The following is a 57671-nucleotide window of genomic DNA, read 5'->3' on the forward strand; positions in this document are numbered from 1 at the left end:
TCTCCCACATACCTGCCTCATCGACGGTTTGCTCCGGATACAAATCGATTCGATTTACTTCCTTGCCGTCTTTGGTTCGGATAAAAATATGCCCCACAACCTGATCCTTGTTCACTGGAGCATTGACGGTCTTGTTCACGACCACCTCGCGCTGATAATCATCAGCGTTCTCTCCTTTTTTCATCAAAAGACTTACGGATTGTGGAGTGACGACATTGATATTCGGCTGCTGCCCCTTGTCCACCGTTAATTGCTGGACCGTTTCACCTTTTTTGTACATCGGCATGACCTGGTAGTGGGTAAAAGCGTAGTTGAACATGGTCGAGACCTCATTGTTTCGTGTCTTCACATCCGGTTCGCCCATCACGACCGAAATGACACGCATGTTGTCCCGTTTGGCAGTTGCCGTCAAGCAGTATTTGGCTTCCCCTGTATAGCCCGTTTTCAAGCCGTCTACGCCCTCATAAAAACGAACGAGACGATTGGTATTGACCAACCAAAAGGGGTTGGAGGTATCTTTGCGCAGGTAATCCTGGTAGGTTCCTGTAAAGCGAGTAATATCTTCGTGCTTCAGCAACTCTCTGGACATAATGGCTATATCAAAGGCTGAAGATACGTGATTCGCAGCAGGAAGCCCATTGGAGTTCACAAAATGAGTGTTCTTCATTCCCAATTCACGGGCACGCTCATTCATGCGGTTGACGAAAGCCTCTTCCGTCCCTCCTAAATGCTCCGCCATCGCGACTGAAGCGTCATTGCCTGATGCGATTGCAATTCCTTTGATCATATCCTCGACAGTCATCACTTCACCCGGCTGCAAAAAGATCTGTGATCCACCCATCGATGCAGCTCTTTCACTCGTACGCACCTTGTCTGTCATCTTAAGTTCACCACGATCAATCGCTTCCATGATCAAAAGGAGCGTCATCACTTTGGTGATGCTTGCTGGCGGCAGCTTTTCGTGCGGATTTTTTTCGTACAGAATCGTACCCGTGTCAGCCTCGATCATCACTGCCGACAACGCTTTGGGCGCAAAATTCATGGCTCCTGATGGTGGAGCAGGCTTCTCACTGGCTGCAAGAGCCTTAGGAGAAAAGATAGTGATGCACATGATGAAGCATAGAGCGAGATAGCTTTTCCGATTCATAACAGTCTCTTCCCTCCATTCATGGTTTTATTCTCACCAACCAGAAAGGAAAATATTCACATAAAAATACCCCTTCCGCTTGGAGCAGAAGGGATTTTTTGATCAGATGACAAACCGGCTAACATTCTGGGTCAGGTCATCCGCCATTTTTTTCAGCTGTTCAACATTTTCATTGATTCGGGCGATAGAATGCAGCTGTTCATCTACTGTTTTCACAACGCCGTTAATCGAATCCTTGATCTCGTCAGACATCGAGGCCAATCGATGGATGGAATCAGTCACAACCTGGTTACCCGCTGCCATCTCTTCCGAAGTGGCAGTCATCGATTCACTCTGCTCGGCAGCAGATTGAATGTCGGACACAATGTTTTGGAATGAAACGCCTACCGCTTCTACGGAATGCAACCCGCCTCCTACCATGCTGACGATCTCATCCATATGCCGGCTCATCTCCATCGCTTCGTCATTGATGGAGTGAGCGATCGCTGCGATTCGATCAGAGAACAAATTACTTTCCTCCGCCAGCTTTCTGACCTCAGTCGCAACCACCGAAAAGCCTCTTCCTGCATCCCCTGCTCTGGCCGCTTCAATCGCGGCATTAAGCGCGAGCAAATTAGTCTGGGAAGCGATGCTGCTGATCATTTCTACAATACTAGTAATTTGCCGTGCGCGCTCACGCAGATTATGCATTTGTTTTGCCGTACGTTCTACTTCGTTCGAAGCGCGACGCACCGTGTCAATGACATTGCCAACCAACTGCATGCCATCCTGAGCTCTTTCAAAGGTGCGTGTCGTAGCTACAGAGGTAGATTCAGCTGAAACCGCCACCTGCTGCACGCCTTGGGAAATCTCTGAGACGGTTTGCGCAGTGGCTTGTACCTCGTCCGTCTGCAAGGAGACGCGTTGGGCGATAGTCGAGATATTGCTGGTGATGACATCGATAGCACCCTTGTTTTCCTCGGCAAATTGCGACATTTCTTCTGTGGCTACATTCAGCTGAGTAGCTTGGCCTTGAACCAAGGCGATCAATTTCCGCAATTCTGCGGCCATCTCATTCATTTTGGTTCCTACCATCGCAATCTCGTCATTCCCTTTGACTGCAATGTTTACGTCAAAATTTCCGGAACCGATTCGATCCATATCTTGCGCAATCGCAAACAAGGAAGTCCGAATCCGCTTTGCAAACCACCAGATCGACCACATCGAAATGGCTATGACGGGGATAGCAAACAGGATGAAGTACCACGCCATCGCATCGACTTCCCCATAAACTTCTTCTATCCCTGTTGTAAGCACGACATTCCATTTCAATAATGGAATTGGTGCCGTAGACGCGAACAGCTCGTTGCCATTTTCTTCATAGACGAGACTTTGGCTCACCTGTTGATTTGCGATCGCCAACAGGTCCTCATAATCGGGGTTGCCCTGCAAGGAGAGCTGATTGTTCAGCTCCGTCTTTTGATGCGCTACGACCAAGCCATCTTGACGGACGACGAACGCATGTCCATTTTGCATGAACGAGATATCCTGCGTTTTTTGCAGCAGGTCATTCATATTGAACCCGACAATAAAGATTCTCTTGGTGTCTTTATTTCCTTCTCCTACTGGAACTGCAATATGTAGATAGCTTTTTTCATTTCCTTGAACAATTTCTTCATCGGATATTACTGGACCAGCGGAGCTTTTAGCATCCTGAAAATATTTAATCTTTGTAAAATCCGTATCGCTTTTCACAGTCAGCGTATACAGCATTTTCCCGGAATTGGCATCCACCAGATAAATCTTGGAAATTTCTTTATGGGATTGTACGAGCAACCGGAACTGCTCCAAGATCAGTGGCTCCATGTCCGTTTGCATAATGCGCATGGCGGCCATGGTCTTTGTAGACTCAAGGATCGCGTTTACCCAGTCATTCATGCTCTCAGCATGCTGTTCAGCGAGCATTCTGGACTGGTTGGAGGTAATCCCGATCAAGGTTGATTTAGAAAACGAGATAGCTATGTAATTCAATGCACCGATAATCACTAGTACCAGGATAAGACCAAAGATAATCATTTTTGAAGCCAGGGAACCTTTGAAACGATTGGAAATTTGAGTCAGCTTGGATGATCCCAAGGACATTGCTGGTGCAGAAGTCGCAGGTTTATTTTTCTTTTTCGGAAAACGAAATTTGCTCATAAGATTCTGCCCCCTCACTGTGTTACTCTACTTATTACCGACTTTTAGCAAGAATAAACCTAATATTATTTGAAAAGTAGCATTTTTTTGAACATCCCAAAATCACTCGTGGTAAATTGAAAAATTTAAAAACGGGTTCCCAGCCTAACACTTACTGGAAACCCGCTTGATGAAATGCATTCTAGTTGTACAGATGACAAGCAGCGAAATGTCCCTTTTCGATCTCCTTCCAGACTGGCTCTTTGGCAGCACACTCTGGCATAGCTTTTGGACAACGAGTACGGAAATGGCAGCCGCTTGGCGGGTTCATTGGGCTTGGTACATCGCCTTCGAGAACGATGCGTTCACGGTTGCGCTCAATTTCCGGATCAGGAATTGGAATAGCAGACAAAAGTGCTTGGGTGTAAGGATGAAGTGGCTTTTCATACAGCGCCTCACTGTCTGCCAGCTCAACCATTTTACCCAAATACATAACCGCAACACGGTCGGAAATGTATTTCACCATGGATAAGTCATGGGCAATGAACATGTACGTCAAGCCCATTTTTTCTTGAAGCTGTTCGAGCAGGTTTACAACCTGTGCCTGAACCGATACGTCCAGTGCGGAAATCGGCTCGTCACACACGATAAATTTCGGTTCTACGGCAAGCGCACGGGCAATCCCGATCCGCTGACGCTGACCACCGGAGAATTCATGCGGGAACCTGTTCATGTGCTCTGGATTCAAGCTTACCAGGGAAAGAAGCTCTTGAATGCGCTCCTTTCGCTTTTGTCCGGTAGCCAAACCGTGAATATCGAGCGCCTCGCCAATGATATCCCCTACGGTCATACGCGGATTCAACGAAGCATATGGGTCTTGGAAAATCATTTGCATATTGCGGCGCATCGCCTTCATTTCATGATTGTTCAAGTTCATAATGCTTTTGCCTTCGAACAAAACATCTCCAGCAGTCGCATCATACAAACGAAGAAGTGTACGACCAGCTGTGGATTTTCCACAACCGGACTCCCCTACCACACCAAGAGTTTCGCCGCGCTTGATCTCAAAAGAGATGTCGTTCACAGCTTTGAGTGTATTGTCACCAATAGAGAAAAATTTCTTCAGATTACGAACTTCGATCAATGTATCGCGATTTTCCACTGTTTACCCTCCCTCTTACGATCCTGAGCGGTTCTGAGCAAGCGGATGCTGTAGCCAACAAGCTGCACGCTGTGAGCCACTAACTTCAACGAGTTCAGGATCCATTTCCTGACACACGCGCATAGCTGATTCGCAACGTGCGGTAAATCCGCATCCTGTCGGTGGACGCAAGAGATCTGGCGGTGTGCCGAAGATAGGTGTCAACGGTTCATCCCGATTCAAGTCCAAACGTGGCACCGAACGAAGCAACCCTTTTGTATACGGGTGCTGCGGGTTGTAGAAAATGTCATCTACAGTCCCTGTTTCAATTACTTTACCTGCATACATGACGATGACACGGTCGCACATTTCGGCAACGACACCCAGGTCATGCGTGATCAAGATAATGGACGTACCCAATTTCTTCTGCAGGTCTTTCATCAGATCCAAAATTTGCGCCTGAATGGTAACGTCCAGGGCTGTCGTAGGCTCATCCGCGATCAACAGCTTTGGCGAGCATGCCAATGCGATAGCGATCATGGCGCGCTGGCGCATCCCACCAGAGAATTCGTGCGGATATTGCTCGACACGTTTTTCAGGTTGAGGAATGCCAACGATCGTCAACAGCTCAATAGCACGTTTACGCGCATCAGTGCGGGACATGTTTTGGTGTTTGATCAACCCCTCTGTGATCTGGTTCCCAATCGTCATGGTCGGATTGAGGGATGTCATTGGATCTTGGAAAATCATCCCGATTTCTTTCCCACGGATGGCTTCCATTTGTTTATTAGATTTATTTACAAGATTTTCGCCATTAAAAAGGATTTCTCCTTTTTTAATTTCACCCGGCGGCATCGGAATCAATTTCATCAGAGATTGGGCCGTAACGGATTTACCGCATCCGGACTCTCCTACGATCGCCACGGCTTCCCCACGGTTTACGTGGAAGTTGACGCCACGAACGGCCTTTACTTCTCCTGCATAGGTATGGAAGGAGACATGTAGGTCTTTAACATCAAGTATGCGTTCCATAATGATCGTCCCTCCTATTTCCGCAAGCGAGGGTCTACAGCATCTCGCAGACCGTCACCAAGCAAGTTAAATGCCAAAATGGTAACCGAGATAAATACTGCTGGGAACATGAGTCGCCAAGGGAAGTACTTCATGGCAGGCAAGCCCTCAGAAGACATGGTACCCCATGATGCGACTGGTGCTGCTACACCCAATCCGATAAAGGACAGGAAGGATTCCGCAAAAATCGCGTTCGGAATCGTCAAGCTCAAGGTTACGATGATAGGACCCAATGCGTTTGGAATCAAGTGTTTGAAGATCAAGCGGTTGCTGTCAGCACCCAGGGAGCGCGCAGCGAGCACGAATTCCTGTGATTTCAATTGAAGCATTTGACCGCGCACGATCCTAGCCATCCCAATCCAGCCCGTTATCGTCAGGGCAATAATAATGGTCGTAACTCCTGGTTCTAACACAACCATGAGCAAAATAACAACGAGAAGATATGGAATTGCAAACAAAATATCGGCGATACGCATCATCACTTCATCTACTTTACCGCCGTAGAAGCCGGCGATTCCGCCCCAGATGACACCGATAATCAAGTCGATCAGGGCTGCGATAATCCCAACCTCAAGGGAAATTCTGGCACCATACCAGATACGGACGAACATGTCACGGCCGAGATCGTCTGTACCGAACCAATGCTCACCAGAAGGCTTTTGATTCTTACCTGCCAGGTTGGTCGAAAAGTAGTCATTATTTGTCATCATCGGTACAAAAATCGCGCAGAGTATCAGTACAACGATGAAAACTAAAGATACCATCGCTACCTTATTCATTTTCAGGCGACGCCACACATCAGCCCAGAAAGAAAGGCTTGGACGCTTGATGGATTCTGATTGTCGAAGGTCAACTGAAATCGGCTCAAAATGCTCTTTATTCAATTGCATAGTTCATTACTCCTTTCCTGCGTCTGCCAGCTTGATGCGTGGATCAATGAGCGTGTACGCGATATCTACGATCAGAATCATCACAACAAGGATGATCGAGTAGAATACGGTAGTTCCCATAATCACGGTGTAGTCACGGTTCGTAATGGAGAGTACGAATTCGCGTCCCAGTCCTGGAACACCGAAGATACGCTCAATTACGAAAGCTCCTGTCAAAATGTTGGCAATCAGTGGACCCAGGTAAGTAATGACCGGTAAAAGCGCATTCCGGATCGCGTGTTTTACTGTAATTGTAATGGTGTTCAAACCTTTTGCTTTCGCTGTTTTAATGTAGTCTTGACCCAGAACCTCAATCATGTTGGAACGAGTCAGACGCGCGATAAACGCGAGTGGCGATGCAGCCAGCGCCAGAGATGGAAGTACTGTATAGGAGAAATCTTCCCATTTCGCAATCGGGAACAGTCCCCATTGAATCGCGAAGAAATATTGCAAAAATGATGCCAAAATAAAGCCCGGAACGGATAACCCGAGAACGGCAATGACCATCGCCGTGTAATCCTGCCATTTATTATGCTTTAATGCCGCTATGACCCCAAGTATTATACCGCCAAAAATAGCGATGATCAGAGCCTGCAACCCCAAGTGGGCGGATATTGGGAAACCACGATTAATCATCTGGTTAACCGTTGATGATTTTTCTGTAAAGGATGGACCCAGGTCCCAGGTGATAACCCCTTTAAGATAGTTCAAATACTGCTCATGCAAAGGCAAATCGAGCTTGTATTTTGCTTTCAAGGCTTTTTCAATTTCTGCTGGTACTGCCCTCTCTTGTGTAAATGGGCCACCTGGTACAGCTTGCATGATGAAGAAGGTGGCCGTTACGATCAAGAAAAGCGAGATTAGCATGAATACGATGCGCTTGCCGAGATAACGGATCAACTAACTTACCCCCCTAACAGTTTTTCATAAAGTACACCTGACCGCTTGCGGTCAAACACTTTTGTCCCCCGACGAGAGGGGAAAACGGTCAAGACCGTTTTGCATGCTTTCACGTCCCATCTTTACACTGCGGACGTATTTAGACACAGTGCAAAAATCGGCTGTGTAAATAACCCTAGTTTCGATCTCTTGCGACAACTTTTTCTCTCTGTATTGGCTTTTCGCCATAATCTATCGGAAGAGTCTGCATAAGATAAGGTATATGGACGGCCATATACCTTATCCCAGACGAACTCATTTCCTTCTTTTCAATTACTCAACGTATGCCCATTTCCAGTCTATGTCGCCCAGACCAGTGATCTGTACGCCTTTGACGTTTTCGTTTTGGACCCAGGATTGCCTATAGAAGTAGATTGGGGCAATCGGCATCTCATCCATCAGAACTTGTTCTGCATCTGCCAGAATTTGCTTGCGTTTTGCAACATCCATTTCCGTAGCGGATTGGTTCAAGAGTTCTTTGAATTTCGGATGCTCCCAACGAGTATCGTTGTTTCCGCCCATTTTATCCTTGTACAGCTCCAGGAAGTTGATTGGGTCGTTGAAGTCACCCAGCCAGCCCATACGGCCAATTTGGAAGTTTCCTTCGTGCATGTCTTCGAGGTAAACTTTCCATTCTTTGTTTTCCAGTTTTACCTCTACGCCGAGATTTTTCTTCCATTGGTCCTGAATCGCTTCGGCGATCTTTTTGTGGCCTTCCGAAGTGTTGTAGGACAAGGTAATTGGCGGCAGCGATGTAATACCCAGCTCCTGCATACCCTCTTGCAGCAATGTTTTCGCTGTTTCGATATCGTTGTCTTTGAAATATCCGTCTGCTTTCAGAGCCATGGACGGTGGAACAGCGCCTGTTGCAGGGAGCTGACCTGCTTGCAGGATGTTGTCGATCAGCGATACGCGATCAATCGAGAACGTGAACGCTTTACGGATCTTCACGTTGTTGAATGGTGCTTTTTCGGTGTTGAACTTGTACCAGTAAGTACCTGCGATTGGTTGAGTTGTCATTTTACCAGCATCTTTCAGAGCTGGGATGGCATCTGTTGGCAGGGCGCTTGTTGGAGCACCAGCCCAATCCAATTCACCGTTTTCAAACATGGACAATGCTGTATTCTCGTCTTCTACCATAGAGAATTCGATTTTATCCAGCTTGACGCTGTCTTTATCCCAATAGTTCTCGTTTTTCACGAGAACAATTTTGCTCTTGTGCTCCCACGTTTCCATTTTGAATGGACCGTTACCTACGTGAGTAGCTGCTTCAGCTGCCCACTTTTCGTTGCCCTCATGCACTTTTTGGTTGATTGGGAAGTAGGTACGGAATGCGAGCAGCTCCAGGAAGAACGGAGTTGGGTTCTCCAGTTTCACTTCCAGCGTTTTGTCGTCGAGTGCCTTCACACCCACTTCATCAAGACTTACTTCGCCTTTGTTCGCTTTTTCACCATTTTTGATGTAATAGAGTTGGTATGCGTAGTTGGAAGCTGTTTTTGGATCAAGTGCGCGCTTCCAAGCAAATTCAAAGTCTTTTGCTGTTACCGGTTCACCATTGCTCCATTTGTGATCGCGAATCTTGAAAGTATAAGTCAGCAAATCTTCTGACACTGTGTAGCTTTCAGCAGCAGCAACTTCTGGCTTATCTTTTACGATCCGAGTCAAACCATCAAAGGTAGCCAGGATGATGGCTCCGGAAGTGGTATCCTCAGCGAGTCCCGGGTCCGCTGTTGGCGGTTCGGAGTGGAGATTGAAACGCAATACCTGTGGCTTCGCTTCAGCAGCAGGAGCCGCAGGTGTTTCTGTAGTTGTGCCTCCAGCCGGTTGTTGTGCAGGCGGTGCAGATGTTTGTTGGCCACCTGAGCAACCAGCCAATGCCGTACCCAAAACTGCAATAGAACTCACGAGTGCAAAAACGCTCTTTTTCAACACAATTACCCCCAGTACGTTTTTCTTTATTTGTCTCTTTTCTGAAAACAGCGAACGAAAAAAAGAACAATACGCGAAATAAACTTGACTTCAGTCGGGAGGCATCAACCCCTTTCACTGCAATGTCACGTCGTCATCCTGAACGAAAGAGAAGGAATCCTTGTACTGCTTGAGTTCGAGAGAGACATCGGCAGCAACAATTCCTTCAATTTGAGAGAGTCGTTCATTGACGAACGTGATCAGCTCATCATTGCTATGGAAACACGCTTGTAAGATCAAGTCGTGCTTACCGCTAAACGAGCCCACAAAACGAACGGCAGAAAACTTACTTAATTCTTCTGCTACGTATTTCTGCGATCCGAGCTTTGTGGTCAACCCGATGATTGCCTGCACGTGTAAGCCTAACTTTTCGGGGTCTGGATGAATAACAAATTGGAAAACTCCGTCTTGCAACAGTTGAGTGATTCTAGCGCGTATCGTACCTTCGCTTACTCTAAGCTGCTGGGCGATCTCGGTATACGGGATTCGTCCGTCTTCTTGGAGGATTTGCAGGATCTGCTTGTCAACATGGTCCAGCTTTTTCATAGATACGATTTTCTGAGAACCTCCATACATTTTTTACGAATTTCGAAAAAAACATTAATACTTTGTTTGTTACAATAAAAGTAATCTGAAATGATAGCGGTGTCAACGAAATTTGACAAGTAGAATAATAAAATATTATAAAGAGCTTATGAACAATAAAAAAATTTTTCATAGCATCATACAAAAATTATATGTCTAATGAATAGTAATTGCTAGTTTTAATCAATAATTTTTTCTTGAAAAAATACTTTCCAGCATTGAAGGGATACACTTTTACTTTTTGTATATCCCTTGCCTGGAAAGTTTTACCTCATTTGTTCAACTATTTTGTAAATCAGTGTTTGTTTGCCAGGAGGAATGTCTGAGATCTGGAAGGCACCCTCCAGTTCCTGCAAAGCACTCTGCAAGAGCTGTTCCTGATTCGCATGTACAGTCACCAGCGTTTCTCCAGCTTGAACCTGGTCTCCTCGCTTTTTATGCAGCACAAGACCAACTGCCAGATCGATCGCCATTTCCTTGGTCAATCTGCCCGCACCCAAAACAACAGAGGCGTGGCCTACTGCTTCAGCATCAATATCGGTGATAAATCCATCCTGTTTCGCTGTAATGGCATGCAAAAGCGTCGCTTTCGGAAGCTTTTCCAGGTTGTACACCTCTTCCTTGTCTCCGCCTTGCGCTTCTACCATCTCAGCCAGTTTGTCTACTGCTTTACCTGATGCCATGATCTCTTCCAGCTTGCCCCGTCCTTCTTCGACCGTAGCTACCAGTCCGCCAAGTAGAAGCATGCGCGCTCCAATCGCCAGGACAAGCTCAGTCAGATCACGCGGTCCTTTGCCGGCTAAAGTCTCGATGGCTTCCTTCACTTCCAGGGCATTGCCCACAGCAAATCCAAGCGGCTGATTCATGTCACTGATCACAGCCACTGTTTTGCGCCCTACCTGACTTCCGATGTCGACCATTGCGCGTGCAAGGGTTTCGGCCTGCTCCAGATTTTTCATGAAAGCACCTTTGCCCACCTTCACGTCAAGGAGGATGGCATCCGCACCTGCTGCAATTTTTTTGGACATGATAGAGCTTGCGATCAATGGAACGGCTTCTACGGTTGCCGTAACGTCCCGCAATGCATACAGCTTCTTGTCCGCAGGAGTCAGATTACCCGACTGTCCGATGACGGATACGCCAATATCATGCACCTGCTGCAAAAACTGTTCACGGGTACGCTCGACCTGGAAGCCACTAAAGGATTCGAGCTTGTCAATGGTACCGCCTGAATAGCCGAGCCCTCTACCGGACATTTTGGCAACGGGAATACCTGCAGCAGCCACCAGAGGTGCGACGACAAGCGTAGTTTTGTCGCCTACCCCACCAGTACTGTGCTTATCTACCTTGACACCCGACAGGGAAGACAGGTCCAGCTGCTCACCAGAGCCCGCCATCGCCAAAGTCAGGTCGCCTGTTTCACGTGCGGTCATGCCACGGAACAGGACAGCCATTGCCCAAGCGGACATTTGATAGTCTGGAATGCTTCCTGATGTATAGCCTTCTACAAGGAATCGGATTTCTTCGGTTGTGAGTTCGCCTCCATCCCTTTTCTTGGCGATCATGTCAACCATGCGCATTGTAAAACACCCCATTCCCATTACTCGCGTTTAGTATTTAGCACTTCACTGTACGAAAACACAGTGTCAATCGGAAATACCCTTCGTCGTTCTTACAGTTTGAATACGATTTCCTTGACCAGAGTCAGGAATTGAGATTTCACTCTCTCCGTAGTAGCCATCACTTCTTCATGAGACAACGGCTGCTCCAGGATCCCTGCCGCCATGTTGCTGATGCAGGAGATGCCCAGCACCTTTACATTCATGTGGCGAGCCACAATGACTTCCGGTACTGTCGACATCCCTACCGCATCTGCTCCGAGAATGCGCAGCATGCGAATCTCTGCTGGCGTTTCGTAGCTCGGTCCCAAGAGACCTACGTACACACCTTCCTGCAGATTAATGCCCTGCTCTTCGGCTACGTTTTTCGCGAGATTCCGCAAATCCTTGGAGTACGCTTCAGACATGTCTGGGAAACGAGTACCCATTTCATCGTCATTCGGGCCAATCAACGGATTGCGTGCGGTCAAATTGATGTGATCGCGAATCAGCATCAGATTTCCTTCCCCATAGCTTTCGTTAATGCCGCCAGCAGCATTGGTGATGATCATCGTTTCCACTCCCAGCAGCTTCATGACGCGAATAGGAAAAACAACCGCGTCCAGATCGTGGCCTTCGTAATAATGGAAACGTCCTTGCATCGCGACTACCTGCTTACCCCGCAGCTTACCAATCACCAGTTGTCCCTTATGTCCGACTACCGTCGATTTCGTAAAGCCGGGGATCTCATCGTAAGGAATGACGACCGGATTTTCGATTTCGTCAGCCAGAACACCTAAACCAGAACCTAAAACCAAGCCGATTGTGGGTTTTTCTGCGAGCTTAGGCTCGATGTATGCTACTGCATCCTGATATTTTGTCATGTGAAACACTCCTCCATTTTTCTGTTTCTTCTATATAAATGTTTATAGAGATTTAATTTTTATACATCACTTAGGAAACTCTTTCCAATAGCAGGTGCCTTTACCCCAAAGTTCTCCGCAATCGTTGCCCCTACATCCGCAAAGGTCTCCCGGATACCGAGGTGACTGCCTTGCTGGATGCCCTGGTGGTATACAATGAGCGGAACGTATTCACGCGTATGATCCGTTCCATGATGAACCGGGTCATTCCCGTGATCTGCGGTAATGATCAGCAGGTCATCCTTGCGCAGGTTCGCGACGATCTCCGGAAGACGGGCGTCAAATTCCATCAATGCCTGTCCATACCCTTGCGGATCGCGACGATGTCCGAATTTCGCATCGAAATCGACCAGATTTACAAAACTGAGACCCGTGAAGTCCTGCTTCATCGTCTGGATGAGCTGGTCGACGCCATCCATGTTATCCTTCGTGCGAATGGCTTGGGTTATCCCTTCCTCTGCGTAAATATCACTGATTTTGCCAATCGCAATGGATTCGAAGCCTCCATCTTGCAGATGGTTCATCACAGTCGGAGAAAAAGGTTTCACAGAGTAGTCATGGCGATTGGACGTCCGAGTAAAGTTTCCGGGGGTCCCCAAGAACGGCCTCGCAATGACACGTGTTACCGCATACTCATCACGCAAGGTAAGCTCTCGAGCAACCTGACAAATGTGGTACAGCTCTTCTAGTGGAATGACTTCTTCGTGGGCAGCTACCTGAAACACACTGTCGGCCGAAGTGTAGACGATGACACTCCCCGTTTTCATGTGTTCTTCTCCGAGCTCATCGAGAATATCCGTGCCGGAAGCCACCTTGTTTCCCAATACCTTGCGACCGATTCTGTTTTCAAATTCCTCAATCAAAGCAGTTGGAAATCCATCTGGATAAGTATTGAATGGAACTGAAACATGGAGTCCCATGATCTCCCAATGACCGGTCGTCGTATCTTTTCCCATGGAGATTTCCTGCATTTTACCAAAGTGGGCCTGTGGTGCTGCAGCCACTGGTACATTTCGCAGAGGAGCGATATTGCCCAAACCCATCTTTTCCATGTTGGGCATGGCAAATCCCTCTACTCGCTCAGCAATGTGGCCCAATGTATGTGCACCTTCATCTTGAAAGCGAGGAGCATCCGGCAGCTCGCCGATCCCAACACTGTCCAAAACGATTAAAAAAACTCGAGAAAACCGCAATTGTAACGCCTCCAATTCTGTAGGGATCATTTTCCACCAAGGTCGTCAGACGTCTGACCTGATGAAAGAAAAGTTGGCTCCGCCTATAAAACGACGGAGTTGGATGACACCTAGGCACGGGGATGTGTCTTGGCGTAAATGTCTTTGATTCGAGTTCTCGTCACATGTGTATAAATCTGAGTGGTTGAAATATCGGCATGACCCAGCATCTCCTGAACAGAGCGCAGGTCTGCACCATTTTCAAGCAGATGAGTTGCAAAGGAGTGCCGCAACGTATGTGGGGTAATCTCTGCACGAATGTTCGCCTTCAGGGCGTATCGCTTGATGATTTTCCAAAAGCCCTGACGAGTAATCTGCTTGCCCAGATGATTGAGGAACAGAGCTGATTCATCGCTGCCTTTCAACAGCTTCGGACGGCCAGCGTGCAAGTAGTGACGAACCATCTGGATGGCTACGGAACCAAGTGGGATGATTCTTTCCTTGGACCCTTTTCCCATGCATTTGACAAAACCCATATCCAGGTTCACGTCAGATGCGTCCAAATTCACTAACTCAGAGACCCGGATACCTGTAGCATACAGCAATTCAAGCATAGCCTTGTCGCGCAGTCCTGCGGGATGATTGACCGGAGGACTATCCAACAACCGCTCCACTTCTTCAATGGAAAGGACTTTCGGCAGACGCTTCTCGATCTTCGGCGTTTCTAGATGGATAGAAGGGTCCTTGTCCAAGTACTTGTCCCTGACGAGAAACTGATAGAACGCACGGATAGAAGCCATATTCCGTGACAGGGTGGCGGTGGCACGGCCTTTTTCCCTCAGCGCCAGCAAGTACCCGATGATATGCGATCGCGTAGAATCCTCAATCCGAGTAACGCCTTGATCCTGTAGATAGGAGGTATAGGCCACCATATCCCGCTGATACGACTCCAATGTGTTGGGAGAAAGCCCTTTCTCTACAGCAAGGAAATGGATAAATTGATCAATCAGACTGTCCATGAAGCCGTCCCCTTCAGATGTTAAGTATCTTGTATTGCTTTCCACATCGATGAAAAAAATCCTCCCTTTTCAACTGAAAAATGTCAGGTTATTCACCTGTAACATAAAACAGCTGAAGTCGTGCCAGATACCCTTCCCAATCTTGAGGCTCAGGGGCATTGATCAATTTCACAACCTTTACCGCTTCTCCATCCGGCACTTGATACGGATTGGATGGCAGAAGGCTTTGGGATAACACATGAATAATACCATAAGACAAAAGCGTGCAAGTGACGAGCAAGAGCAGGAATCGAAGCATTTCCATGAATCGACGGTACGGGACGCGCATCGCAGGTTCCTCCTTCCCCAATTCCCTCTCACTATATGCACTTGTCCCAGTGCCCATGACACTTGCGGTCTAGGCCTATATGTATTCATTTGTTCTTGCTGTTATACAGGATCGAAAGGTATGGCTTGTCGCACATTTCTTAGGATTCCTCAGGAAATCGATGGCCATTACAAAAAAGAAAAAACTTCTCCGTTCAAAGAGAAGTTTACTCATTTGAAATCATCTACGTTCACTTTATCAATGCAACGGTGGCACACACCGTAGAAGGTCAAACGATGGTCGGTAATGTAAAAGTTGTAAACATTCTTGACCTTTTCCTCTGCAGAGACCAACAAGTCTTCGAAGATTTCATCAACCGTTCCGCAGTGCAGACAGATCAAGTGATGATGGTGATACGCAGCATTGTCATCGCGTAGGTCGTATCTGGCTACACCGTCGCCGAAGTTCATCTTGTGGAGAATCTTCAGCTCGCTTAGCAGCTCTAGTGTGCGATAGACTGTAGCAAGCCCGATCTCAGGAGCTTTATCTTTTACCAAAAGGTACACATCTTCAGCGCTGAGATGATCTTCTTCATTTTCCAGTAAAACGCGAACAGTGGCTTCACGTTGTGGCGTCAATTTGTAGTTTTGTGCATGCAGCTGTTGCTTTATTTTTTCTAACTTTTCTTCCAACATTAATGCCCCTCCCCGCTCGCTTGAAACCTGCTCCTATTATAGTAGAGGGGCCTAGAATAAGTCAAATACATAAGTTCTTACTTGATAATAATTCTTAATTGAGTACGAGCTGCATGAGTCTGGGGGAGACAAAGGTCTCAAATAATGAAGCAATGGTCAAGACGGCCAGCATTGAGATCACCAGAACCGTATAGCCTACAAAATGCGGCATAATTCCATCGCGTTTGCTTAACAGTCTGGTTTTTATCAGTCTCAGGGAAAAGGAAATTCCACTCACGCCTATGATAAATAAGGCAGGAACAACCAGTAAATTTTGCGGCAGCACGCCCATCATGGCAAAGGTCACTCCTTGCCACTGCATTTGGTTGACGAGAAAACCAACTGTAAAGCCCACAACTACCCCTTTTAAGAACAGGATCAACAGTATCATCGGCAACCCTATAATGGAAAGCCCAAGTACCCACATAATCCCTACCGTTTTTGCGTAATGGCCAAACGACTCCTGAAAATGAGGCCGCGTGTCGGGAATTCCCTCTTGCCCGAGCGTATTGAAAAAGTACTGAAGGAAGCCGTGTAATTCTTGTTTTTGCGAAAGGGGCAAAGAATTCACAAGCACCGCTCCGAAAATAATCCCCATTGTAAACAGAACAATCGTGAACCAATAGAGCGATTGATGCTCCTTGGCATAGGCTTGGATGGTTTGTCCGATTCTTGAACGCACTTTGGTCCCCTCCCGCTTCGCTGATTACTGTACAGCTTATGCGGACGAGTCCTCCCCTATGCCATTATCCATCCACGATTCTTCCGTAGGTTCCCGCTCCTCCAGCCTGTACGTTCAATGCCCCCGACCGGGCACGGACGATACGATTCGCTATTTTTTCTCCTGCCACGCGTATCAAATCCTCTTCCGCAACCCGATGAAGAATATCCATCTGCGTTCCGAATGCATCATACAGCTTTTGCAGTAGCTTTGGCCCAACACCCGGGATAAATTCCAGCGGAACCTGTTCTACATAGGGTGGACGGTGTGCGGGATGAACATCCTTCGGAAGATCTGCAAGCTGACCAATCCGAGCTGCTACACCACGTACGACTCGCTTGAAGCCACATACGGGACAACGCGGGGAATCGTCCTCTGGCAAAGGTGTTTGGCAACCCTGGCAAGTGGTCTGATGGTATTTGCCCAACTGAGGAGTCAACCCGTAGTTGACGACAACTCCTCGCCCATCCTTTTGTTGCAGCGCTTTGATCCACTCTGCAAATGAGGCTTCTGCCATTCGAATCTCCTGATACTCCCGACCGATTTTACCCAGGGAGTGGGCATCTGAATTCGTAAGAAAGGTTTTGGAATGAAGCTCCGAGATTTGGTCGGCCATTTGCGTGTTGGCGCTTAGTCCCAGCTCCACGGCGTAGATCAAGGTAGGATCAAGCACTTCCTGCATGGAATCGGTGCAGCTTCCGTAAAGACCCTTATGCGGTGTAAAAATATGAGCAGGGATCACAGTGCCACCTAAATGCTGTGCGCATTGCTGCAATCCCAGAATGGTGGCATGTATGCGCTGTGAGCTGAGATGCACATTTTTGCAGCGAGCCCCAAGCCAATGAGTAAAAGCCTGCATGGCTTTGATCGTCGGCAGATAGACGAGAAAATGAGCTTCTCCCCGTCCTTCTTCTTTGATCTCGACCTCGCAGCCCAGAATGAGTACCGTCTGCTGAAAAAGGATTCCACCGTCGCTTTGTTCGATGGCATCACCACGCTCCAGAAGATCCAGGAGTTCCTCCTGAACTTCCGGGGAATGAGCATCAATCACACCGATCATATCCATCCCTTTGCGCCATGAGGCTTCCTCAAGAATTTTCGTTAATGTCATGGCACGTGAAGCCGTTATTTTAACCGGTCGTCCGGTTCGCGTCCCGCCAATATGGATGTGCATGTCACAAAAGAATGAACGGAGCTGCTTGTTATCCACGGGCACGGAGCATTTGGTTCTCCCAATGAAACAGGGCAACCACTGTCTTGGCATCACAGATTTCGCCAGCCTGGTGCAGCTCATGCGCTTCTTCCAGAGTCAATTCCAGCAGATCCACGAATTCATCCTCATCCGGACGGCTTTCTCCTTTGACCAATCCTTTGGCCACGTAGACATGAAGCAATTCATCTGCAAAGCCTGGTGACGTGTAGAACGCACTCAGCTTTTCATAATGAGCCGCTGTATAACCTGTCTCTTCCTCCAATTCACGTTTTGCGCAGGACAAAGGATCCTCGCCCGGCTCCAGCTTGCCGGCTGGTATCTCCACAATGACCTTTTCCAGCGGCTTGCGGAACTGACGCACCGCGACCAGCCTTCCGTCATCCGTAAGCGGAATGATGGCCACGGCCCCCTGATGATGGACTATCTCGCGCTTGGCCGTATTTCCATTCGGCAACAGCACTTCGTCCACTTTTACTTTAATGATGCGCCCCTCATAGATCGATTGACTCGAAATCGTTTTCTCATATAAATGCTCTGGCTTATTCGGATTCATGATGGGCCTCCTCTGTCAGAAATCTGGTTCTATTCCTCATGCCTCCTCCATAGGCTGGAAACATGAAGCTTGTCCAACCTATTGTATCGGAGGAAATCGACGATGAAAACCTATGTCGGGGAAAAGCATTTGCGTATGGTAGGGAAAGCTTGGGAAATCAGAGCTGCGCTTCGTTCCTGGTCAAAAAAAGACCTAACGCTTCAAGATTATTTGGCGAAGCGTAGCAATCTGAATCGGCGCTGACAGACTTCCAGGAAAAAGAAAAACTTTTCTTGGTCAGATCTGCCGCCAACAGAGCTGTAAAAAAGGGTACAGGATCTTCCTGCCAGCTTCGCCCCATCGATGAAAAGGCCATCCCATACTGCTGCTCCAGATTGGACAAGCGGTCTTCAGAAGCCGAGTGGCCCCATACCACTACATGACTTTTCTCGTATAGTGATTGAATCTGTTCAGCCATCATGCTATCTCGATCGTCACCGAGCTTTGGCATAATGAGCACAACTGGCCGCAATACATAGCGACCCAAAATGGCCATCGTATGATGACTGACACCACGATGACGCAAGCGTGGGTCCGCAAAGCTGATACGCGGCAGAAAAAAAGGAACACCATTCAAAATAGATACGGCATGAACAACCTCTGCCAGCTGTACGCCAGAAAATGCGTAAGGTGTGCCCGTGCCCGCTACGCCTGGCCCCAGCATGCAAAGAATCACATCAGCCTTCTCTACATGCTTTGCTGCCAATAGACCACTGTGAATTGTTACCGCTTCACGGTCACCTCCCCAAGCATGCCCAGTCGTGACAACTGCATTCAGCAGTCCCTGCGATTTACATTGATGGACATGCCTGCTCATCGCTACGGGCAAAGAAGCGCCATCCGGCATCACATAAACGACTTTTGCCTCCGGTTGATTTTGCCGCAACGCAGCTGCAACGACCGGCAAGAGACTGTGCAGCTCGCCAATAATGACAGGCGTTCCCTCCAAAGTCAAATCGTCGCGTACAAATAGAGAATGATACGGACTCTCCTGCTCTTCGACCGTGTCCACCGCCAGCTGCCACGGGGCATATCGCATCTTCATCACATGCCCCCACATTCCCGGAGCCACATCTCGTTCTGAACACTCCTCCGCTTTGGACACGACCAAATGATAACCGCCTGTACCCAATCGCAGGCGAACTGCTGTAGTATTCACAATCAGGATTTCTCCTGCCTCGTAGGCTTCATTGCTGAAGGAGAGCGCCTGTGCCACCTCGCCATCCTCTGCCATTTTCAATTCTACGATCTGCATGCCTGATCGCTTTTCGACTACCCGCATAACTGTTCCCCTAGCAAGACTAAGCATTCCCGTTCCCCCTTCATCTAGAAAGGTTGATTTTTGCCATACAGACTGCATAACGCTACTCTTCTCCCTAGTGTATGTACCGGCATGCTTGACCCAAACATGCGTTGAAAAAAAAGTCGGGATTCCCTTATGAGAATCCCGACCTTATGTTTATTTTTGTACGGCTTGGATCACAGCCAGAACCAGTTCAGCTGCCTTGTTTAATTCCGAGATCGGCATACGCTCGTTTTTGGTATGAATCTCTTCATAGCCAATCGCGAAGTTTACACTCGGTACATTGTAGCCGTTAAACACGTTGCCGTCACTTCCGCCACCGCTCGCAACCAGTTCAGGATTACGTCCGATGCTCTCAACTGCGGCAATCGCTTTTTGAACGACAGGCGTTTCTTCACTGTACTTGTATCCGTGATACATGAAGATGACATCATTCTCGCAAGTCGCACCCATTTCGGCTGCTGCTTCCTCAAATGCAGTCGTCATTTTTTTCACTTGCGCTTCCAATTTGTCCATGACGAGGCTTCGTGCTTCGGACCAGACTTCAACGTAATCCGTCACGATATTATACGCTTTTCCACCCTCAAAACGGCCAATGTTTGCCGTCGTGTCTTCATCGATGCGACCCAATGGCATCCGGGAAATAGCCTTGCTAGCGACCGTAATAGCGCTGACTCCATCTTCCGGATTCACACCAGCGTGGGCTGCTTTTCCATGAATTTTGGTGACGATGCGGTATTGTCCGGCACCTGCAACCGTAATTTTGCCTACAGGTCCTTCCGAGTCCAGAATGAAGCCCATTTCGGCTTTCAGCAGACTGGAATCCATCGCACGGGAACCGACCAATCCGGATTCTTCCCCTACCGTAAGGACGACCTGGATCGTTGGATGCGGCAAATTCTGTTCTTTCAAGGTGCGAATGCCCTCGAAAATCGCTGCAATACCCGCTTTGTCGTCTGCACCGAGGATCGTGGTTCCATCCGAATAGATGTAGCCATCGCGGATTTGCGGTTTGATTCCATTACCCGGAACGACCGTATCCATATGGCTGCTGAACAGGATGGCAGGACCATTGGCTGTACCTTCCAGTGTAGCGATGAGGTTGTTCCCACCGTGTCCGGTTTTTGCAGCTGCATCATCCTCTTCAACGGTAAAGCCCATCTCGATCAGCTTTTCCTTGAGCACTTTATTAATCTGTGCTTCGTTTTTTGTTTCGCTGTCAATTTGTACGAGTTCCAAAAACTCGTTCAACACACGCTCCTGATTAATCACAGGCCCTTCCTCCAGTTCTCAAATCCGTTTTTTAGTATGTACATGCAAGTTCCAGTATACAGCAAAAAAATTTTTTCGACCATGCTCTCTCGCTTACAGCGGGATATTTCCGTGTTTTTTTGCAGGACGTTCTTCCTGCTTGGTACGCAGCATTTCCAGCGAACGCTTCAGGTATTTTCGCGTTTCTCTCGGATCGATCACATCATCGACCATGCCATGTTCTGCAGCCACGTATGGATTGGCGAACTTCTCGCGATACTCGTCAATTTTGGCTTGTCTCATTTCTACAGGATTCGGACTTTGCTCGATCTCCCGGGAGAAAATAATATTCGCAGCGCCCTCAGGTCCCATGACCGCGATTTCGGCATTCGGCCAAGCATACACCACATCTGCTCCGATTGCTTTCGAGTTGAGCGCAACATAGGCTCCACCATAGGCTTTGCGCGTAATCACGCTGATTTTGGGCACAGTCGCTTCAGAGTACGCGTACAAGATTTTTGCGCCATGCCGAATGATTCCTCCGTGCTCCTGATTGATTCCGGGGAAAAAGCCTGTCACATCCACAAAGGTGATCAATGGAATCTGGAAGGCGTCACACGTGCGAATAAATCGGGCTAGCTTGTCAGAGGAATCGATATCCAGGCCTCCCGCCATCACTTTCGGCTGGTTGGCAATCAGCCCGACGCTCTCCCCTTCAATCCGACCAAATCCCACTACAATATTTCGCGCGAACTGGGGTTGAACCTCCAAGAAGCTGCCTTCGTCCACGATGGTTTCCAGCACCTTTTTGACATCGTATACTTTCGTGCCCGCCACAGGAACCAGTTCGATGAGTTCCTCAAGCCACTCTCCGTCATCGCCCGTGTAGGACAGATGCGGCGGCTTTTCCTGGTTGTTCTGGGGTAAATATTGCAGGAGGTTACGCACTTGCTCCAATACCTCTACCTCTGTTTCGCCAGTGAAGTGGGCATTCCCGCTGATCGAGGAATGAATCGATGCTCCGCCCAGATCCTCGCTTGAAATTTTTTCTCCCGTCACGGTTTCAATCACTTTTGGCCCCGTAATAAACATTTGTGAAGTCTTTTCTACCATGAAGACAAAATCGGTTATCGCAGGGGAGTATACGGCTCCTCCCGCGCAGGGTCCCAGAATGACCGATATCTGCGGTATGACCCCGGAATAGATCGCATTTCGATAAAAGATGTGTCCGTATCCATCCAAGGAGACGACACCTTCTTGAATTCGCGCTCCACCAGAATCATTGAGACCAATCACAGGCGCACCGTTTTTCGCCGCTAAATCCATGATGTTGGCAATTTTCTTGGCGTGCATCTCGCCCAGTGCGCCACCGAACACCGTGAAATCCTGAGCAAAAACATACACGAGTCGACCGTTGATTTTCCCATAGCCGGTAACGACTCCCTCTCCCGGCGCTTCCAGCCTGTCCATGTTAAAGTGGGTAGCCCGATGCTTGACGAAGGGTTGCAGCTCCACGAATGATTCCTCATCCAACAAAAGATCCAGACGTTCTCTCGCGGTTAGTTTGCCACGGTTGTGCTGGGCGGTAATCCGATCGTCGCCACCGCCAAGCTCTACCACTCTTTTCCGCTCGTACATCTCATTGATTTTGTTGTACATCCCTTCACTCATGCCTGGAATTCCCCCTATGCTCTTAATGTGGGTATTGACAGAGCTCCACCAATACTCCTTTCGCTGCCTTCGGATGCAAGAACGCAATTTGCGCGTTGTGCGCACCCTCTTTTGGTTTTTCGTGAATGAGCGGAATACCGTTCTCCTTCAATCGCTCCAGTCGCTCCTCTACATTGTCTACATCGAGTGCGATGTGATGAATACCTTCTCCGCGCTTCTCCATGAATTTGGCGATTGGACTTTCTACAGAAAGCGGCTCCAGCAGCTCGATCCGGCTCTCCCCGATCTCCAGAAAAGCTACTTTCACTTGCTCGCTCGGTACTTCCTCCATTCCCAGAAGAGTCAATCCCAGTTGTTCCGTGTAAAAAGGCAGGGTTTCTTCAATACTTTTCACTGCAATCCCGATATGGGCGATCTTATTCGGTGCTTTCATCAATGCTCATCCTTTTCACTTTCATATAGGTTATGCAAATTTCCGCGCAGCAACATCAACAATTTTGTAAAAACTCGCTGGACAGGTTGCCACTATGAAAACAGTTGGGTACAATCTGTTTGTAGTCTCCCCATATCAATTCTAGCACAGCCGTGTGCGTATATACCGACACATTCCACTTGGAAGCTTGCTATTTTCCCACGCCATTGTCCATTTATGCCTATAAGGAGGTCACGCGTTTTGAAACAATCTGTCGTTGCCAAAGCCATGATCGTCATCTTGGTCATCTCTCTGGTGGTGCCCATGTTTTTCTACTTTCCATGGTAGTTAAAAGGATCTAAAAAAACGAACCCCCTTCTTCTAAGAAAGGGGGTTCTCTCATTTTATTATACGCTGGTTCTAGCGGTATACATACACACTGGAGGTTTGTGCATCCCAGCCTACTTTATAACCCAGATTATCCGTTACAAAACGAACCGGAATCATCGGCATGCCATCTTTCAACGCAACCGGTGCCGTCAAGGTGTGCTCCTCGTTGCCGATTTTGGCTTTATTGGAACCAACCGTGAAGCGAAGTACTTTGGTTCCACTGATGATCGCAACGGTTTGGTTGTTCCACTGCGTCGTCAGCGCCAGACCTTCCTTGAAGAATTGAGCTGGTACCATCGTGGTATTGCCATTGGCCAAATAGGGAGCTACTTGCAGCTGATGGGTTTTGCCGTGCAAGGTGTAGCTGTTCGTATTCAGCTTGAACAACGCAGCATTGGCTGGTACAGCGGCTGATGGCTGCGCTGCTGGGGCAGCAGGCGTTGCTGGTGCTGGGGCAGGCGCTGGTTGTGCTGGCAGTGCTGGAGCTGGCATTCCGACTCCGACTGCACGGGCGAAAAGCAATCCTTTTTCTTCGGAAGTGAAAACACTGATGCTATACGTATTTTTCACCTTTGGGTTGATGATGTTGGCGCCAGCACTGATAACGACTGTCGCTGCTCCTGATGCTGGAAGGTCTTGTGCAGGGTATACCAATACGTTCTGGCCACGCACAGCAACAAAATTAGCTGCTGCGCCGTTAACAGTGATGTTGGCTGGAGCGATATAAGCTGGGACGGTATAGCCAGCCGGGAAAACTAGTTCAATAAAATCACGTTGTTTAGTCAGGGCTGCACCCATGTTTTTGATTGATACGGTCAGACCGGTTGCTGCACCCATAGCGGTTGTTCCGAGTGCAATGGTTGCCGTGCTGTTGTTATTGACAGCTGCTGGTGTGCCGGTTTGTGGTGTGGTTGGTGCTGCAGGTGAAGTCGGCGTTACTGGAGCAGGATTGACAGTTGATCCTGTCACGGTAAAATCCTTGGAAGTTACTGTACGTCCATCCACGGTCATTTTCAGGTTATACGTACCCGCTGCCTTCGGATTGGAAATCCATGCTCCGAAGCCAATGTTTACCTTAACTGTGCTGGATTTGCTGAAGTTGCTCGGCGTTGTTACATACACTTTGCTACCTGTCGCTCCAACCCGCTTGGCTGTTTTTCCATTAATGGTGAAGTCTTCAGCAGAAATAATGCCCGGAATCATATCTGCACTCGGAAACTCAATGGTGAACTGCTCGTCCGGGTTCAACTGCTTGTTACCGAAATCGGCTTCAAAGGAATAACTGGTGCGAGCTCCCGCTGTCGGATCAGAAAGACTCACGGTGAAGGAGCTGGCAGTAGATGAACTACTGGAGCCTGTTCCTTTGATCGAAAATTTTTCAGACTGGTATGTAACGCCTTCGTATTTGATCTTAAAGGTGTAATCGCCGTTGGAAGGATTTTTGATGCCTCCTGCTTTCAGGAATTCCAGGTTAATATAATCCTTGTTATTTGCACCACTCGGAACTTCGATTTCGACTTCATCATCGTCGATCGATACGTCCTTCACTACGTAACCGTTCACTTTGACGTCTGCCTCATCCAAGCTCCGCGGCAGCATGTCTGCATCAGGGAAAATAACTGTGATGACATTTCCCGTCTTCAGCTTGTCGCTACCCTTCAGATCAAAATCGCCAAGCTCAATCGCTGTTTTTTCTCCTGCTTTTGTAGAGTCGAGTTCCACACTGAAATCTTTGCTACTACTGCTGCTTTTGGATCCAATGGAAACCTTCGCGTAGTCAGAGGTTTCATTTTCCGTCTCTACATCAACACGATATTCACCTTTGGTATCCGGGTTGGTAATCACATCGCTTATGACGACCTCGATGTCATCACCCTCGTCATAGCTCGTATTTACCGTAATGGTAATTTCATTGTTCTTCGAGTCAAAGCTGACACTTTTCGGCGCTTTCCCCTCGACTTTTACATTGCTCTTCGAAATGCTTTTACTAATCTGAAAATCATCGTCAAACGTAATGATGATCTCTTCACCGGAATCCAAATCCTCTTCCAATGTAAAGGTGATTTCGTAGTCGGAGTCTTCATCCACACCGTTTGAATCTAACGCCTCTACACTTACATCGTCCACAGCAAGAGCTTGAGGCGCGACAGCCAAAGAAGTAGTTATAAGTGCTGTTGCCATAACAATCGAAATCGGCTTCTTGTTCTTTTTCATGATTTTCCTCCCAAAATTGCCAATAATCTTCCATTCATTCGATGATCTTTACAAGTTTACCATATTCATTGAATAGAGGAAATCTGTTCATCAGAAAATAGTGGGCCAACGCAAAAAAACCAGGCTGCTTTCCAACCTGGTTTTTTGCTTGGATATTAATATAATTTGGTATCCGGGCCGATGCTCTCCAGACGTTGCTTGACGCTTTGCAGGAAGCGACCGCAGATCAGGCCGTCCAGCACGCGGTGATCCAGTGACAGGCACAGGTTGACCATCGAGCGAACGGCGATCATATCGTCAATGATGACTGGCCGTTTGACGATCGCTTCTACACTGAGGATCGCTGCTTGTGGTGAATTGATGATCGGCATGGACAAGACTGAACCGAATGATCCGGTATTATTGACGGTAAAGGTCCCGCCTGACATGTCATCCATGGTCAATTTCCCAGCACGGCTGCGAGCTGCCAGATCGTCAACGGACTTGGCAATGCCAAGAATGGACTTCTGATCTGCATTTTTGATGACCGGTACATAGAGCGCGTCCTCGGTCGCGACCGCGATGGAAATGTTGATGTCTTTCTTGACGATAATCTTGTCGCCTGCCCAGGTGGAATTGATCATTGGAAATTCTTTGAGGGACTCCACGACTGCCTTGATGAAGAACGGCAAGAAAGTCAGGTTGAGGCCTTCTTTGCGTTTGAAATCGTCTTTTGCCTGGTTTCGGAAGTTGACGAGATTCGTTACATCCACCTCCACCATCGTCCAGGCATGTGGCGCGTCGTGCTTGCTTTGCACCATACGGCTGGCAATCGTTTTGCGCACCGATGTCACAGGGATGATGTCGTCCCCGGGAGCCGAAGCCATGTCGAAGCTTGCGGGCCTTGAGACCGGAGTTGGAGCTGAAACCGGCTCAAGCACAGCACTGTCCGATAGTGGTGTAGCTGCCGGTTGCTGCCCACCTGCATCAATAATGGCTTGCACGTCCTTGCGGGTTACGCGCCCTCCCATTCCAGTTCCACTCACACGCGTCAAGTCGATGCTATGCTGTTGGGAAAGAAGCATGACCGCGGGAGAATAACGCGGCTTCGATCCATCTTCACCCTTTTTAGCAATCGGTGACGAACTTACCTGTTCTACCGCAGCTGGTTTACTTTCCGTCTGAGGTTGAGGCGCAGTCTCCTTTTGTTGGGTATTGGCAGTCGAACTGTTGCTATCGGCTGAACCACTTTCTTCTATATATAGAATCAAGGTTCCGATGGCTACAGTCTCGCCTTCTGCCACTACAATTTCAGTCACGCGGCCCGCGACTGTAGAGGGCACCTCGGCATTTACCTTGTCTGTGCTGACTTCTGCCAGCGGATCGTATTTGTTTACGGTGTCGCCCACACTCACCAGCCATTTGCTGATGGTACCCTCGGTCACACTCTCACCGAGCTGGGGCATGAGAACTTTAGTCGCCATGCTGTTTGCTCCTCCTCGCCTTTAATAATGGGCCAATTCCTTCATTGCTTCATATACTTTATCCGGGTTGAGCATAAAGAATTTTTCCATTGGCGGGCTGTATGGCATCGCTGGCACATCAGGTCCGCACAGACGCTTGATTGGTGCGTCCAGATCAAAGAGGCACTGTTCCGCAATGATCGCGGCAACTTCACCGCCTACGCCACCTTCCTTGTTGTCCTCGTGAACGATCAGCACCTTCCCTGTTTTGGACGCTGCCTGTGCAATCGCTTCTTTATCCAGCGGATAGAGTGTACGCAGATCCAGCACATGGGCGCTGATCCCTTCCTGAGCCAGCTTCTCTGCTGCCTGCAGGCAGAAATGCAGGGCAAGACCGTAAGAAATGACCGTAATGTCGCTGCCTTCCCGCTTGACGTCTGCTTTTCCGATCGGAACGACGTAATCATGATCAGGAACTTCGCCTTTGATCAAACGATAGCAGCGTTTATGTTCAAAAAAGAGGACAGGATCCTCATCCCGAATCGCAGCCTTCAGCAAGCCTTTTGCATCATAAGGTGTAGATGGAGCAACGACTTTTAACCCTGGAATATTGGTAAACATAGCTTCAACAGACTGGGAGTGGTAGAGCGCCCCGTGCACTCCACCGCCAAACGGAGCTCGGATCGTTATCGGACACGTCCAGTCATTGTTGGAGCGGTATCGCATCTTGGCTGCTTCACTGACGATCTGATTGACGGCTGGCATGATGAAATCGGCGAATTGAATCTCGGCAATCGGACGCATGCCGTAAGCAGCAGCACCGATTCCTACACCGACAATCGCGGATTCAGCAAGCGGTGTATCAATGACACGCTCTTCACCAAATTCCTCGATCAACCCCACAGTGGCTCGGAATACGCCGCCGCGCACTCCGACGTCTTCACCGAGTACAAATACATTGGAATCGCGACGCATCTCTTCTCGCATCGCCATTGTAATCGCATCAATATATGAGATGACTGCCATCCGAATCCCTCCTATTCCCCGTATACGTGAGTAAGTGTCGATTCAGGCGTTGGATATGGTGCTTGTTCTGCATATTCCGTCGCTTCATCCACTTCCAGCTGAACGCGTGCCAGCATATCTTTTTCCGTCGCTTCATCCAGCAATCCGATGTCTTTCAAATACGCCGCAAACACGATCAACGGATCTTTCTTTTTCGCTTCTTCCACTTCCTCACGAGTCCGATATACGCGGTCGTCATCGTCACTGGAATGAGGAACGAGACGGTACATGACCGCTTCGATCAACGTAGGCCCTTCCCCATTGCGGGCACGTGTGACCGCTTCCTTCATCACGCGATACACCTCGATTGGATCGTTTCCATCCACGCTGTAGCCTGGAAATCCGTACCCAATCGCACGGTCCGCGACACTCTCGCAAGCCAGCTGTTTTTTCAGAGGAACAGAGATGGCGTACTTGTTATTTTCACAAAAAAAGATGACAGGCAGCTTGTGAACGCCCGCAAAGTTGGCCCCTTCATGGAAGTCGCCCTGGTTGCTGGAGCCTTCGCCAAAAGACGTGTACACGACGAAGTCTTCCTGCCTCATTCTTCCTGCCAAAGCAATACCTACTGCATGCGGCACCTGCGTGGTCACAGGACTGGACCCCGACATGATGTTGAATTTCTTGCCTCCAAAATGGCCCGGCATCTGTCGCCCACCGCTGTTTGGGTCTTCTGCTTTGGCAAAGGCGGACAGCATGCAATCACGTGCGGTCTGCCCGAAAACAAGAACGAGACCAAGATCACGGTAGTAAGGACACAGGAAGTCTTTGTTTGGCTGAAGAGCGAAAGCAGCTCCCACCTGTGCAGCCTCCTGCCCTTGGCATGAAATGACGAATGGCACCTTGCCAGCCCTGTTCAACAGCCATTGGCGCTCATCAATTTTGCGCGCCAGCAGCATGTAATAATACATATCGAGCACCTGTGCGTCAGTCAAGCCTACTTCTTCATGGCGTTTGCTTGTCATCGTCGGATTCCTCCTTTGCTAATTGTGAATCGCTTTTCCGTCAACGGCGAGGGCCGCTTCCATGATCGCTTCAGAAAGGGTCGGGTGAGGATGGATCGTCTGTCCGATCTCCCACGGTGTTGCATCAAGTACGCGTGCAAGACCTGCTTCCGAGATCATATCCGTCACATGTGGACCAATCATGTGAACACCGAGTAGATCGTTGGTATTCGCGTCTACCACTAATTTGACGAAGCCGTCATTCTCACCCTCAATCAACGCTTTTCCCAGTGACTTGAAGCTGAATTTACCTACCTTCACTTCATAGCCCTTGGCCTTGGCTTCTTTTTCCGTCCAACCGACATTTGCCACCTGAGGACGGCTATACGTACATTTTGGCACTTGCGAGTAGTCCATCGGGTGCGGCATCAGTCCAGCCATATGCTCGACTGCCAAAATGCCTTCATGGGATGCGACATGGGCCAGCTGCAATCCACCGATTACGTCACCGATCGCATAAATATGGGATTCTGCAGTCTGAAAATGTTCGTTTACGACGATAGCGCCTTTTTCTACCTTGATTTCTGTCGCTTCCAATCCAAGGTTCTCTACATTGGCCTGACGACCGACAGAAACAAGAATTTTGACAGCTTCAAAGGTTTGCACACCATTTGCCGTCTCTGCTTGAATCTTGACCATTCCTTCCCTTTTTTCCACCGATTCAGCCAACACCTTGGCACCCGTAACGACCTGGATCTTCCGTTTTTTCAACAAGCGAGCCATTTCTCTGCTGACTTCCTCGTCTTCAGTAGGCAGAATCCGGTCAGCGTACTCAACGACGGTTACCTCAACGCCAAAATCGCCGAGCATGGAAGCCCATTCAATCCCGATCACGCCGCCGCCCACAATCACGACGGACTTCGGCAGCTCTCCCCACTCCAGTGCTTCATCGCTCGTCACAACCTGTGAACCGTCGATGACCAAGCCTGGCAAGGTACGCGGGCGGGAACCAGTCGCAATCATGAGAAAGCGTGGAACGATCATCTCTTGATCGCCATTTTCCTTTTCAATTCGCACGGCGCCAGCCTGAGGAGAAAAGATCGACGGTCCCATGACGCGACCGAAGCCTTCAAAGATCGTGATGCTCCCTTTTTTCATCAGGTATTGAACACCCTTATGCAATTGGTCAATAATCGAGTGTTTGCGCTCTTGCACCTTCCCGAAGTCATAGCTCACTTGACCTGCGAGTACCCCGTATTTATCACTTTCCTTCAAGGTAGCAAACACTTCTGCACTGCGCAGTAGAGCCTTGGAGGGGATGCAGCCTCGATGCAGGCAGGTTCCACCCAGCTTTTCCTTCTCGACAATCGCGACCTTCATTCCTAATTGGGAGGCGCGAATCGCTGCTACATATCCGCCAGTCCCTCCACCGAGGACAACTAGATCAAACTCCTGAGACATTTCGATAACCCCTTTCATCATGCGAGCCACAGAGCGGTATCATCGGCGCTGCTTGAGAAGTCCCTATTTTTTGGATAGCTAGTATGAATATTCAAAGAACGTAGCGTATGTAAACCCTGACTACGGAATCAAAGGTCGGTCTCGCAGTCAGGGAATGAAAGCTTCGAAAAATTAACGATGATAAACAGTCTTGCCATTTTGCAGGAAAGTATTACGCGATTTAGCAACACGTGCAATTCTTTCTTCTGCCATGCGGTCAGCCGCCTTGTAGGAAGGCATGCCATCGCGCTGTGCAATTTCAAAGACACGCAGGATATTGTCGTAGATCGTCTCTACTTTTTTCAAAGCACGTTCACGGTTGTAGCCTTGCAGCTCATCCGCGACATTGATGACTCCACCTGCATTGATCACATAATCCGGAGCATAGATCAGCCCCATTTCGTGGATGACATCTCCATGACGCTCTTCCTTCAGCTGATTGTTGGCAGCTCCCGCAATCACCTTCGCTTTGAGCAATGGAATCGTATCGTCATTGATGATGGCTCCCAAAGCACAAGGAGAGAAAATATCGCAGTCCACACTGAAAATCTCATTCACACCGACTGCTTTGGCACCGAAATCTTTCACGGCGCGATTCACATTTTCTTCGTTGATGTCTGTCACGATCAAGTGGGCTCCCTCTTCATGCAGGTGACGGCAGAGATTGTAGGCTACGTTGCCTACGCCTTGAACAGCCACTACACGGCCGGAAAGGTCATCGCTACCGTAAGCCAGCTTGGCAGCTGCTTTCATCCCTCTGTACACGCCGTATGCCGTAACAGGGGATGGGTTGCCACTGGAACCAAAGGCAGGCGAAACACCCGTGACGTAATCGGTCTCCAAATGGATCAGATCCATATCCGCTACAGTAGTGCCTACGTCTTCTGCTGTGATGTAGCGCCCATTCAAGCCTTGAATATATCGACCAAACGCCCGGAACATTTCTTCGCTCTTGTGTTGGCGAGGGTCCCCGATAATGACTGCTTTCCCTCCACCGATATTCAATCCTGCCGCTGCGTTCTTATACGTCATGCCACGTGCCAATCGCAGCACGTCAACAATCGCTTCCTCTTCTGTTTTATACGGCCACATGCGCGTACCACCCAATGCTGGCCCCAGAGTCGTATCATGAATACAAATGATGGCTTTCAGACCAGAGTTCTCGTCTTGGCAAAACACCAGCTGTTCGTAGTCGTATTTTTGCATGTAATCAAAGATGTTCAATGAAGAAACCTCCCTAGTATCATTCGTTCTCCGCTACATTCGTAGATGAAAGCATTGTGGTTAGCAAATGAGAAATCTTACCCTCTGTTAGCTATTGCAAATGTCGTGCCAAGAATACAACATCCGTGAAAGCGCTTTATTTCAAGGGGGATTGATACCGACAGGATAAGATGGATGTGCAATTTATTGCATGCTTAAGCAAAAACATGCATGCAATTTATTGCGCACTTTTGTTGGTGATTATCTCTCGTCTTCCGTTATACCCAGTTTCTCCATTTTGTAATACAAGCTCCGAATGGCAATTCCCAAGCGTTTTGCTGCAAGTGTGCGATTTCCGTTTGCCGCAAGAAGCTCTTTGCGGATGTGGTTCCTCTCCGCCTCTTCGACGGCTTCCTTCAGCGTGATCCCTGTACTGCTCACGTCCTCCTGATGTTGAACAGCCGTAGCATTCGCCACCTTTCGTTCCAGCGGCGGCAAATGCTCTGGCAAAATGACTCTCTCATGTAGCCGCATATGAATCATCGCTCTGCCCAGGACATTTTCCAGCTCGCGTACGTTGCCTGGCCATTGATAGGAATGCAGGATCTGCATCGTCTCCGGATCGATTTCCTCCACGTTTCGCCCGTATTCCAGATTGTCTTTACGCAATAAATGCATGGCCAACGGATAGATGTCATCCACGCGTTGGCGCAGTGGTGGAATGTAAATGGGAATGACGTGAAGCCGATAGTAGAGGTCTTCGCGAAAACGACCTGATTGAATAGCGGATTCCAAATTCACATGTGTCGCGGTAATCACACGAACATCAATTTCGATGGGCTTAGTCCCGCCGACCCGAACGATTTCACGCTCTTGCAGAACTCGTAGCAGTTTGACCTGCATACTCATCGACAGCTCACCGATCTCATCTAAAAAGATCGTTCCTCCATTGGCTTCTTCAAAAAGCCCTCTTTTCCCCCCGCGGCGCGCACCGGTAAATGCCCCCTCTTCGTATCCGAACAGCTCGCTTTCCAGCAAGCTTTCCGAGATAGCAGCGCAGTTGACCCGGATAAATGGCTTGTACTTCCGCACGCTCTCGTTGTGAATCGCGTGGGCAAACAGCTCTTTCCCAGTCCCTGACTCACCTCTGAGCAAAACCGTCGCGGGTGTCAGCGCAGCCCTTTTCGCTTGTTCGATGGCAGCATGCATGGATTCACTCAGTCCGATAATATCGGCAAATGAATACTTTGCCTCCAACGTGCGAATGATGCGATGCGCCTTCTCCAGCTCTTCCGTCAAACGTTTAAATTCGGATACGTCGTGAACGACACCGACACTGCCCTTGAGTGTTCCGTCCACGAGTACTGGGGCGACGTTTACAATAACGTCTTTTCGCTTAGAACCGACTTTCATCGGGACACCGCGAACCGCTTTTTGGGTTTTGAGCACCTGCATGTGCATGCTTTCTCCCTCGGAAATGTCGACCGTAGCTGGCTTTCCGATCACTTCTTCGGGTGTCAGTCCCGTCAGTCTCGTATAAGCTGGATTGATCATCAGCCCGTTCCCGTCCTGGTCTACGACTGATATCGCCTCATCCGAGCATTGGATGATCGCCTCCAGCATACTTTGAAGCTCTTTGAGATCAGTGATTTCCTCGGCTAGCGCCATCACTTCTGTACTGTCGCGAAAAATCGCTACGGCCCCAACCACGTCCCCACGCTCATTGCGCACAGGAACACGATTGGTGATGATCCTCGTCTTGTTCGGCAGAATCTGCTCCTGATTCAATTCTGCCAGGCCTGTCTCTAATACAATATGTAACCGTGTGTTGGGTATACGCTGCGCTACGTTGGTTTCCAAAACCGTAGCTGCATCAATACCCATCAGCCGTTCTGCCGCTTTGTTAAACAACGTAATCATGCCATGTCGGTTCACGCCGATAATCGCATCGTGTGTAGAGTTCAGCATCGTCTCCCGTTCACGTTGATTTTGCATCATGACCGCAATCAGCTTGTCACGTTCGCGAATCAAGCGCATGACAATACGTGTAAAAGTACCGGGAATCAACACTGTCTTTTCCGGCTTTACACGTCTGAGACTTTCGTATTCCTGTAAATCACCCGTCGCTTCCAGGATGACATCCAGATCAGGTTCCAGGTACGGATGGTAGTCGGTATCCACTTGAATCCCAAAGGATCGCGCTAGTTCCAATCCTGGCGCATCCTCACTGCGGTCCACGACGGCCACAATCTTCATCCGCTCCATCTGGTTGAGCATCCGCAGCAAGGCTGTTCCGCCTCGTCCGGCCCCTACGATCAGCAGCTTGTGCATGGTACGCTCCCTCACTTTACCCTTACTCGAATTCCATTGTACTCCAATGCTGCCGCGATGGACAGGCGATCTTCCCTAACGTGCGCTCGCTCAATGCTTTGAGATTCTAGACAAGCATGAGGGCATCCGATATGATGGGTAAAGAATCACGGAGCTAGTTTGCTCATGCCGGGTGAGGGTCCGGCATAAGAAAGAAAGGTGTGAACCACCCTTGGTCGGTCAAAAATTGGTCGCGCTCTTGATCATGGTCATTCCGGCAGCCATCGCCATGTACGGAATCAAGCTGATCCGAGACGCATTTTTCTATTCCATCGGTCCAGATACCAGCTTTTTATGGGGAAAGCTGATTCTCGGGGTACTTTGTTTTGCTATCCCGATCACCTTCGTCGGTGGCTTTATCCTGCACCACGAACGCAAAAAAAATCGTGTACAGCCCCGCTTCATGATTCCAGAACCGGATGATGAGGATTAAGGGCAGCAAAACGAGAACCAGGCTGATCCACTGCCTGGTTCTTCGTTATTTTTCAGCTTCCGCTGACCTTCCCCAGCTGTCGATTCGCTTCAGCCATTTAACCTCCGCGATGATCTGCGAAAACGAAACGAATTCCGATGCAACTTGCAAAAATAGAAACAGGATAAAAAGAACAGCTTGCCCCTGCCATGGGACCCCCTGTACGAGCGCAAAACCCGCTGCAAAGCCCAGAACATTGGCTCCTGTATCTCCCAGCATAATTTTGCCGCCTGCATCATGACGAAACATCAGAATTGTCGAGATAAAGATCGGGAGCAGCCACAGCCATCCACTTGTGTAGCTGACTGGGTACACGGACAGCATGGACATGATCATTCCCAGCAGCAGGATCAGCCAAAACACTTTGATTGCCCGAGCGGGTCTGAGATCAAACAGATTGAGCAGATTGGACGAGACGGCAATCACACACGCTCCCAGCAACCATGACCAGAATGAATCGGTGAGTCCATAGGCGATCAACATCGCCGTACTGCCGCCGCCCCATACCTTCCACAACCCGCTCGTCATCTTGCGCTCCCGCCATAATGCTCCAAAATGTCCGCGAAACCCTTTGATCTCTTTTTCCAACGATGCATCATCCAGCCAGCCCCAGAATGCCATAGACACGATCCCCAAATGAAACCATACGCCTTCCTGTACAACCCGACCCGCTGTTTGCTTGGACAACAAGAACAAGAGAAGCATCACTCCCGTCATGATGGTCGAGAACACAATTACCAGCCCGCCAGCGGTCACAATCTCTGTCCCCCTGAAATTGGTTCTTCTCATGCCCTTGTGCCACAGCTTTTGTTCCATGACCGGCAAAAGCGGCCTCTGTATGAGAATGGGAAGTCCCATTCCGATCACCAAGGCCGTTATCCATTCCGCGTCCAAGCTTGTCCCTCCCACCATTTGCGACATAGGGTACGACCGATAGCTACAAATTCCTTTCCTCGATGTCGGTACCCAGACCAGTCGTTGCCCGTCTCACGATGGTGAAATGCCACAGGAACTTCCATTACACGATATCCTGCACGCAAAGCGTCGACGGTCATCCCGACTTCCACACCAAATCCCCCATCCAATCGCCTTAAACGATGGAGCAGCTCACGACGCAGCGCTCTTTGGCCAGATAGTGGAGCATGCGTCTCAAAGCCAGTCAGATACCGGATCCCGTGATACGCCAGCCCCTTTGCCAGTCCCATCCCCGCCTTTGCTTTGGGCTTGGGCAAAACGGCTACTGCCAGATCGCATCTGTCCTCCATTACTGGCCCTAGCAGGTGGATAGCTTCTCCTGCACTCTCTCGCAGGTCCGCATCCAGAAGCAGTATGACGTCCCCGCTTGCTTGCTGCCAGCCCGTTTGCAGCGCTGCCCCTTTTCCTCGGTTCGTTGGCGTAGGAATGACGAGATCGGCCCATTTTTTTGCCAAATCGCTCGTAGCGTCGGTACTGCCATCATCTACAACTATGACTTCATCACAAAAAAAGCGCTCACGGATCGCCCGAAGTGTAGAACCGATCGTCTCTGCTTCGTTGTAGGCCGGGATCACGACACTAACTTTTTTCATGCTCGATCCTCATTTCGGTTAACAGTTTTTGCACATTTTCCAACAACTCCCATTGGCTGGCTGGGGTCAGAGGCACCTGCTCCACATGCAGCCATCGGCTCTTCTCAGGCAATTGGCTCAACCACTCCGGTTTCGTCGGTGCAAACAAAAGCAGAGGACCATCTATCAACGCCCCTTTTTCCTTATACGGGACAAGCTCGATGCCAACAGAGTTCATCACCTGCGAGATTCGCGCCATATTCAGCTCAGGGGCATGCCAGTAGTAAATCTTGCTCCCCTGCAGCTCATTGGCGTAGCGCATTGCCATCAGATGAATCACATCTTGATTGCTTTGTTCGATTTCCTTTAACATACGATTCATCTGTTGCTTTAAATCGTTGTTGCTTTTCAAGGCCTGATCATACTTCGCTTCCATTCTCGTCAGCACTTCCTGTTCCCCGAGAGCAAACCAGGAATGACCTGCCGTTCCACCTAACAGAATTCCTACGCCCAAAGCTAGAAAAACCGATACCAACGTTAGAAGATGATAGCGAAAATGAATCATGCGTACCTCCTAAAACGCCCAGATTCGCCACTGCATCCACAGCATTTGGGCTGCATGACGCGCGATGGGATTAATCGCTAACGCTGCTCCGATCGGGGCAATCATGGCAGCCAGACACCAGCCCCACAGCTTCCAGGACCAGCGCGGCTGATACAGCTGACTTACTCCTTTGGCATCTATCAATTTCGGTCCAATCTTGGTGCGGACCAACAGCGTACTTGCCATGCCTTTTCTACCTTTTTCCAGAAAATCAATCATGTTCGTGTGGGTTCCAATTGTAACAATCAATTGCGCTTCATTTTCATAGGCAAGCAGCATCGTCACATCTTCGCTCGTACCAGGTGCGGGTAACAGCGAATAGCGAATGCCTAGTTTTTTTAACCGTTCCTCGCCTGGCGAAAATCCATTCGGAAAGGCGTGAACGACTACTTCCGATCCGCAACGCAAGGCTTTATCGGTTACACTGTCCATATCCCCCACGATCAGATCTGGTTGATAGCCTGCTTCCAGCAAAGCATCAGCCCCGCCATCGACCCCAATCAAAACGGGACGACACTCGCGAATATACGGGGTAAGTGTATTCAGATCCTCCTTATAGTGCTTGCCTCGCACAACGACGACAACATGTCTTCCATTCATTTGTGTGGCTAGCTTCAGAGGATACAGCGGCTTCAAAAACAGATCCTTCTCGCGCCCTGCGTATTGCAGGGTATTATCAATAAACAATGAAAGCGTATGATCCAATCGAGCATGTGCTTCCAGCCATCTCTGCTGAATCGTCTCCATCGTGACAGGACGCAGACTAGCCATGCACTCCCATTTTTCCTGAGTATGCCTAAATAGGACTTGGTCTCGAATACTGACGTAGGAACCGTCCAGTTGCTCTATCCAATCGATTTTACGCTCCAAGGACTGCCACTCAAATAAAGGCATACCTGCTTTCAGTAGGCAACGTGCTCCTTCTGCCGGATAGTGACCTGTCATGAAGGGGGAGAGATTGATTACAGCCTTCACACCAGCTTCAAGCAATGCAATCGCTGCCATTTCGTCCACATCTGCATGATCGATTAACGCAATCTGATTGGAGAGGATACGTTTGCAAAGGTGCTTGGTTTTACGATCGGCCGCAATAACTGCCGAATACGTCTGAGCACCACGCTGTTTATACTTTGGCACCTGTTTCCACCTCCGTACTAGTATGCTAATAATTTCCGGTCGTCATGCGTACATACACGAAAAAGGAGCTGTGCAGATTGCACAGCCCCTTTTTTCCAATTCTTTTACATCCCTATCCTTGTGTAGCGTAGTAAAGGATCAGTCCATCACAGAACAAAAATACGACAAGAGAGACAAATCCAAATGCGCTAGCGAATTTGTTCTTCGCTTTTACTGAGCGCAAAAATCCCCAAGCGATAAAGAATGTGAATACCAGCATCAAGAAATCGAAGAAAATAAACTTCATAGTTGTAACAACTCCTTTAAAGAGATGAAGCTAACCGGAATACAATGGCAATTTTCATTATATAGCTTAGCCCATTGCGTTACAAGTCGAAACCTATTTGTGACAAAGGATTTCACAATTTCGCTTATTTTTTCTGGTAGTATGCCTCACTCTTTCGTTCCTATCCAAAGGCTCCATCTATCCTTCTCGACAATTGGCTGCTGCTCTGACAGCTTTTGTCCCATATAGTCCACGAGTGCCTCCAATTCTACATCGGAAAGTGCATGGAGGATCGAACGACCGGTACGGTCTAAAAGGTCGGCTTTCAGCTCATCCCATACTCGATACGTACGCCGAACCTCCCACAAGGTGTGGAACTCCAAGCATGACAATCCGTTTCTTTGTTGGGCAAGCATGACTTGTTCTCGTTCAGGACGTCTGTTTTTCTCCGTGTCCAGTAGATGAGGATAACAGGAAAAAAAGTAGCCGCGAATGTGCTCTGCAGTCCCAGCAAACTGAATATCCTCCAAGGTACGATCCTGTATGATGCACATACCACCTGGCCTAAGCAGCCGGAACATTTCGGCAAAAAACGCATCCAAATCGTCCAGATGGTGAATCAGTGCCCTTGCAAATACGATATCGGCACTACAGTCAGGCAAACCCGTATTCAGGGCATTGCCATGCAAGAAGGTAATCGCAGCCAGATCTTGTGTATTTTCCCTTGCTGCCGAGAGCATAACCTGAGAAAAATCCACCCCGACGACAGATGCAGCACCGAGTTCCAGCCATGCGCGACTGTAAATGCCGCCCCCGCTCCCGACATCGATGACATGCTTTCCTGTAGGGTCAACGAGCTTTAGCATCGCTTGGCTCCATGACTGATCCACAGCACGACCGCTGTAGGTGGCTTTGTTTTTTTGATCATGGAAATCAATATTCATGATGATTATTGTAACTCCATGAATTCCAATCGATTGCCAAACGGATCCTCAGCGAAGAAGCGAATGATTCCGGGTATATCATCATCTACACGAAAGGAAACGTCATTGTCCTTCAGATGCTGCATGAGTTGCTCGATGTTGCGTACCAGAAAAGCAGGATGTGCTTTTTTCGCGGGAGTAAAGGATGATTCGACTCCGATGTGGATCATTTGCGCTCCACATTGAAACCACACACCGCCACGTACGCGCAGCTTCTCAGGCTTTTCCACTTCCGCCATCCCTAACAGACTACCGAAAAAGCGGCGTGCTTCTTCCTCACAGCCGACTGGCGCGGCCAATTGTACGTGATCTAAACCCATCCATTCATGTGTCCTATTTGTCATTTCTATCGTTCCCTTCTTTTTGACAGAGGACCATCCACTCATCAATCTGATGCGTGATCACTCGCTGGTCCTTCACTTGTACTTCCAAATATGCGCGTAATGAATCGGGGGCTTGGAGTATAAATTGCTCGACTTCCTCTTCCTGTTCTTTTGATTCAGACGTGCGCTGCACCCATTGTTGGAACGCAAACTTCTTTTTGTTCTCCTTTTCTCTTGTCGCTTTTAATTGATTTTGCTCAAACAGTTTCTTCCATTCCCGAGGAGACAGACATCGCTCATGGCTTAGATCACGCATTTTTTCGATTGTATTGACGAAATCAGCCACTTCGTTGGTCTCGGGCACTACATTGTCAATGAACAAGAATGAACCACCGACTCGCAACACACGGCTTACCTCTCGGATAAAAGCATCCGGATTGGGAAAGTGGTGTGCAGCGATCCGGCATGTGACAATGTCAAAGGCTCCATCCAAAAACGGAAGCTTCTCCGCATCTGCCTCTACATACATGATGTTCGTTGCATTTTCTCGTTGATTGGCACGAGCAGCGGCTTCCAGCATGGGTCTCGTCAAATCTGTTGCGACGACAAAATCTACTTCTGCTGAAAGGGTACGAGCCACATGCCCACCACCCGTCGCAATATCAAGGACGACCCAGTCACGCTGTGGCTTCAACCACTCGACCAGCAGCTTCAGGTCATCCCCCTTGGCATGGGTTTGACTTTGCACATAGTGTTCGGCATTTTTTCCAAACTGTTCACGTACCGCTTGTTTGCGCTCATCTGCATATTCCATGTTGAGCACCTCCTGTCCTCTATTTTATTCCCAAAACAAACCAATTTGTTATAGAATACCGATAACCAGATATCAATCATTTCGATAACAAGGAGACTGTGATTGAAATGGACCAACAAAGCCTCGAAGTTTTCCTTACCATTGCCCGACATGGATCGATCAATCGCGCTGCTCAAGTCTTGTTTCTCGCCCAATCCACCTTGACGCATCGGCTCAAGCAACTGGAAAAGCAAATTGGCACCACACTTTTCGTGCGGACTTCGACTGGTGTGGAGCTGTCGAGCGAAGGCAGAAGGCTACTCCCCCTCGCGGCCAATATCGTGGAGCAGATGCGTCTTTTTTCCCAGCATCATGAACAGCGTCAGTCCCTTACGATCGTCGCTGGCAAGTCGTTTATTGCCACGGAGCTTCCTCGATTGCTCGGGAAGTATCGCCAAGCTCATCCTGCATTTACCTGTTACGTCCGTTCTACCCTTTACGAAGAGTCCCTCGCTGCTTTGTTAAGCGGTGCTGCGGACATTGCCTTTTTAGGCAGTGAAATCTATCATCCTCATATTCACCAGGAGTTTTTACCCAGCGATCAAATCCTGCTCGTCACATCTCCGGATCATCCCTGGGCCAGTCATTTCCCGGGCTTTCCTGAATGGGGAACAGAAGCCATGATCGTCTTTGGCAACCATACTGCTCCCTTTCGTCAGCGGGTTGACCGCTTTTTGGCTCAACAAGGTGTTTTTCCCAATATCATTATGGAATTGGACAGCTTTAGTGCTGTCAAAAAAATGGTCGAACAGTCGTTAGGCATTGCCATGCTTCCCTCGCGCATCGTCGAGGAGGAAGTGGAGCAGGGACGATTAGTCGCACTCGATATTGCTGACGGCACGTTGACTCGCCCTACCCTGTTGGCCTATTTGCAGCCAAAAAAAGAGGACGATCCTGTTGTCCAGTTCGTCCGTTGGATGAAAGAAGTGTATTAAATTAGTTCGCATCCTCTTGTTTTTGCTGATCGTACCCGTTAATGACCACGTCCAACCTTCCTGTAGCCGGATCAATCAACAATCCGTGTACAGGAATGTCGCGTGGTAGCAGAGGGTGATTCTTGATGGTTTGGACGCTTTCTTTTACGCTGTCATCTACACACTCAAAGCCTTGCAGCCATTTGTTCAAATCAATGCCTGCATTCTCCAGTACGGAAATGGTATCCGTTCCGACACCTGTTTCCGCCATCTTTTTCATGACACTTTTGCTATCGATGACACTCATCCCGCAATCATAGTGTCCAATCACCATGACTTCCGCAGCATTCAATTCATAGATCGCAACCATGATACTCCGCATGATACTACCGAAGGGATGAGACACGACCGCTCCGGCGCTTTTTACATGCTTGATATCACCATTGCGCATGTTCATCGCTTTGGGAAGCAGCTCTTCCAACCGTGTATCCATGCAGGACAGGACTACGAGCCTTTTGTCAGGAAATTTGGTTGTCTGGTACTTTTCATAATCGCGATTCGCGACAAACTCGCGGTTGAATGCGAGAATTTCATCCAAATTACGCATGGTGCACCACGTCCTCTTGCAGAAATGTGTTTTCATATATTTTACATGGATTTTCGAGCCGTTCAACTGATTTTGGCACTTTCAAGCAAATCCGCAGTTAAAAGCGAACTTCGACCAGGCATGCCAGCACTCGGAATCAGATCTTGCAACAAGCTTATTTTTCCTTAAATCTTACAGGCTTTTCAACATAGCTGTCTATAACATACCCACAATCGGTACAGATGGAATGGATTAATGTCGATCCAACTGAAAAAAACTTATTGTAGGGCAACACTACGGCGTGACCCGCTTGCTTCCCTCTGCCAATTTCACTGCACCCGCACTTCGGACATTGTTCAACCTGTTTTTCCATGTGCTTCCCTCCCTATTCATCGCACTCAAAATCTGGCTGCAAATACCAGCTCGGGACATCGCGTTTGAATCCATCATACCAGTCCAATACTTTCTCGGCACGCTTCAGCATCTGCTGTACTTCCTCATCACCAAAAGGAATCGCCCAGTGTATCGATGACAACTGGTTGCAGGCAATGTATAAAGCCATCAGTCGAAAGAACAGCTCTGGCACATTATGATTAAAGTATCCGTGTATGCGTCCTGATGCGAAAGGCGCACTCACATTGGCACACCATGTAATGCGATTGAACTCTTCCCACGGATCTCCATAGTCCAAGCGGTTAAAATCAATAATGCCCAGTTCACCAGACTTGAGAATGAGCATATTCCCGATATGATAGTCACCATGCTGAAACGTTTGCGGACGGTCTTTCAGTAAATATCGATTCTGTTCCATGAAATCGATCATCCGCTCGGCTCCCTCAAGATGAATCCCACAAGATCGATAGTTATTCAAATATCTGTTGATTTTGTCATGATATCGTTCTGCCCATGTCCGTTCGTTTCTTTCAGATGGCACTTGATGCAAGCTTCGCAAATAATCTCCTGACTGAATACCTAAAAGATATTGTTGCTTCTTGGTTAAGGCAGGGAGCACATCCCCTGCATCCTCGCCATCGATCCATGTATACAAGGCATATACCGACTGTCCGTTATTGCATATTCCAAAAGCAATCGGTCTGGACATCAAGATGTTTTTCCTGTTTATTTGTTTAACAGTCTCAAATTCCGATTTCTTGCTCTCAAATAACGAGATGTCCGATACTCTCAACAGCCATTGATCTCTATTTCGCGTTTGGACAAAGTATTTTTTGTCTGTAGACCATCCTTTTTTTATTTCCTTTACGACGTCCCAATCGTTGGAACCCGGTATATCAGCAAATGGTTGACTCATTCAGTTCCCCCTTTTCCATCGCTTTGCTTTTTATTCATTCATGTACAGCTCCACTGCCGTTCAAATTCATTTTCATCCAGCTTGCCACCGAAGAAACCGCCTGTTTGGAATTTGACCGTGCGATACTCCCATTTATCCATTAGATTCCTCACCTTTCTTGCCTAACCACTTTTTTTATGGAATTTTTATAGCCTTCAGGCATCGGAACATCATCGATGCAGTCAACGTCGAACCCCTTCCATTCGGAATGTTCTTCGCTCACTTTCACACGATCGATTTCATTCGATTCGCAAAGATAGGTAACTATCAGTACATGCCTACCAGCAATGACTTCATATACCCAAACGTCAACGCAATGGATGACGGAGCAAGCTATCCCCAATTCTTCACGGATTTCTCTTCGTAAACAGTCTTCAGGTATTTCACCTGGTTCGAGTCTCCCACCAGGCAATTCCCATTCCAGTCTGTCATTTTTTAATAAGATGACTTCATTCTGATGGAGAAGAATTCCTTTTACGGATACTGGGAGTTGCCAGTTCATATCGTCACCTTCTTCCATTCTCATCCAACTCCAACTCATATTCGTGAGGGGCGTGACGTAGAGCATAGGATAATTCCTCACTCTCCTAAGCCTTTCCTTGCAAAGTAAACACCGTAATCTCCGGACGGCAAAAAAAGCGCACAGGCAAAATAGTCGTTCCCAGACCTCTGTTGATATAGACCTGTAAGTGGTTGTTATCGCCCACCCGATATAGCCCCTGCACATATTTTCTTGCAAGCGGCGGGGTCAAAATATGGCCAATCCATGGTAATCGCACCTGACCTCCATGACTGTGACCGGACAATTGTACATGTATCGGATATTGTGCAGCTTTATCAGCAAAATCAGGTTCATGGGCCAACAAAATGACCGTCTGCCCTTCCGGAATGTTGGCGGTTGCGCGTGCCAAATCAGGTGACCCGTGCAAGACATCCTCGACACCTGCTATGTATAAGGAGTCGTCATTTTTGTTAATGGAAATATGCCGATTATCCAAAACTTCAAAACGCGATGCGGTCAAAGCTTCCGTCACGGCATTTTGTTGCCCTAAAGCATAATCGTGATTTCCCAATACAGCGAATTTTCCTAATGGCGCATGCAGCTGACTCAGTATCGGAACAGCATCCACCAAAGGTGCAATCGACTCATCCACCATGTCACCGGTAAAACAGATCAGATCCGGTTGTTCATTCTGGATCACAGAGACAATCCGCTTCAGATCATTTGCTTCCATGTGATGCCCGAGATGAACGTCACTGAAATGAACCACTTTTGTTCCTCTAAAGCTTTCAGACAAGCCAGGTATCGCGAGCGGGATTCGCACCACATCCAGCCATGTCCGTTCCCATCCGTAGGCGTAGGCGCTTGTCGCCACACTCAACCCTACGAAACCACCTAACCATTTTATCCCTTTTCTGAGAAACGTTTCGCGCGAGATTGGAGCAAATTTTGGATCACTCATGTTTTCTCCCTTCGCTCATTTTTCTAGCGGTCTTTATCTTGAAAAGTAGCTTTTACCATTTGCTGAACAATGTGTATTTTACATTGACGTATCAGAGTATCGATTCGTTTGGCCCTGATATTTCAGAAAGGAGCTCTCAATGGGACAGATGAGAGAATTTTTTTTGGCAGAATGCTTTGTTTTCTCTCCCAATTATTATAACCCCTTTTCCAGTATCTTAAGAAGGCAACCCAATTCATCGCATTCCTATGCAGAATTAAACGTTTGCCTAATGAATAACTGTGCTCTTGTGCATATAGTAAATGATGCTATGGTTCATTAATGAAGGAGGGTCATGCTTTGGCGATTGGAAAGATTCAGCAGGTTACTCTGCCTTTTCCTTCGACCTGGGATCTACACGCAGGTGTTGGAAGAAGGCCAATGCGTTCTGCAAAGCTTGTCATCAACTCGGTTATGAATAACCGGGTAAATGGCACCGTTAATTTTCGCGGCACTCCTCTTCCTATTGAAGGCGTCTGGGATGAAGCTGCGAAACAAATTCAATTTGAAACCCCTTTCGCAACATACGTTGGTCAATTATCATCGTTTGACGAACCCACGATCAACATGAGGCACTATATGATGAGAGGATCTCTTAGAATGAAACCTCCTTCGACTTGGGCGGGAGAAACGGGTTCGTGGGCAGCTACTACCAGTTTTCGCATGAGGTAATTCATTTGGAGTGATGAAGTTTATTATCACCGTGTTATTATTCATTCAACACTTCCAATAATACCAAGTATTCCCGAATTCGTACCAGCGTTTCTGGCAGGCATACAACCAATACAAAAAGACACTAGCTTTTTTTGATGAGCTAATGTCCTTGTGTATTGGATCAGAATATTCTAGTGTTTCGCCAACGTTATCGGTGAAGGCTTCTTTGAAGTGCAATACAGCATGTAATCCACACCCTAAAACCCTTGCCTAACCTACTCTCAGCTAATCTTCGCCTCAATCCGCAGCTTGTCCGCCACCATCGCGATGAACTCGCTATTGGTAGGTTTTGCCTTGGTATTGGAGATGGTGTATCCGAACAGGCTAGAGATGGAGTCCAGATTACCTCGCGACCAGGCCACCTCGATCGCATGGCGAATGGCACGTTCTACACGGCTGGCTGTAGTATTAAACTTTTTGGCGATGTCAGGATACAGAACTTTGGTGATGGAACCCAGCAGTTCCACATCGTTATAGACCATGGTAATCGCTTCACGCAAATATAAATAACCTTTGATGTGAGCTGGGACACCAATCTCATGGATAATGCTCGTAATGCTTGCATCCAGATTTCTTCCTCTGACTGCAAGAGGGGATTGTGGCTTGCTTGCCGAGACAAAGGAAGATGCTGGCTTTGTATTGGTGATCTGGCGAATGCGCTGCGCCAATACCTCCATATCAAATGGCTTGAGAATATAATAAGCCGCACCCAGTTCCACTGCCTTTTTCGTAATTTCTTCCTGGCCAAATGCTGTAAGCATAATAATCTTTGGCTGTGGACTAAGTCGCATGGCTTGAATCTGTTCAAGCACAGCCAATCCATCCAGGTGTGGCATGATAATATCCAAAATCAACACATCAGGTACGCGGTCTTGAAGAATTCTGACTACCTCATTGCCGTTGTACGCCACGCCTATGACATCCATGTCATGCTGGCTGCTGATGTACTCTTCCAATAAGCTTACAAATTCACGATTATCATCTGCTAATAACACTTCAATCTTGCTCAAGGTCGTTCCTCCTAACAATGGACGGTCTTTTGGGAAAGAAGGTGACATTCTAAGAGGCAATAATATCCGGATGAGTCCCAACCATCTTTTCTCTATGAAAAATATTCGACAAACCCATATCCGTTCCTGCCAATGACGAAAGTTTGAATGAATTACCCGTAATTTCGACAAAGAACTCTTTAACCCGTCATGTACAAGCATATTTGCTCATCAAATTTAGACGTTTTCTTCCCTTCATTCGTTTCAAAACAGTTTATGGGAAAAGCCGCCTCGCTCAGTGCGTGACGGCTCTCGTCGTGTGTTAGGCTGCTGAATCGGTTGTAGGGTTGTTTCCTTGTGACTGAGGAGTTTGCCGGACATTGATTCCAGCGTCCTGCAGCATCCATTCAATGTAACAGCCGTATCCAGAGGTCGGATCATTCACAAATACGTGTGTGACAGCCCCCACAATCTTTCCTTTTTGGATGATCGGGCTTCCGCTCATGCCCTGTACGATGCCACCCGTCTTTTCTAATAGCCGCTTGTCTGTAACCTTGATGATCATTCCTTTGGTAGCGGGAAAATGCTGTTTGACGACATTGGCTATCTCTATATCAAATTCTTCCACTTTTTGCCCATTCACGACCGTCAAAATTTTAGCTGGCCCTTCTTCTACCTGTTCTGCCAAAGCTACAGGCAACGGTTCATTGTAGTAGCTGCGCTTTGGCTCATCCTTCATCTTGCCAAAAATACCAAACTGCGTGTTTTTGGTGATGTTGCCCAAGACTTCGCTTTCATTGTAAAAACGGGCAAATTTCTCTCCTGGGTTTCCGCTTTGTCCTTTTTCAATCGATGTTACACTGGCCTGTACAATCTGTCCATCCCCTACGACGATGGCCTGTCCCGTATCCACATCCGAAATGACGTGCCCCAAAGCGCCGTAGGCCCTGGAATTGGGATCGAAGAACGTGAGCGTACCTACACCTGCTGCCGAGTCCCGAATGTACAGACCCATCCGGTATTCCTCGTCTTTCTGATCTTTGGCAGGATGCAAGGTCAGTGACAGCTTTTCTTTGCCACGCACCACCAGCAGCTGAACAGGGCTGTTCTTTTTACCCGCTTCATTGATGAGCTTTTTCACATCGTTCATGTCGTTGATGTACATGTCATTGATTTTTACGATCATGTCACCGACGTGAATACCTGCCTGCTCACCAGGGGAAACCTTCTCTTTTCCGTTGTTCACCAGATGATGCCCGACAACCAGAACACCCGCAGTTTGCAGCTTTACCCCGATAGACTGGCCGCCCGGGTAGAGACGCAAATCAGGCAGCACATTCACTTTTACAGCCTTCAGCGGAATGTTTCGCCATTTTACCTGCAAGTTGGCTTCACCGGCACGTCTGGGTTCAACAGACATGGGCTTGCTCAGATCCACGGACACTTCACGCGCCTCTGTCCCATTCACATGCAAAATGTCCGGGTTGCTGTTGACCAATGTTCCCATGACAGGCATGGATACACGCAATTGTTCGAGGGACCCTTCCATCAGTCGCAGCTCGCGGGGAAAGGAGGACAGATCGCGGAATGGGGTGGAACAGACGACAAGCGCCGTGAGGAGAAGAAGGAGACTTCCAATCCATTTTCTATTGTTCTGTCGGATCACCAGCAATCACTCCTACCGTTCCCTACCTACACCTACATCAAACACCTCCACCTTGTGTACTTATAATGTTGCCTCATGCCACGCGGATTATGTCAGGAAAATAACCCACTTGCTTAACTTGCTTTGTATAGTAAAGGTAAAAAACCGAATTTGTTGGTGCAGGGCAAAAAGGCCTTGCCGAGAACGCAAAGAAAAAAGACTGCCAACTTAGTTGACAGCCTTTCTTCCGCGACCGAGCAAAATCATTTCACGCGCGTGTTCTTTTGTTTTCGTCGTTACTTCAGCGCCACCGAGCATTCTTGCCAGCTCGATCACCCGGTCATCATCGTTCAAACGCTCGACTCGGGTCATGGTCTCATCTTCACTCATTTCTTTTTTAATCAGAAAATGAGCGTCGGCCAAAGAAGCCACTTGAGGCAAGTGTGTGATACACAGAACCTGCCGCTTGCTTGCCACACGGGCTAGCTTTTCTGCAATCGCTTGGGCTGCCCTGCCACTTACTCCCGTATCGACTTCATCAAAAATCAAGGTTTCCACTTGGTCTGTACCCGCTAAAATCGTCTTAATGGCAAGCATAACACGGGACAGTTCACCCCCAGAAGCGATCTTCGCCAGTGGTCGAAGTGGTTCACCAGGGTTAGGCGAGATGAGAAACTCCACTTGATCCATCCCATTTGCATCCACATAACGGTGGAAGCCATCGATCTCCACACCGTCCTCGTCCATCATTTGGCGGACGGTAATCGCAAAACGGGCTCGCTCCATATGTAGCTCCCGCAATTGCTGTTCGATCTCCTGGGCCAGCTTGGTCGCACAATCCTGCCGAATTCCGGACAATTCCAGGGCTTCGACAGCCATGTCAGCCGCTAGCTCGGAAAGACGCTCTTGGGCTTGTTGCAGACGATCTTCGTAGTGGTGCATATCATCCAGCTCGTCCTGAATGGTTGCTGCATACTCCAAAATATCATCCACGCTTTTTCCGTATTTTCGCTTCAAGGATTGAATCAGATCCAAACGACGTTCTACCTCTGCCAGCTGCTCCGGTTCAAAATCCATCTGATACGAAAGATTGCGCAATTGGTGAACGGCGTCCTCTACCTGGTAATAAGCGCTCTGAACGCTCTCTACGATAGGGGCCAATTGCTCGTCAAAAGCAGCTACACGTTCGAGTTCACTCATGGCGTGACCGAGCCAGTCCATCCCTTTTTGATCGCCATACAGGGAACGATATGCATCCTGAATAGAGGAATACACCTTTTCGATGTTCATCCACTTTTTGCGCTGCTGCAGCAGTTTATCATCCTCGCCGGGCGTTAGAGCCGCCGCCTCGATTTCATCCAGCTGATACTGCAGAAGATCCATTCGTTGGGCAAGCTCTCGGTCATTGCGCGCCATCCGCTCCAGATCCTGCCTGGTTCGGCGATATGCCGCGTACAGCTTGCTGTATTCTGTTTTCGCAGAGCCGAGCGCGTGTTCTCCATAGGCGTCCAGCCAGTTGATATGCTTGTCCGCCTGCATCAGCATGTGTGTGTCATGCTGCCCGTGCACCGTTACCAGCCAAGGCCCGAGCTCTCGCAGCATAGCCAGTGTAATCAACTGCCCGTTCAAGCGTATGATGCTTTTTCCTTGACTGGAAATATCTCTGCGCACGACCAGCATGCCGTCCTGTTCGATCTGCACACCCATGCTCTCGCAAACAGCAAAGGCAGGATGACCGCTCGGCAGTTCAAATAGCCCCTCTACCTCAGCCCGCGATTCTCCGTAGCGAACGAAGTCAGCAGACGCCCTTCCGCCGAGCAAAAGTCCCAGTGAGTCGATGATGATGGATTTTCCCGCTCCCGTTTCACCCGTCAGGATGTTTAAGCCCTTTTGAAAGGAAACGGTAACGGATTTAATGATCGCAAAATTTCTGATCGATAGTTCGACTAGCATCTTCAGGTACCACCTTTACAGCATTTTCAGTAAACGCTGTGTCACTTCTTCTGTTTTCTCTTTGGAACGACAAATAATCATGATGGTGTTGTCGCCACTGATGGTTCCCATAATTTCTTCCCATGGGAGATTATCGATCAGCTCTGCAACAGCGTTGGCGTGACCAGACAAAGTCTTCAATACAATAAAATGATCGGCATGATCGATACTGACAAACGAATCGACCAGCATTCGCTTGAGTTTTTGCAGGGGATTAAATTTTTGCTCGGTAGGCATTGAATATTTATACCGTCCGTCGGGCAGCGGTACCTTCACCAAATGAAGTTCCTTGATGTCCCGAGACACCGTTGCCTGCGTAACAGAATAGCCTGCCTCACGCAAACGGTCTACCAGTTCATCCTGTGTTTCCACTTCCTGATTGCTGATAATGTCTCGAATTCGGATATGTCGTTGCCCTTTATTCATACTGGATTACTCCCATTCTCCTTGAAATTTCGTGCGAATTGCTTCAAAAAAGCCACCCTTTTTCAACTTGATCAGCGGTGTTACATACGGAGACTTTCTGATAAAGATCTGGTCTCCCCCTTCGAGCCTGTAGCCGAGCTGACCATCAATGGAGAGGCCCATCTCCTTGTGAATGGCGTCTACCTCCACTCGAATTGTTTGGTTGCCACCGAGCACCATCGGACGAGCTGTCAAGGAATGCGGTGCTACTGGCGTAAGCAACAACATGTCCACATTGGGCGCAACGATCGGCCCTCCAGCAGACAGTGAATAGGCTGTCGAACCAGTCGGTGTCGAAACAATGACCCCATCGCCGCTAAAGGTGGCCACGTACGCGTCATCCGAATAGACGGCACATTGAATAATACGGCAAAACGATCCTTTTGCAATGCCAATATCGTTCATCGCCGTGTAAACACCAAGTGTCACGCCTTTACGAATCAGCGTGGCTTCCAGCATCGTACGCTCTTCCAGATCATATTGACCTGACAAAAGATTATCTACCGCATGCGGCAGGTTATCCGGCTCGGCCTCTGACAAGAAGCCTAGCGTGCCGAGATTGATCCCCAGTATCGGCACGGATCTTCCTGCGAGCTTGCGGGCAATGCCCAAAAGGGTACCATCTCCGCCGAGCACACAGATCAGATCAGCCTGCTGGCCCATTTCTTCTACACGTGCCCCAAGCTCCGTCCGTCCCACATCGGAGGCGACGTTTTCATCGAGCAATACATGCGCCCCTCTCACTTCGAGCAAATAAAGAAGTTCTCTGGCGACGATCCGGGCCTCGGGCTTTCCTTTATTTACGATAATTCCGATTTTCTTCACATGGCCCACCCCAAACTGGTTGGAAATCCTTATACAAGTATACAACTTTTCATGCATAAATAAAAAGCCTCGATTGAGACAAAAAACTCGAGGCTTTGGTTTCATGGTGATTATTTTAAAGCTGCATGAGCGGTTGCGACCACATCAGCCACACATTTGAGCCAGGCCTCAGCATCGTAGCCGCCCTCATTTTTTTGCATATGCAGGACAAACTCGATGTTTCCTTCACCGCCGGTAATGGGTGAGTAATCCAGTCCGCGCAAGGAAAAGCCTAATGAGCTGGCAAATTGACCGATATCCGTCAGAACAGACTCATGGACATCCGGATCACGCACAATTCCGTTTTTACCCACTTTTTCTTTTCCAGCCTCAAACTGTGGCTTGACCAATGCCACCACATCGCCGTCCTGCTCCAAAAAGCGGTATAGGACAGGCAGGATGATCTTCAGCGAGATAAACGAGACGTCGATCGAAGCCGAATCTGGCTTGTCATACGGAAAAGCGTCCGGGTCCAAATGGCGAAAATTGGTCCTCTCCATGACGACTACCCGTTCATCCTGCCTCAAGCTCCATGCCAGCTGTCCATAGCCGACATCGATGGCGTACACACGACGCGCCCCATTCTGCAGGGCGCAATCGGTAAAGCCACCAGTAGATGCTCCAATATCCATCATGACGCGGTCAGTCATATCGATGCCAAACACGCGCAATGCTTTCTCCAGTTTGAGTCCCCCCCTACTGACGTAAGGATGGACTTCCCCTTTTACACTAATGGCTACATCTTCTGCCAGCTTGGTTCCCGGCTTGTCGCAGCGCTCGCCTGCTACCAGCACCAAACCTGCCATCACTGCAGATTTGGCTTTTTCTCGCGTTTCGTAATGCCCTCTTTCCACGAGCAGGACATCTAATCGTTCTTTTCGTACACTCATGCTTCCACTACGCCCTTCGTCACTGGCATCCAGGCGCGCACGCGGTCAACAAGGTTCTGCGCTGTAAGTCCAACCTCTTCCCGCTGTTCCTTCACGCTTCCATGCTCTACAAAGTAATCCGCAACCGCTACGATCTCGACAGGCACGTCGTGGTAGCCTGTGTTCGCGTAAAACTCGAGAACCGCGCTTCCAAAGCCGCCCATCGCTGCGCCCTCTTCGACTGTGATGATTTTATAACCCTGTTTGGCCAAACGGATCAACAGTTCTTCATCTAAAGGCTTACAGAAACGCGCATTGATCAGCATCGGCTGCAGACCTTCTTCTTGCAGCTGATTGACGGCTTTTTCTGCAATTTCAAAAATATGTCCAAAGGATACGATCGCGACGTGATTCCCTTCCTGAACAATCTCTGCTTTTCCGATGGGCAGGACATCCATGTCAGCATCCATCTTCACTCCACGTACAGGCAGACGTGGATAGCGGTAGGAGATCGGCCCGCCATCATAGACAGCGGCAGTTTTCATCATGTGTCGCAGTTCATTTTCGTCCTTAGGAGCCATAATAACCATGTTCGGCACAGTACGCATAAAAGCCGTATCGTACATTCCCTGGTGAGTTTCTCCATCGGCCCCTACTAGTCCGGCGCGATCCACGGCGAACACGACATTCAGCTTCTGTCTGGCAACATCGTGAATCAACTGGTCGTACGCCCGTTGCAAGAAGGTGGAATAGATGGCAAAAACCGGTTTTAATCCTTGGGTGGCCAGTGCAGCAGCGAACGTACAGGCATGTTGCTCGGCAATCCCTACGTCAAAAAGCCGATCCGGGAACTTTTCCCCAAACGGAATCAGGCCGGAGCCAGCAGGCATGGCAGGTGTAACCGCCACGAGTCTACTGTCCTCGTCTGCCAATTGAATCATGGTTTCCGAAAAAACAGATGTATACGTAGGTGCGGATTTCGGTGTGTCGCCTGATTCGATTTTGTACGTACCAATTCCGTGCCACTTGACCGAATCCGCCTCAGCAGGAGCGTAGCCTTTTCCTTTTTTGGTGATCGCATGGATCAGGACAGGACCCTTCGTCTGCTTCGCTATCTTCATGGTCTCCAAAAGCAGCTCCATGTTGTGGCCGTCGATTGGACCGATATAAGTAAAACCAAACTCCTCGAACAAGACACCCGAGACGAGCAGATACTTCATGCTGTCCTTGAAACGCTCCGCGAGATTGGCCAGCTTGCCTCCTACTGCAGGAACCGCTTTCAGCCAATGCTCCAGTCCGTCTTTTGCCCACTGATAGTTCTCTGCAGAACGCAATTTACCCAAATAATTATGCAAAGCCCCTACATTGGGCGCAATCGACATTTCATTGTCATTCAATACAACGATTACATTTTTTTGTTCGTGGCCAATATGGTTCAACGCCTCCAAGGCCATTCCGCCTGTCAGGGCACCGTCACCGATCACAGCTACGACGTAATTTTTTTCCTTTTTCAAGTCGCGCGCAGTAGCCATCCCCATTGCAGCAGAGAGAGATGTACTGCTGTGACCTGTTTCCCAAACGTCGTGCGGGCTCTCGTTCATCTTGGGAAAACCGCACAAGCCTTTATACTGTCGCAATGTCGGAAACATATCCCGACGACCAGTCAACATTTTATGTACATACGCCTGATGCCCCACGTCCCAAATCAGCTTATCCTTAGGACTGTTGAATGCGTAATGAAGAGTCAGGGTCAGCTCCACCACTCCAAGGTTGGGAGCAAGATGGCCACCTGTCTTGGACAGGTTTTCAACCAGAAACTGTCTGATCTCCTCTGCCAGCGTATACAACTGAGGTATCGTAAGCTTTTTTAAATCCTGGGGATCATTTATGTTAGTAAGCAGCATTGGTATTCCTCACTTTCAACTGGTTGCTTCTCCGGTGATTGGGCATGCTGCATTCCAATCCATCTCAAGCGAAAGGTTATGTCAGTCTTGAAAAAAACAAGTGTCCATCCTGTATACGAATCACGTCTCAAAACGTTTCTCACAGAAAAAGGCTCCACCTGTTTTGGCAAGGCCCCTTTTGATTTATGCTTGTATCAACTTGATTTATTATAACGGTTTCTTATAAAAAACACCACTCTTCCTCGTGCCCTGTTCACAGGCTCAGAATCTGGTAAAATTAGTAATGATCAAAATATTTTGAACGAGGGAGTGAACACTCTCATGAAGTTCAGTCAATTGGAATACACACGATTTGATATGCAACAGGTTGAAAAGGAGTTCGCTGATCTTTTGAACGATTTTAGATCATCCGCAAGTTTTGAAGAACAAGACGAGCCCAGTTGGAAGAGAAATGGGGTCGACAGCTTCTCCGCATTGCGGAAATGACCTTGCGCACCTTCTCACCTGATGTGGTGGAGGATCTGCAGGAGGAAAACCGATTGCGGACAGCCTACATGGCGATCAAAGCTTCTGCCAAAATTCCTTTTGATGGCGAGGAGCGGACCCTTCCTCAGCTCGATCCGTTCCTGCTTTCTACAGACAGAGAAGTTCGCAAAAGGGCAAATGAAGCCAAGTACGCGTTTTTCCAAGAGCACAGCGATGCGCTCGAATGAATCGCTCTGACTACAATGCGGAAATGGTGGCGCAGTTTCGCTCACAGGTGCTGGAGCATATCGTCCCACTTGCTTCCAAGCTAGTGGAACGCCAGCGTGAACGAATCGGATTGGATTCCATGAAATACTACGATCTGCCCTTTCAATTCGTTACAGGGAACCCGACGCCCAAAGGAACGTCTGAGTGGATTGTCGAGCAAGGCAGGCACATGTACAGCGAGCTATCCTCCGAGACCAAGGAATTCTTCGACTATATGCTGGACCGCGAATCCTTAGATCTGCTGAGCAAGAAAGGAAAGGACACGGGCGGATACTGCACCTATCTGAGCCACTTTCAGCTTCCTTACATATTTGCCAACTTCAATGGGACCTCCGGAGATATTGACGTATTGACTCATGAGGCTGGGCACGCCTTTCAAGTGTATGAGAGCCGTGGCTATCAAGTGCCGGAATACCACTTTCCCACATCAGAAGCGTGTGAAATTCACTCGATGAGCATGGAATTTTTGACATGGCCGTGCCCTTCCGTAATTACGACGAAATGCCTTATCTGGAAGAGGGCGGAGGAAAATAGGACACAGGCTTGGACCGATTACTTGGCATTGTGTCGTGAGGGAGGCAGCAAATCATTTACTGAGCTGATTGCTGTTGCGAAATTGGACTCCCCGTTCGAAGCTGGCGGTATCCAATCTGTCATGAAAGATGTGGAGCGTTGGTTAGATCAGATCGATGACAAAGCGCTGTAAGCGATCCCCTGAATACAAAAAGCTGGCTTCTTTTTGGGAAGCCAGCTTTTTTCACCTTACTTATTTCGAGTACGCACGTAATCCGCCAGTGGGATCAGCGCAGAATTCTCCAGACCCACTTTCGTCAGAACGGATTTGGCTTCCTCGATCAATGCTTGCAAGCGATCTTTGGATTCTGCGAGTCCAAGCAAGGAAGGATACGTAGCCTTCTGCCGTTCTTCATCACTACCTACAGCCTTGCCCAGCTGTTCAGCATTACCTTCGACGTTCAGAATGTCGTCTTGAATCTGAAAAGCCAGACCGATGCAAATCCCATATTGAGTAAGAGCCTCCATCTGCTCTTCATTCGCCTCTGCCAAATAACCGCCTCCGCGCAATGCAGCGATCAAGAGATCTCCTGTTTTGTGTCGATGGATAAACTCCAGCTCCTGTAAGGAAAGCTGTTGTCCTTCTCCTTCAATATCGGCCATCTGACCACCCACCATGCCTGTTGCTCCTGCCCGTTTGCCCAGCTCGGCAATCAGGTTAACAGTGGTAATCGGCTTTACATCCGGATGCGTCTGATAGGATTCCGCAATCAGGGAAAACGCACGAGTCAACAGGGCGTCACCTGCCAAGATCGCAGTTGCTTCTCCAAAAACCTTGTGATTGGTCGGTTTTCCACGACGCAGATCATCATCATCCATCGCCGGCAAATCGTCGTGAACGAGTGAATAGGTATGGATCATTTCCAACGCGCAAGCAAAAGGAACACCCCGTTCAAGGGGCTTTTCCAATGCCTCCAGTACAGCTAGTACAAGCATCGGCCGCAAGCGTTTGCCGCCAGCCATCAGCGAATACTTCATGGATTCATACAGATTGGAGGGAACACCTTCCTTTTCCAATGCAGGCACCAGATGATTCTCGATGTACGCTGTCTTCTCTTCGAGGTATGTATGCATGGTACCTGTCATTATGCCTCTCCTTCCACCCGAAATGCCTTTTGTTTCAATTGCCCATCCTCTTCAACCAGTTGGGTAATTTTCGCTTCTATAGCCTCGAGTTTTTGTCCGCATATCCGGGAGAGCGTAACCCCTTCTTGATAAAGGTGGATCGATTCTTCCAGTGGAATATCTCCTTCTTCCAAACGTTGCACGACCTCTTCCAGCCGTTTCATGGCTTCCTCAAACTGCATGTCATTTTCTAGTGTTTCCTGGTCCGTCTTCTTGCGAGCCATTTTGCTTCTCCTCCCGCTCAATTCGTTCCACACGCGCAGTCGCGCTTCCATCGCTTAATCGTACCACGAGCTCGTCTCCACTCGCAAACTGATTCACGGATTTGACGAGCTGATCCCCTGAATAGACGAGTGAGAATCCGCGCTGCATGACTTTCAGTGGACTTAGTGCATCCAGCTGTGCCAGCCGCGATCCGAATTGCAGCTGTTTTTGCTGCCATTGTTGCCGCATACGTGCATCCAGCCGTGAGCGCAGGGTCATCACCTTTGCATGACGCTCATTCAACTGCTCACTAATTCGATATCGCTTCATTTGCTCAGACAGCCTGCTGTACTGCTCACGCCTTAAACGCATGAGCTGCTTCATCGACTGCTTCATACGCAGCTGAACACTGTCCAGTCGCTGTGCAGCCTCCTCCAGCCTCCGCTGTGGTTGGCGCATGGCATAGGATTGGGAGAGCCCGTCCAAACGCTTTCGTTCCTGAATCGTGCGCTGACGCATTGCTCTTTGCATCCGTGTATCGAGCTGCGAGACTCGCTCCAGCCATTCCAAATAGTGGGGTACCGCCAACTCGGCTGCTGCCGTAGGAGTAGCTGCCCGCACATCAGCCACGAAATCAGCAATGGTCACATCTGTCTCGTGACCTACCGCTGAGATGACCGGTATGAGTGAACTGGCAATCGCACGTGCAACCTGCTCATCATTGAACGCCCACAATTCCTCGATAGAACCGCCACCCCGTCCTACGATCAGCACGTCGATCCCAGTCTCCCGGTTGATGTTGCGAATCGCTTTCACGATGGACAGTGGAGCCTCGACACCTTGGACGATGGCGGGTGCCAGTACGATATCAGCCTGGGGATAACGCCTTCTGATTGTTGTACAAATATCTCGGATAGCGGCACCGGTCGGTGATGTAACCACTCCGACTCTTTTGGGGAATCTCGGCAAGGTGCGCTTTCGTTCTGTGGCAAACAAGCCTTCTGCCGCCAGCTTCTCTTTTAACTGTTCGAATGCGAGATACAGCGATCCGATTCCATC

54 protein-coding genes and 2 pseudogenes (2 of these 56 only partly in view) are annotated in these 57671 nt (G+C 48.7%); 4 read left to right on the top strand and 52 right to left on the bottom strand.

Annotated elements, in window-relative coordinates:
- The 28 genes from EDM52_RS07485 to EDM52_RS07625 all read right to left on the bottom strand — a co-directional run.
- A protein-coding gene (locus EDM52_RS07485) for a D-alanyl-D-alanine carboxypeptidase family protein (protein WP_122908379.1) crosses the window boundary here: on the bottom strand, positions 1–1147 show its 5' portion. 41 nt of this gene lie to the left of the window's left edge; 1147 of the gene's 1188 nt are visible here — the first part of the coding sequence; it begins with the start codon at positions 1145–1147; the stop codon falls past the left edge of the window.
- Positions 1148–1249: 102 nt separating this feature from the next.
- Positions 1250–3325 carry a methyl-accepting chemotaxis protein gene (locus EDM52_RS07490; protein ID WP_122908380.1) on the bottom strand — a complete coding sequence of 692 codons (2076 nt, stop codon included), beginning with the start codon at positions 3323–3325 and terminating at the stop codon, positions 1250–1252.
- A 181-nt stretch (positions 3326–3506) separates the two neighbouring features.
- Positions 3507–4466: an ABC transporter ATP-binding protein gene (locus EDM52_RS07495; RefSeq protein ID WP_122908381.1), complete on the bottom strand. Its 960-nt coding sequence runs from the start codon at positions 4464–4466 to the stop codon at positions 3507–3509.
- 15 nt (positions 4467–4481) lie between these two features.
- A complete protein-coding gene (locus EDM52_RS07500; protein ID WP_122908382.1) occupies positions 4482–5477 on the bottom strand; it encodes an ABC transporter ATP-binding protein in 996 nt (331 codons plus the stop codon).
- A gap of 14 nt (positions 5478–5491) precedes the next feature.
- A complete protein-coding gene (locus EDM52_RS07505; RefSeq protein WP_122908383.1) occupies positions 5492–6406 on the bottom strand; it encodes an ABC transporter permease in 915 nt (304 codons plus the stop codon).
- A 6-nt stretch (positions 6407–6412) separates the two neighbouring features.
- Entirely contained in the window at positions 6413–7345 is a 933-nt protein-coding gene (locus EDM52_RS07510) for an ABC transporter permease (protein ID WP_122908384.1), read from the bottom strand.
- A 312-nt stretch (positions 7346–7657) separates the two neighbouring features.
- Positions 7658–9313 carry a peptide ABC transporter substrate-binding protein gene (locus EDM52_RS07515; protein ID WP_122908385.1) on the bottom strand — a complete coding sequence of 552 codons (1656 nt, stop codon included), beginning with the start codon at positions 9311–9313 and terminating at the stop codon, positions 7658–7660.
- A 114-nt stretch (positions 9314–9427) separates the two neighbouring features.
- Positions 9428–9898, bottom strand: coding sequence for an Lrp/AsnC family transcriptional regulator (locus EDM52_RS07520; RefSeq protein WP_122908386.1), 471 nt, complete (start codon positions 9896–9898; stop codon positions 9428–9430).
- A 305-nt stretch (positions 9899–10203) separates the two neighbouring features.
- Positions 10204–11517 (bottom strand): pyrimidine-nucleoside phosphorylase, encoded by a 1314-nt coding sequence (locus tag EDM52_RS07525; protein ID WP_122908387.1) that lies wholly within the window; start codon positions 11515–11517, stop codon positions 10204–10206.
- A 92-nt stretch (positions 11518–11609) separates the two neighbouring features.
- The gene (locus tag EDM52_RS07530; RefSeq protein WP_122908388.1) at positions 11610–12419 is read right to left on the bottom strand and encodes a purine-nucleoside phosphorylase; all 810 of its coding nucleotides are present in this window, start codon (positions 12417–12419) and stop codon (positions 11610–11612) included.
- A 59-nt stretch (positions 12420–12478) separates the two neighbouring features.
- Positions 12479–13651, bottom strand: a complete 1173-nt coding sequence (deoB, locus tag EDM52_RS07535) for a phosphopentomutase (RefSeq protein ID WP_122908389.1) — start codon at positions 13649–13651, stop codon at positions 12479–12481.
- A 110-nt stretch (positions 13652–13761) separates the two neighbouring features.
- Positions 13762–14649, bottom strand: coding sequence for a site-specific tyrosine recombinase XerD (gene xerD, locus EDM52_RS07540; RefSeq protein WP_122908390.1), 888 nt, complete (start codon positions 14647–14649; stop codon positions 13762–13764).
- 88 nt (positions 14650–14737) lie between these two features.
- On the bottom strand, positions 14738–14977 hold the full coding sequence (locus EDM52_RS07545; protein WP_122908391.1) for a DUF4227 family protein: 240 nt from the start codon (positions 14975–14977) through the stop codon (positions 14738–14740).
- Between the two features lie 209 nt (positions 14978–15186).
- Positions 15187–15651: a ferric iron uptake transcriptional regulator gene (gene fur, locus EDM52_RS07550; RefSeq protein WP_057134164.1), complete on the bottom strand. Its 465-nt coding sequence runs from the start codon at positions 15649–15651 to the stop codon at positions 15187–15189.
- Positions 15652–15745: 94 nt separating this feature from the next.
- Complete coding sequence (spoIIM, locus tag EDM52_RS07555) at positions 15746–16372, bottom strand: stage II sporulation protein M (RefSeq protein WP_122908392.1); 627 nt, start codon at positions 16370–16372, stop codon at positions 15746–15748.
- A 64-nt stretch (positions 16373–16436) separates the two neighbouring features.
- Positions 16437–17585 (bottom strand): endonuclease Q family protein, encoded by a 1149-nt coding sequence (locus EDM52_RS07560; protein WP_245996649.1) that lies wholly within the window; start codon positions 17583–17585, stop codon positions 16437–16439.
- A gap of 28 nt (positions 17586–17613) precedes the next feature.
- Positions 17614–18177, bottom strand: a complete 564-nt coding sequence (locus EDM52_RS07565; protein WP_122908394.1) for an NUDIX domain-containing protein — start codon at positions 18175–18177, stop codon at positions 17614–17616.
- A 157-nt stretch (positions 18178–18334) separates the two neighbouring features.
- Positions 18335–19498: a DUF3866 family protein gene (locus EDM52_RS25125; protein WP_245996650.1), complete on the bottom strand. Its 1164-nt coding sequence runs from the start codon at positions 19496–19498 to the stop codon at positions 18335–18337.
- 177 nt (positions 19499–19675) lie between these two features.
- A complete protein-coding gene (locus tag EDM52_RS07580; protein ID WP_122908397.1) occupies positions 19676–20791 on the bottom strand; it encodes a M20/M25/M40 family metallo-hydrolase in 1116 nt (371 codons plus the stop codon).
- A 93-nt stretch (positions 20792–20884) separates the two neighbouring features.
- Positions 20885–22441, bottom strand: a complete 1557-nt coding sequence (locus EDM52_RS07585; RefSeq protein WP_122908398.1) for an acyl-CoA carboxylase subunit beta — start codon at positions 22439–22441, stop codon at positions 20885–20887.
- A 22-nt stretch (positions 22442–22463) separates the two neighbouring features.
- Positions 22464–22874, bottom strand: coding sequence for a methylmalonyl-CoA epimerase (gene mce, locus EDM52_RS07590; protein ID WP_122908399.1), 411 nt, complete (start codon positions 22872–22874; stop codon positions 22464–22466).
- Between the two features lie 399 nt (positions 22875–23273).
- Positions 23274–25457, bottom strand: coding sequence for a copper amine oxidase N-terminal domain-containing protein (locus tag EDM52_RS07595; RefSeq protein WP_122908400.1), 2184 nt, complete (start codon positions 25455–25457; stop codon positions 23274–23276).
- A gap of 155 nt (positions 25458–25612) precedes the next feature.
- On the bottom strand, positions 25613–26920 hold the full coding sequence (locus EDM52_RS07600; RefSeq protein WP_122908401.1) for a dihydrolipoamide acetyltransferase family protein: 1308 nt from the start codon (positions 26918–26920) through the stop codon (positions 25613–25615).
- Between the two features lie 21 nt (positions 26921–26941).
- On the bottom strand, positions 26942–27925 hold the full coding sequence (locus EDM52_RS07605) for an alpha-ketoacid dehydrogenase subunit beta (RefSeq protein ID WP_122908402.1): 984 nt from the start codon (positions 27923–27925) through the stop codon (positions 26942–26944).
- Between the two features lie 11 nt (positions 27926–27936).
- Positions 27937–28929 (bottom strand): thiamine pyrophosphate-dependent dehydrogenase E1 component subunit alpha, encoded by a 993-nt coding sequence (locus tag EDM52_RS07610; protein ID WP_122908403.1) that lies wholly within the window; start codon positions 28927–28929, stop codon positions 27937–27939.
- 18 nt (positions 28930–28947) lie between these two features.
- The gene (lpdA, locus tag EDM52_RS07615; RefSeq protein WP_122908404.1) at positions 28948–30369 is read right to left on the bottom strand and encodes a dihydrolipoyl dehydrogenase; all 1422 of its coding nucleotides are present in this window, start codon (positions 30367–30369) and stop codon (positions 28948–28950) included.
- 171 nt (positions 30370–30540) lie between these two features.
- Positions 30541–31632, bottom strand: coding sequence for a branched-chain amino acid dehydrogenase (bcd, locus tag EDM52_RS07620; RefSeq protein WP_122908405.1), 1092 nt, complete (start codon positions 31630–31632; stop codon positions 30541–30543).
- Positions 31633–31872: 240 nt separating this feature from the next.
- Positions 31873–33942: a sigma 54-interacting transcriptional regulator gene (locus EDM52_RS07625; RefSeq protein WP_122908406.1), complete on the bottom strand. Its 2070-nt coding sequence runs from the start codon at positions 33940–33942 to the stop codon at positions 31873–31875.
- A gap of 211 nt (positions 33943–34153) precedes the next feature.
- Here EDM52_RS07625 and EDM52_RS07630 point away from each other — a divergent pair, with 211 nt between their 5' ends.
- Positions 34154–34414 (top strand): DUF2627 domain-containing protein, encoded by a 261-nt coding sequence (locus EDM52_RS07630; RefSeq protein WP_122908407.1) that lies wholly within the window; start codon positions 34154–34156, stop codon positions 34412–34414.
- A 45-nt stretch (positions 34415–34459) separates the two neighbouring features.
- On the opposite strand, the gene EDM52_RS07635 is transcribed toward EDM52_RS07630, so the two are convergent.
- From EDM52_RS07635 to EDM52_RS07670, 8 genes are all read right to left on the bottom strand, one after another.
- Positions 34460–35347: a UDP-N-acetylmuramyl pentapeptide phosphotransferase gene (locus EDM52_RS07635; RefSeq protein ID WP_122908408.1), complete on the bottom strand. Its 888-nt coding sequence runs from the start codon at positions 35345–35347 to the stop codon at positions 34460–34462.
- Positions 35329–36021 carry a glycosyltransferase family 2 protein gene (locus EDM52_RS07640; RefSeq protein ID WP_122908409.1) on the bottom strand — a complete coding sequence of 231 codons (693 nt, stop codon included), beginning with the start codon at positions 36019–36021 and terminating at the stop codon, positions 35329–35331. The genes EDM52_RS07635 and EDM52_RS07640 overlap by 19 nt, the downstream gene beginning before the upstream one ends.
- Complete coding sequence (locus EDM52_RS07645; protein ID WP_122908410.1) at positions 36008–36565, bottom strand: copper transporter; 558 nt, start codon at positions 36563–36565, stop codon at positions 36008–36010. Before EDM52_RS07645 ends, EDM52_RS07640 begins: the two co-directional genes overlap by 14 nt.
- 9 nt (positions 36566–36574) lie before the next feature.
- Complete coding sequence (gene steA / locus EDM52_RS07650; protein WP_122908411.1) at positions 36575–37741, bottom strand: putative cytokinetic ring protein SteA; 1167 nt, start codon at positions 37739–37741, stop codon at positions 36575–36577.
- A gap of 112 nt (positions 37742–37853) precedes the next feature.
- Positions 37854–38027, bottom strand: coding sequence for a DUF2759 domain-containing protein (locus EDM52_RS07655; protein WP_122908412.1), 174 nt, complete (start codon positions 38025–38027; stop codon positions 37854–37856).
- 146 nt (positions 38028–38173) lie between these two features.
- Positions 38174–38950, bottom strand: coding sequence for a class I SAM-dependent methyltransferase (locus EDM52_RS07660; RefSeq protein ID WP_122908413.1), 777 nt, complete (start codon positions 38948–38950; stop codon positions 38174–38176).
- A gap of 5 nt (positions 38951–38955) precedes the next feature.
- A complete protein-coding gene (locus tag EDM52_RS07665; protein WP_412850167.1) occupies positions 38956–39309 on the bottom strand; it encodes a VOC family protein in 354 nt (117 codons plus the stop codon).
- A gap of 13 nt (positions 39310–39322) precedes the next feature.
- Positions 39323–40126, bottom strand: a complete 804-nt coding sequence (locus tag EDM52_RS07670) for a class I SAM-dependent methyltransferase (protein ID WP_122908415.1) — start codon at positions 40124–40126, stop codon at positions 39323–39325.
- A gap of 107 nt (positions 40127–40233) precedes the next feature.
- Here EDM52_RS07670 and EDM52_RS07675 point away from each other — a divergent pair, with 107 nt between their 5' ends.
- Complete coding sequence (locus EDM52_RS07675; protein ID WP_122908416.1) at positions 40234–41100, top strand: LysR family transcriptional regulator; 867 nt, start codon at positions 40234–40236, stop codon at positions 41098–41100.
- A gap of 1 nt (position 41101) precedes the next feature.
- Here EDM52_RS07675 and EDM52_RS07680 read toward each other — a convergent pair whose 3' ends face one another.
- The 6 genes and pseudogenes from EDM52_RS07680 to EDM52_RS07710 all read right to left on the bottom strand — a co-directional run bounded on the left by EDM52_RS07680 (position 41102) and on the right by EDM52_RS07710 (position 44476).
- Positions 41102–41686, bottom strand: a complete 585-nt coding sequence (locus tag EDM52_RS07680; RefSeq protein WP_122908417.1) for a beta-class carbonic anhydrase — start codon at positions 41684–41686, stop codon at positions 41102–41104.
- A gap of 154 nt (positions 41687–41840) precedes the next feature.
- On the bottom strand, positions 41841–42038 hold the full coding sequence (locus EDM52_RS07685; RefSeq protein WP_122908418.1) for a transcription initiation factor TFIIIB: 198 nt from the start codon (positions 42036–42038) through the stop codon (positions 41841–41843).
- A 12-nt stretch (positions 42039–42050) separates the two neighbouring features.
- Positions 42051–42974, bottom strand: a complete 924-nt coding sequence (locus tag EDM52_RS07690) for an aminoglycoside phosphotransferase family protein (protein ID WP_122908419.1) — start codon at positions 42972–42974, stop codon at positions 42051–42053.
- 148 nt (positions 42975–43122) lie between these two features.
- Entirely contained in the window at positions 43123–43533 is a 411-nt protein-coding gene (locus tag EDM52_RS07700; protein ID WP_245996652.1) for an NUDIX hydrolase, read from the bottom strand.
- A pseudogene (locus tag EDM52_RS25520) lies at positions 43529–43597 on the bottom strand (RNA 2'-phosphotransferase); the annotation flags it as partial. The gene EDM52_RS07700 and the pseudogene EDM52_RS25520, both read right to left, overlap by 5 nt.
- Positions 43598–43600: 3 nt before the next feature.
- Positions 43601–44476 (bottom strand): metallophosphoesterase, encoded by an 876-nt coding sequence (locus tag EDM52_RS07710; protein WP_122908420.1) that lies wholly within the window; start codon positions 44474–44476, stop codon positions 43601–43603.
- A gap of 339 nt (positions 44477–44815) precedes the next feature.
- Between EDM52_RS07710 and EDM52_RS07715 the strand changes: the two genes are divergently transcribed.
- Positions 44816–45187 carry a hypothetical protein gene (locus EDM52_RS07715; RefSeq protein ID WP_122908421.1) on the top strand — a complete coding sequence of 124 codons (372 nt, stop codon included), beginning with the start codon at positions 44816–44818 and terminating at the stop codon, positions 45185–45187.
- A 263-nt stretch (positions 45188–45450) separates the two neighbouring features.
- Here the strand turns inward: EDM52_RS07715 and spo0A are convergent, their stop codons facing one another.
- The 7 genes from spo0A to dxs form a co-directional block, all read right to left on the bottom strand.
- Entirely contained in the window at positions 45451–46239 is a 789-nt protein-coding gene (gene spo0A / locus EDM52_RS07720; RefSeq protein ID WP_122908422.1) for a sporulation transcription factor Spo0A, read from the bottom strand.
- Between the two features lie 301 nt (positions 46240–46540).
- Positions 46541–47884: a SpoIVB peptidase gene (gene spoIVB / locus EDM52_RS07725; RefSeq protein WP_122908423.1), complete on the bottom strand. Its 1344-nt coding sequence runs from the start codon at positions 47882–47884 to the stop codon at positions 46541–46543.
- Positions 47885–48091: 207 nt separating this feature from the next.
- The gene (gene recN / locus EDM52_RS07730; protein ID WP_122908424.1) at positions 48092–49816 is read right to left on the bottom strand and encodes a DNA repair protein RecN; all 1725 of its coding nucleotides are present in this window, start codon (positions 49814–49816) and stop codon (positions 48092–48094) included.
- A gap of 15 nt (positions 49817–49831) precedes the next feature.
- Positions 49832–50281 (bottom strand): transcriptional regulator AhrC/ArgR, encoded by a 450-nt coding sequence (gene ahrC / locus EDM52_RS07735; protein ID WP_122908425.1) that lies wholly within the window; start codon positions 50279–50281, stop codon positions 49832–49834.
- A gap of 6 nt (positions 50282–50287) precedes the next feature.
- Positions 50288–51145, bottom strand: coding sequence for an NAD(+)/NADH kinase (locus tag EDM52_RS07740; protein WP_122908426.1), 858 nt, complete (start codon positions 51143–51145; stop codon positions 50288–50290).
- A 110-nt stretch (positions 51146–51255) separates the two neighbouring features.
- Entirely contained in the window at positions 51256–52074 is an 819-nt protein-coding gene (locus tag EDM52_RS07745) for a TlyA family RNA methyltransferase (protein ID WP_122908427.1), read from the bottom strand.
- A complete protein-coding gene (dxs, locus tag EDM52_RS07750) occupies positions 52071–53957 on the bottom strand; it encodes a 1-deoxy-D-xylulose-5-phosphate synthase (protein WP_122908428.1) in 1887 nt (628 codons plus the stop codon). Before dxs ends, EDM52_RS07745 begins: the two co-directional genes overlap by 4 nt.
- Positions 53958–54388: 431 nt before the next feature.
- Here dxs and EDM52_RS07755 point away from each other — a divergent pair.
- A pseudogene (locus tag EDM52_RS07755) lies at positions 54389–55416 on the top strand (M3 family metallopeptidase); the annotation flags it as partial.
- Positions 55417–55472: 56 nt separating this feature from the next.
- On the opposite strand, the gene EDM52_RS07760 reads toward EDM52_RS07755, so the two are convergent.
- The 3 genes in view from EDM52_RS07760 to xseA are tightly spaced (each overlapping or abutting the next) and all read right to left on the bottom strand, a layout consistent with a single transcriptional unit that may run on beyond the window.
- Positions 55473–56369, bottom strand: a complete 897-nt coding sequence (locus EDM52_RS07760; protein ID WP_122908429.1) for a polyprenyl synthetase family protein — start codon at positions 56367–56369, stop codon at positions 55473–55475.
- A complete protein-coding gene (gene xseB, locus EDM52_RS07765) occupies positions 56369–56632 on the bottom strand; it encodes an exodeoxyribonuclease VII small subunit (protein ID WP_122908430.1) in 264 nt (87 codons plus the stop codon). The genes EDM52_RS07760 and xseB overlap by 1 nt, the downstream gene beginning before the upstream one ends.
- On the bottom strand, positions 56592–57671 hold the 3' portion of the coding sequence (gene xseA / locus EDM52_RS07770; RefSeq protein WP_122908549.1) for an exodeoxyribonuclease VII large subunit. It continues 309 nt past the right edge of the window; only the last 1080 of its 1389 coding nucleotides appear in the window; its start codon lies beyond the right edge, outside the window — the gene reads right to left on this strand; the stop codon is at positions 56592–56594. The genes xseB and xseA overlap by 41 nt, the downstream gene beginning before the upstream one ends.

Origin of the sequence: Brevibacillus invocatus, from assembly GCF_003710915.1 — a bacterium.
Taxonomy (GTDB): Bacteria; Bacillota; Bacilli; order Brevibacillales; family Brevibacillaceae; genus Brevibacillus; species Brevibacillus invocatus.

Coding starts and splice junctions, on each gene's coding strand:
- EDM52_RS07505 (WP_122908383.1), bottom strand. CDS start 6,406: ATGCAATTGAATAAAGAGCATTTTGAGCCGATTTCAGTTGACCTTCGA.
- EDM52_RS07700 (WP_245996652.1), bottom strand. CDS start 43,533: ATGGAAGAAGGTGACGATATGAACTGGCAACTCCCAGTATCCGTAAAA.
- EDM52_RS07595 (WP_122908400.1), bottom strand. CDS start 25,457: ATGAAAAAGAACAAGAAGCCGATTTCGATTGTTATGGCAACAGCACTT.
- EDM52_RS07565 (WP_122908394.1), bottom strand. CDS start 18,177: ATGAATCCGAATAAGCCAGAGCATTTATATGAGAAAACGATTTCGAGT.
- EDM52_RS07760 (WP_122908429.1), bottom strand. CDS start 56,369: ATGACAGGTACCATGCATACATACCTCGAAGAGAAGACAGCGTACATC.
- EDM52_RS07665 (WP_412850167.1), bottom strand. CDS start 39,309: ATGGGTTTAGATCACGTACAATTGGCCGCGCCAGTCGGCTGTGAGGAA.
- lpdA (WP_122908404.1), bottom strand. CDS start 30,369: ATGTCTCAGGAGTTTGATCTAGTTGTCCTCGGTGGAGGGACTGGCGGA.
- EDM52_RS07545 (WP_122908391.1), bottom strand. CDS start 14,977: ATGCGCGTCCCGTACCGTCGATTCATGGAAATGCTTCGATTCCTGCTC.
- EDM52_RS07640 (WP_122908409.1), bottom strand. CDS start 36,021: ATGAAAAAAGTTAGTGTCGTGATCCCGGCCTACAACGAAGCAGAGACG.
- EDM52_RS07625 (WP_122908406.1), bottom strand. CDS start 33,942: ATGCACAAGCTGCTGATCGTAGGGGCCGGACGAGGCGGAACAGCCTTG.
- EDM52_RS07745 (WP_122908427.1), bottom strand. CDS start 52,074: ATGAGTGTACGAAAAGAACGATTAGATGTCCTGCTCGTGGAAAGAGGG.
- EDM52_RS07655 (WP_122908412.1), bottom strand. CDS start 38,027: ATGAAGTTTATTTTCTTCGATTTCTTGATGCTGGTATTCACATTCTTT.
- EDM52_RS07690 (WP_122908419.1), bottom strand. CDS start 42,974: ATGAGTCAACCATTTGCTGATATACCGGGTTCCAACGATTGGGACGTC.
- EDM52_RS07560 (WP_245996649.1), bottom strand. CDS start 17,585: ATGCACATCCATATTGGCGGGACGCGAACCGGACGACCGGTTAAAATA.
- EDM52_RS07710 (WP_122908420.1), bottom strand. CDS start 44,476: ATGAGTGATCCAAAATTTGCTCCAATCTCGCGCGAAACGTTTCTCAGA.
- EDM52_RS07680 (WP_122908417.1), bottom strand. CDS start 41,686: ATGCGTAATTTGGATGAAATTCTCGCATTCAACCGCGAGTTTGTCGCG.
- xseB (WP_122908430.1), bottom strand. CDS start 56,632: ATGGCTCGCAAGAAGACGGACCAGGAAACACTAGAAAATGACATGCAG.
- xerD (WP_122908390.1), bottom strand. CDS start 14,649: ATGGACAGTCTGATTGATCAATTTATCCATTTCCTTGCTGTAGAGAAA.
- EDM52_RS07610 (WP_122908403.1), bottom strand. CDS start 28,929: ATGACAAGCAAACGCCATGAAGAAGTAGGCTTGACTGACGCACAGGTG.
- EDM52_RS07490 (WP_122908380.1), bottom strand. CDS start 3,325: ATGAGCAAATTTCGTTTTCCGAAAAAGAAAAATAAACCTGCGACTTCT.
- EDM52_RS25125 (WP_245996650.1), bottom strand. CDS start 19,498: ATGCGGGTAGTCGAAAAGCGATCAGGCATGCAGATCGTAGAATTGAAA.
- EDM52_RS07685 (WP_122908418.1), bottom strand. CDS start 42,038: ATGGAAAAACAGGTTGAACAATGTCCGAAGTGCGGGTGCAGTGAAATT.
- EDM52_RS07530 (WP_122908388.1), bottom strand. CDS start 12,419: ATGACAAAATATCAGGATGCAGTAGCATACATCGAGCCTAAGCTCGCA.
- EDM52_RS07500 (WP_122908382.1), bottom strand. CDS start 5,477: ATGGAACGCATACTTGATGTTAAAGACCTACATGTCTCCTTCCATACC.
- EDM52_RS07675 (WP_122908416.1), top strand. CDS start 40,234: ATGGACCAACAAAGCCTCGAAGTTTTCCTTACCATTGCCCGACATGGA.
- EDM52_RS07525 (WP_122908387.1), bottom strand. CDS start 11,517: ATGCGCATGGTTGACATGATCGCCAAGAAAAGGGATGGAGGCGAACTC.
- EDM52_RS07520 (WP_122908386.1), bottom strand. CDS start 9,898: ATGAAAAAGCTGGACCATGTTGACAAGCAGATCCTGCAAATCCTCCAA.
- ahrC (WP_122908425.1), bottom strand. CDS start 50,281: ATGAATAAAGGGCAACGACATATCCGAATTCGAGACATTATCAGCAAT.
- dxs (WP_122908428.1), bottom strand. CDS start 53,957: ATGCTGCTTACTAACATAAATGATCCCCAGGATTTAAAAAAGCTTACG.
- EDM52_RS07600 (WP_122908401.1), bottom strand. CDS start 26,920: ATGGCGACTAAAGTTCTCATGCCCCAGCTCGGTGAGAGTGTGACCGAG.
- EDM52_RS07660 (WP_122908413.1), bottom strand. CDS start 38,950: ATGAATATTGATTTCCATGATCAAAAAAACAAAGCCACCTACAGCGGT.
- fur (WP_057134164.1), bottom strand. CDS start 15,651: ATGTTGGAAGAAAAGTTAGAAAAAATAAAGCAACAGCTGCATGCACAA.
- EDM52_RS07585 (WP_122908398.1), bottom strand. CDS start 22,441: ATGAGTGAAGGGATGTACAACAAAATCAATGAGATGTACGAGCGGAAA.
- mce (WP_122908399.1), bottom strand. CDS start 22,874: ATGAAAGCACCGAATAAGATCGCCCATATCGGGATTGCAGTGAAAAGT.
- EDM52_RS07605 (WP_122908402.1), bottom strand. CDS start 27,925: ATGGCAGTCATCTCATATATTGATGCGATTACAATGGCGATGCGAGAA.
- EDM52_RS07670 (WP_122908415.1), bottom strand. CDS start 40,126: ATGGAATATGCAGATGAGCGCAAACAAGCGGTACGTGAACAGTTTGGA.
- recN (WP_122908424.1), bottom strand. CDS start 49,816: ATGCTAGTCGAACTATCGATCAGAAATTTTGCGATCATTAAATCCGTT.
- EDM52_RS07645 (WP_122908410.1), bottom strand. CDS start 36,565: ATGATTCATTTTCGCTATCATCTTCTAACGTTGGTATCGGTTTTTCTA.